The organism is Sediminimonas qiaohouensis DSM 21189, from assembly GCF_000423645.1.
GTDB lineage: Bacteria > Pseudomonadota > Alphaproteobacteria > Rhodobacterales > Rhodobacteraceae > Sediminimonas > Sediminimonas qiaohouensis.
In genome coordinates this window covers 1-51,210 of record NZ_AUIJ01000019.1, presented here as the reverse complement: position 1 = coordinate 51,210, position 51,210 = coordinate 1, and the positions used below count along the sequence as shown (strand labels likewise).

Sequence of the window (51,210 nt, the reverse complement as noted above, 5' to 3'; positions counted from 1 at the left end):
CCAGGTCGACCAAATGCAGCAGGCTCTCGACGAAGCCTGTGGTCTGGCGTAGCGCCATGCCGAACAACACTTTCATCGTCAAGCATGTCTGGATAGCGGTGTCGCTGTAGGTCTGCTGCCGACCGCGCTTACCGGTCGGCGCAGCCTCCCAGATCATCTCCGGGTCAAACCAGACTGTCAGCGAGCCACGGCGCTTGAGCGCTTCGTTATAGGCCGGCCAGTTCCTGGTCTTGTAGGTTGGGGGTGTGGGTCTGCTCATGTCGCCCAGCTACCACACTGGATTCGCGACATGAATCCCTCACGCGCTTTGTGCAACAGAGCCCAACTGGTGCTTTTACTGTGTTGGCTTAAATGTTTAGCCACGTCCGCGGCTTTGCAAACTTCGCTCCCTGCACCATACCTGCCGTTCGACTACAGTGCAGCATTGGTCACTCTGGCCTCGGAGCGGTCGTTGCCACTCCGCGCCTCGGGATCGGCTGTCTGCACCATTTGCTGCAAAGGGCCCCGCAAACAACCTGCGCCCTTGATAGACGGGCCCGCGCGATGTATCTGGCAGGGATGACACGGATTTTCGACATCGATGATCGCGCCCGCCTGCGAGAGCGGTTTTTCGGCGCGTCGCTGACGGTACTGGCGCGCCTATAAGGCGGATGCGCCCCAAAATCCCTGTCGCTTCGGCGATGCCCTGCTAACAGAATTCGAACGGGAGAGGACCAATGTCCCCCAAGACCCTCTATGACAAGATCTGGGATGCTCACCTCGTGGACGAGGCCGAGGATGGCTCGAGCCTGCTGTATATCGACCGGCACCTGGTGCACGAAGTGACCAGCCCGCAGGCCTTCGAGGGCCTGCGCATGACCGGCCGCAAGGTGCGCAACCCGCAAAACACCATCGCCGTGCCCGATCACAACGTGCCCACCACGCCCGACCGCGTCGATGGCATCAAGAACGAAGAAAGCCGCATCCAGGTCGAGGCGCTGGATCGCAACGCGCAGGACTTCGGCGTGAACTACTACCCCGTGTCGGACATCCGGCAGGGCATCGTGCACATCGTCGGCCCCGAACAGGGCTGGACCCTGCCGGGCATGACGGTGGTCTGCGGCGACAGCCACACCGCCACCCACGGCGCATTCGGGGCGCTGGCCCACGGTATCGGCACGTCCGAGGTTGAGCACGTCCTGGCCACCCAGACCCTGATTCAGCAGAAATCGAAGAACATGAAGGTCGAGATCACCGGCAAGCTGCGCCCCGGTGTCACGGCCAAGGACATCACCATGGCGGTGATTGGCGCCACCGGCACCGCAGGCGGCACCGGCCACGTGATCGAGTATTGCGGCGAGGCGATCCGTGAGCTGTCGATGGAAGGGCGCATGACCGTCTGCAACATGGCGATCGAAGGCGGCGCGCGCGCCGGCCTGATCGCACCGGACGAGAAAACCTTTGACTACGTCAAGGGCCGCCCCCACGCCCCCAAGGGCGCCCAGTGGGAAGCCGCACTCGCGTGGTGGAAGACGCTTTATTCCGACCCGGACGCGCATTGGGACAAGGTCGTTACCATCCGCGGCGAGGACATCGCGCCGCTGGTGACATGGGGCACCTCGCCCGAGGACGTGCTGCCCATCACCGCCAACGTTCCCGCGCCCGAGGATTTCACCGGCGGCAAGGTCGACGCGGCGCGCCGCGCGCTGGAATACATGGGCCTGACGGCCGGCCAACCCCTTAGCGACGTGGAAATTGACACCGTCTTTATCGGCTCGTGCACCAATGGCCGGATCGAGGATCTGCGCGCCGCGGCCAAGGTCCTCAAGGGCAAGAAGGTCAAGGAAGGGCTGCGCGCCATGATCGTGCCCGGCTCGGGCCTCGTGCGCGCCCAGGCCGAAGAAGAAGGCCTTGCCGAGATTTTCACCGAGGCGGGATTTGAATGGCGCCTCGCGGGGTGTTCCATGTGCCTTGCCATGAACCCCGATCAACTCGCCCCCGGCGAGCGCTGCGCGGCCACCTCGAACCGCAATTTTGAGGGCCGCCAGGGCCGCGGCGGGCGCACCCACCTGATGAGCCCGGCGATGGCCGCCGCCGCGGCGGTAACCGGCAAACTGACCGATGTGCGGGAGATGATGTAATGCAAAAATTCGACAAACTCACCGGCATCGCCGCGCCCATGCCGCTCATCAATGTCGATACCGACATGATCATCCCCAAGCAGTTCCTCAAGACGATCAAGCGCTCGGGCCTTGGCGTGAATCTGTTTGACGAGATGCGCTATGACGGCGATGGCGCCGAGATCCCCGATTTCGTGCTCAACAAGCCGCAGTATCGCGAGGCGGAAATCCTGGTGACGGGTGATAATTTCGGCTGTGGCTCGTCGCGCGAACACGCGCCTTGGGCGCTGCTGGATTTCGGCATTCGTTGTGTCATCGCGCCCAGTTTTGCCGATATTTTCTACAACAACTGCTTCAAGAACGGCATCCTGCCCATTGCCCTGCCGCAAGAGCAGGTCGATATCCTGATGAAGGACGCCGAGAAGGGCGCGAACGCGCGCATGGATATCGACCTCGAGGCGCAGACGATCACCACCTCGGATGGCGAGGTGGTCCGCTTTGACATCGACCCGTTCCGCAAGCATTGCCTGATCAACGGGCTGGACGATATCGCGCTGACGCTGGAAAAGGCGCCCGCCATCGACGCGTTCGAGGCCCGCGCCGCCGCCGCGCGCCCTTGGGTCTGAGGGGCGACGTTTTCGCATGACAGGGCCCCGGCGCAACCGCCGGGGTATTTGTATTATTGGCCCTGATGGCCACAATATGTTGTATCATTTTGATTTTTAGACGTTTTTGTCGCCCCGAATGGTGCATTGTGGCACCACTTCCCCACGTATTGCGCCTCCAAGCCTTTGACATGCTTGAGTGACCCGTCGAAACAAGGCAAAAATCAGGCGATAATGAGGCAAGCCGCATAACGTAAATGCGGGTCAAGTTGGAAACAGGGCGCGGCAATGAATCGCGTTCGGCCAGTTTGAAGGGATCGGGCAGTGATCGTATCTCTGACAGGCGCGCTGATGCGCGCTATTGCCGTTGCGGTGCTCGTTGTGCTGCCAACGGTGCTGTTGCCCGCCAAGGCGGGCGGCGCCGACCAGATCATCGTTCTGGTCGCGCTTTTGGCGTCGTTATTGACCTTCCTGGAATACAACACGACCTATCCCAGCATGATCGAGTTCCGCTACGCGCCGCCCTATAACCGGCTGCGGTTTGCGGCTCTTGCGCTGACGGTCATCGCGCTGACGCTTATCTTGCGACAGCCTGCCACCCCGTCGATTGGCGGCGCTCTCTTGCGCGAGTTGGCATCGCTGCTGGGCCGGTTCATGGATTTCCCCTATTCCCCGGTGCGCCTCGTGCTGCACTTGCTGCCGGACGGGACCGCGGCCAGGCACGTCGCCCTGATGCGCGACATGGCGGCGCTGTCCTACACGGCCTCGATCCTGATGGCGGTCGTGTTCATCTGGGTGCTCAGGGCGCTTGGCTGGCCCGCGCGCAGCGGCGCCTTCAATGTCTGGATCAATCTGCCGATGCTCAGCCAGACAACCAACAGCGATATCGTGCCACGCATGCAGCTTCATGCGCTTCTTAACATGTTGTTAGGGATGTTCCTGCCATTCTTTGTGCCCGGCGTGGCGATGACCATGTCGGCCCTGACCGGCGCGATCACGCCGTTGGGGCCTCAAACCATGATCTGGGCGCTGACGCTATGGGCCTTTCTGCCTGCCGGGCTTGTGATGCGCGGCATTGCCATCAACCGGATCGCTGTGATGATCCTGCGCAAGCGTCATCGCGGCAGTACCGCCGCCAGTGCCGTCACCGCCGCCTGACCCCGTGGCGGCGCGCCGTGGCGGGCGCGCTGTTGCTGACGCTGCTATGTGCCGCGCCTGCGCGCGCGGACGTGCTGCGCATCGCCACCTACAACACCGATCTTGAGCGCGATGGCCCCGGCCTTTTGCTGCGCGATATCCTGCGCGGGCAGGACGCGCAGGTTGATGCCGTTGCCCGCGTGATCGCGGCGGCCGCGCCCGATATCATCGCCCTGCAAGGGGTGGATTTCGATTACCACGGGCTGTCGCTCCGGGCGCTTCGGGGGCGCCTTGCGCAATCGGGTTGGCCAATGCCGCATCAGTTTGCCCTGCCGCCCAATACCGGGCTGCCCACTGGCCTTGATATGGATGGCGACGGGCGGCGCGGCACACCGCGCGATGCGCAAGGCTATGGCCGTTTCGCGGGGCAAGGGGGCATGGCGATCCTGTCGCGCCACCGGATCCTTGCGGACAAGGCGCGCGATTTCTCGTCGCTGCTTTGGCGCGACCTGCCCGGCGCGCTCTTGCCGCTCAAGAACGGCCGCCCGTTCCCCTCGGTCGCCGCGCAGGCGGTGCAGCGGCTGTCGTCGGTGGGGCACTGGGCGGTGCCCGTGCGGGTGCGGGGCCGCGATCTATGGCTGCTGAGCTATCACGCCGGCCCGCCCGTGTTCGACGGCCCCGAGGATCGGAACGGCCGCCGCAACCATGACGAAACGCGCTTCTGGTCGCTATTCCTTGATGGCCAGTTCGGCGCGCCGCCCGATGGCGCCTTTGTCCTCATGGGCGGTACCAACACCGACCCGGCCGATGGGCAGGGGCGGGCCGGTGCGCTCAATACGCTGCTGTCCGACCCGCGCCTGCGCGATCCCCGCCCAAAGGGGCGCGGCGATACCGCTTCTGATGCCGCCCATACCGGCGATCCGGCGCTGGACACGGTCGATTGGCCCGGCCCCGTTCCCGGCAATCAGCGGGTCGATTACGTGCTGCCTTCGGCCGAATTGGCCGTGCGTGGCGCGGGCGTCTTCTGGCCCGCGCCGGGTGATCCGATGGCCGAGCCCGCCGCAACCGCCAGCCCGCACCGCCTTGTCTGGATCGATGTGGAGTGGCCCTAGGCTTATCCCGCCGCAGCTCGCGCCGCGCCGCCCGCCGCGTGAACCGCCCCCGGCAAATGCGCCGTTGCTGCGCGCAGGGCGCCGTCCGCTGGCGTGACCCGGAAATCGGGCAGCAATGCCTTGAACTTCGCATCATTCAGCCGGTGCGGCGTGTCCCACAGGTAGCGCATTTCGAACAGGTGCTTGGCCATCGGCATGAATGGCCACGCCAGCCTGAATGGCCACCACGCCAATGCCCTGACATGCACGTCATGCCCCCGCACGCGGGTCAACGCCTGCGCCATCTCGTGCCCGGTCATCGTGATCCCGGCAAATGGCACATCCTCGAACCGGCGCAGGCTATCGCGCCGCTCGGCCAGGGCCACCGCCGCCCGACCCAGATCGGGCAGGTACGCCCACGCATGCGGAATGTCGGGGTTACCCGGATACCGCAGCACCCCGCGCGGCACCTTGGTGGCCATCATCAAATCGAACCAGTTGCCAGACGCCTCGGTATCCAGGAAATCGCCCGCCCTCAGAATGATCGTGCGCACGCCGTCAGTGCGATAGGCGGCCTCCATGTCGATCCGCAACCGGCCCAGAAGGTTGGTCGCGCGGTGCGGTGTCGTCTCGTCCCACGGCATCCCCTGATCGGGGCCGAAAACATAAACGTTGCCGGGCACGATGACCGTGGCGTCATTGGCCAATGCTGCGCGCCGTACCTGCGCGTGCATGCCCGCAAGCTGCGCGGCCCAGTGATGATAGGGCGGGTTCCACCCCATTACGATCACGTCGGCGCCGCGTGCGGCCTTGTTCAGATCGTCCTGCCCGCGCGTGAACCCGCGCACCTGCCATCCCGCTTTTGCAAAGGCCTCGGACGCCGTGCGCCCGAACCGGCCGCTTTGGCCCAGTATCAAAACCGTCTTTCCCATTTTCGCGTCCTTTCATCGTGTTTGGCATTGAAGGTGCCGCCAAAACTACGCCGCAAATATTTGAACGGTAATTGCCAAAAATTTCCTATCTGCTATTCATAATTGAATGGAAAAAGCCCTCAGAACCCTTGATTGGTCCCTTGTCCAAGGCTTCCTCGCCGTGGCCGAGGCCGGCTCGCTTTCCGGCGCGGCGCGACGACTTGGGCGAAGCCAACCAACCCTTGGTCGGCAGATCCGCCAGATCGAGGCGCAGCTTGGCGTGGATCTGTTCAAACGCCACCCGCGCGGCCTTGCGCTTAGCGATGGCGGCGAGGCCCTGCTGCCCGCCGCGCAGCGCATGCGCGACGCCATCGCCGATATTACCCTGACGGCGGCGGGCCGTGATCGTGCCCTCGAAGGCGCCGTGCGCATCACTGCAAGCGAGGTCGTGGCGTTCCACCTTCTGCCGCCGATTATCGCCAATATCCGCCAGGCGCTGCCGCGCCTGCGAATTGATCTTGTCGCCTCGGATACCAGCGACAACCTGCTGTACCGCGATGCCGATATCGCCGTGCGCATGTATCGCCCGCAGCAGCTTGATATCGTCGCACGCCAGATCGGCGAGATGCCCATCGGGATCTATGCCGCCCATAGCTACCTGAATCGCGCCGGTGCGCCCAAGAGCATTGATGCGCTGCCCAACTTCGATCTGGTCGGTTTTGACCGCAGCGATTTGATCTTGCGGCGCATGCGCGACATGGGCTGGCCCGCCACGCGCGATTGGTTCACCACCCGGTGCGACAATCAATTGGTGTCCTGGAGCCTTTTGTGCGCCGGCTGTGGCATCGGGTTCGCGCCGCTTGCCTTGGGCCAAGGCGAGCCGCGCGTGCGCCGCCTGCTGCCCGATCTGGACCTGCCCGCGTTGCCGGTCTGGCTGGCTGCGCCGCAGGCCACTCGCCGCACGCCGCGTATCGCGCGGGTCTGGGACATGCTGGCGGCCGGGTTGGGCGACGTGCTTTCTTGACCCTCCGCGCGCCAACGGCTACCCCATGCGCAACCGTTTCCCAGACAAAGGATACCGCTCATGACGACCGCCTCGCTTCTTATTCTGCCCGGTGACGGGATCGGCCCCGAAGTCATGGCCGAAGTGCGCAAGATCATCGGTTGGTTCGGCGACAAGCGCGGCATCGATTTCGACGTAAGCGAGGATCTCGTCGGCGGAGCGGCCTATGACGCGCATGGCACCCCCCTGCACGATGACACGATGGCCAAGGCGCAAGAGGTGGACGCCGTCCTTCTGGGCGCCGTGGGCGGGCCGAAATACGACGCGCTCGATTTCAGCGTCAAGCCCGAGCGCGGCCTGCTGCGCCTGCGCAAGGAGATGGACCTGTTTTCCAACCTCCGCCCCGCGCAATGCTTCGATGCGCTGGCGGATTTCTCGTCGTTGAAAAAGGACGTGGTTGCCGGGCTCGACATCATGATCGTGCGCGAACTGACATCGGGCGTCTATTTCGGCGAGCCGCGCGGCATCTTCGAGGAAGGCAACGAGCGTGTCGGCATCAACACGCAGCGCTACACCGAATCCGAGATCGCCCGCGTCGCGCGCTCGGCGTTCGAGCTGGCCCGCAAGCGTGGTAACAAGGTCTGTTCGATGGAAAAGGCCAACGTGATGGAATCGGGGATCCTGTGGCGCGACGTGGTGCAGGAAATCCACGATGCCGAATACCCCGATGTCGAGCTGAGCCACATGTATGCGGATGCCGGCGCGATGCAGCTGACCCGCTGGCCCAAGCAGTTTGACGTGATCGTCACCGACAACCTGTTCGGCGATCTGCTGTCGGATCTGGCCGCGATGCTGACCGGCTCGCTTGGCATGCTGCCCTCGGCCTCGCTGGGTCTGCCGATGGCCAATGGCCGGCCCAAGGCGCTGTACGAGCCGGTGCACGGCTCGGCCCCGGATATCGCGGGGCAGGGCAAGGCGAACCCGATCGCCTGCATCCTCAGCTTTGCAATGGCGCTGCGCTATTCGTTCGACCTTGGCGATGAGGCGACCCGCCTTGAAAACGCCGTGGAAAAGGTGCTGGCCGATGGCCTGCGCACGGCGGACCTTCTGGGCGAAGAGGGGGTCACCCCCGTCTCGACCAGCGAAATGGGCGATGCCATCGTCGCCGCGCTCGACGCCGGGCTTTAATCCTCGCTCTGGGCCAAGGACGGTGCGGCATTGCTTGCCGTGCCGTCGTAGTTGGCGATGCGTTCGGCATGATCCACCGTGCGGTGCAGCCAGCGCATCGCGTCGGTCCGCTCGAACATGTCCGCCACGCTGATCGTGCCGACATGCTCGCGCAGCAACGTCGCGCGCCGGTGCCGGTTCGCGCGCCGGGCCACGTAGCCCGACAGCCACGCCAGCCGCGACGCCTGTGCCGCCGGCTGACCCTCGGACGCCGCCCGCGCCAGCGTTGCGCCAAAGAGGCGCGCCGCCCGCGCCACGCCCGGATCGTCCAGCAGCACCGCGATCATTGCGCGCCGTTCCATGCGCCGCAGCATCCGCGTCAGGTGATCGGCCTGGTGCAGCAGTGCGGCGTGCCGCTCACGCGCATGGGCGTGGTCCGGGGCGATCTGTATCCGCGCGGCATAGGCCTCGGCTCGCTCCAGCGCCGGCCGCACCCGCGCATCGACTGCCGCCAGCGCCCGCATGTCCGGCGACGGCGACAGGGCCTTTCCCAACGCGCTGAACGCCTCGCAGGCCAATTTACTCAGAACCGTGTGCAGCGCATCCATCGCCGCGCTTTCATCGGATAGAAGGGCGGGGTCCAATGCCTCGGCCGGGTCGCCCGGCCGTTGCTCGGGGATCAGGCGTTGCACCAGCCGCCCGAACCGCGCGGTGATTGGCAGAAAGATCATCGCGCCTACCACGTTGAACGTGGTGTGAAACGCCACCAGCGCCGTTTGCGCGCCCGCGCCCGCCGCCACCTGCGCGAACAGCGGCGCACTCAGCCCTAGTAGCGGAAACGCCACAACCGCCGTACCTGCATTGAACATCAGGTTCGCCACCGCCGTTTGCCGCATCGCGCGCGATCCCCCCAGCGTCGCCAGCATCGCGGTGAACGTGGTGCCCAGGTTCATCCCGATCACCATCGCCGCGGCCTGCGCGAACGCGATCGCCCCGCTACCAAGGAAAACCAGAACCACCGCCAGTGCCGCGCTTGATGATTGCATGACCAGCGTCATCGCCAGCCCGATCGCCAGCAATTGCACCTGCGCCCACATACCGGCCCCCGGCAGGCTCTGCGGGGTGACGGCGTCGCCGAACCGCGCCGCGCCGTCCTGCATAAGGTCCAGCCCGATAAACAACAGGCACAGCCCTGCCGCCACCCGCCCGATCCGCGCGCGCCGCCCCGTGGTCAATAGCGCCACCAGGCTGGCCACGAACAACGCCGGCATCGCGACGCTCCCGAGGTGTAGCTTGAACCCAAGCAGCGTCACCATCCACCCGGTTGCGGTGGTGCCGATATTGGCGCCGTAGAGGATACCCAGCGATTGCGGCAGGCTCAGTAGCCCGGCGCCGACAAACCCCACCGTCATCACCGTTGTCGCACTGGACGATTGCACCGCCGCGGTGGCCGCCGCCCCCGTCGCCACCCCCGATAGCGGCGTCCGGGTCGACCGCGCCAGCAATACCCGTAGCCGCCGCCCCGATGCCTCGCGCAGGGCCTCGGTCATGATTTTCATTCCGAACAGGAACATCCCAATCCCGCCCAGAACCAGATAGATATCGCCTGCCATGCACTGCCCTCCGCGGCCATACTGGTCCGTGCGTCATGCGCTGGCAAGCGGTCGCCGCGCCTTAGCGGCGAAAGGTGATCGGCAAGCTGAATTTGTAACCAGACAGCGACAGCGCCTCGGGCGCGGCCGGCAGGCGCGCGCGCCGCACCGCCGCCACCGCGGCCGCGTCCAGTGCCGCCACCCCGGACGAGGCCGCGACGCGCACCGCGCTCAATGCGCCGCTGCGGCTGACGGTCAGGTGCACGGTCACCGTGCCGCTTTGACGGGCGCCGCGCGGATAGCGCTTGCCGCGCTCGATGCTGCGCCGGATGCCCGCGCCCCAATGCGCCAGTTGCGCGCGCCGTGCTGCGGTGTCGCCGGTGCTGACATCGGCTTTGCCCTGTTTGCCGCGCGCGGTCTTGCCCCCCGTGCCTGCGGCCTGCTGCGCCGGGGCGGCGCGGCTGTCCACGCTGGCCTTTTGCACCGGCTTTGGCGGCTCGGGGCGTTGCTTTGGGCGTGCGGACCGTTCCGGCGCGGCGCGCGGCGTTGGCGGTGCGGCGCTGGCGGTGTCGATCTTGGGGGCTTGCGCGCGCGGCGCGGGCGCGGTGGGGCGGGGGGCCTCGGCGCGCTCAGGCGCGTCGGGGCTGGCGGTCGGCACTGGCGGCTCAAGGTCCGGCGATTGCGGCGGCGCGGATAGGGTGGTCATCTTCGCCAAGGCATCGGGCACCGGCAGCGGCAGGGGCGGCGCGCTTGCCGTATCCGGCAGCGGCGGCGTCGCGCCCTCTGTCGCATCCGGCTGCGCGGGGGATTTGCCACGGTGCGGTGCATCGCTTACCTGCGGCAACGCGACCATCCGGCGATCAGGCTCTGCCGCCTCGGGCGCATCAAGCGCCTCGGCCACCTCCGGCGGGCGTTCCCACACCGTCACCATCTGCGCGATGCTGTCATTCGAGGCCTCCAGCGATGTCAGCGCCGCGCCCTGCGCGCCCGACGAGGTAACGCCGCTACCCGGTGACAGCACCCATAGCCCCACATGCGCCGCCGCCGCGACGCACAGGCAGGATATGAACTCCACCCCCCGGATCATCGCGGCACCGTGACCAATTCGATACCGCGCAGATCCAGCGTCGAAAGCCGCGCCATGATCCGCGCCAGGTCTTGCGCCGGGGCGTCCGCATCGGCCCGTATCAGCACCGGCGCGCGCGGGTCTGCGCGCGCCTCGATAGCGGCGCGCACCGCATCAAACCCGCGCGCCTTGGCAAAGGCCACGGTGCCGCGCGCATCCAGATAAATCGCATCGTGCGTCCCCGCCTGCGCGCCTTCGCCCGCCTCGGGCGGGCTCACCTCCACCGGGTCGGGCGGGGCGATCTGCGCTGTCATCAGGAAAAAGATCAGCAGCAGGAAAACCACGTTAATCATCGGCACGATGCTGGCGTCAAAGTTGCGCGTTCTGCGGGGGGTGTCGAACTGCATCACTGTCCCTCCACCACGATCAACCGGCTTAGCCCCGCCGCGCGCAGGGTGTCGGCCACGCGCACCAACTCCTGCACCGTCGCCGCCCCCTTGGGGCGCAGCACCACCATGTCATCGGGCGCGTCCATCAACGGCGCCAGCCGCGCCGCCAGATCCTCCAGCGCCACCGCCCGCCCGTTCAGCGTCAGCGCCCCCTCGGCCTTCACCGACACCAGGCGCGGCGGCCCGTCATAGCCCGCCGCATCCCCGCCCGCCGCCGCCAGCGGTAGCGCCATGTCGCCGCCGAACCGCGCCGCCAGCATGAAGAACACCAGCAGCAGGAACACCACGTCGATCATAGGTGTCAGGCTGGGCTTGCGCGCGCGGCGGGGTTGGGCAAAAGCGAACATTACCGCGCCTCCTCGGGGCCCGGGGCGGCGCGGGTAAAGATGCGCGTGGCGGCATCCTCCATGTCGGCCTGCACGCGGTCGGCGACGCTCTCGAACCACGTCAGGGCCATCGACGCCGGGATCGCCACCGCCATGCCTGCGGCGGTGGTCAACAGCGCCTCCCATATCCCGCCGGCCAGTGCGGCAGGGTCTGCGCGGCTACCGGTTTCCTGCAACGCCTGGAACGCCTCGATCATGCCCAGAACCGTGCCCAACAGGCCGATCAGCGGCGCGATCGTCGCGATCAGCTCAAGCGGCCTAAGCCCGGCGCGCGCCTCGGCCAGCAGGGCGCGTGCCACGCGGGTGGTTTCCTCGCGCGCGTGCGCCTCGTCCCGGCCGGGCGCGCCTGCCACCCGCATCGCCGCCAACGCCAGCCGCGCACGCAATCCCCCGCGCCCGGCCAACGCCTCTTGCGCGGCGGCATCCTCGTGCCGGGCCCACAGCGCCACCGCCCGCGCCGTGGCCTGCCCGGCCCACGCACCCAGCCGCAGCAACCGCAGCACCTTCCACAAGATCAGTGTCAGTGTCAGAACCGACAGCACGGCAATCACCCAAAGGGCCGGACCGCCCTTTTGCAGGAACCCGATCAGTGCACCCGTCTCCATCATCTCGTCCTTTCGCCTTGCGCCGTCGCCGCCTTGGGGCGGCGCACATGCAGCATCCAGTCCCGCGTGCCCGCCAGAACCGCGTCGTAAACGGCGCGGCCCACGGCCTCGCCTATCTCAGTATGCAGGCCGGCGTAGTCCATGGGGCCAGTCGGCGCAGCCACGGCAATGCAATCGGTGCCGGTGCCCGTTGCCCGCCCGCCGGGCAGGTCCGGCCCCGCCTCGATCACTGCCGTGGTGCGGGCCTGCGCCGTGATGCTCATCGCCTCCAGCAGCGCCGCCTCGCTTAAACCGCCCGCGGCCGCGTCGATCACCACGGCGATGTTAATGGTGCCCCAGTCATGGCCGCTGCGGTCCATCCGGGTGCCGACGCGCTCGGCGTTAGACAGGCCCACCGTCGCCACCACCCGCGCGCGCACCGCGCCCACCTGCGCGCTGCGATCCACGTAGGCGCCCACGTCGCGCGATGTCAGGAACGCCACCGCGTCGCCCGCCCCGCGCGCCGCCAGTTGCGCACCATACCACTCGGTCACGTCCAGATCCCGGGGCAGGTCGGCGTTGCGCACCTCGCGCCACAGGATCTGTTGCGCCGTGACGATGCCGGGCCGGTTCACCGCCCAGCTCAGCACGCGCATCGCCCTGCCCAGATCAAGGCATAGCCACGGGCGCTCAAGGCTCAGACCGGCCGTCATTCGATCACCTCCAGCGGTTGAAACACCGGCCCGTGCGGCGTGTCCGCGAACCACGCGTTCACATGAAACACCCGCGCAAGGTTGTCGGGCGTCAGAACGTCGCCCGGCGGTCCGTCGGCGACAATCCCGCCTTCGCCCAGCAATAGCAGCCGCGTGCAATGCCGCGCCGCCAGCCCCAGATCATGCAGCGACGCGATCACCGCGCGCCCGTCGCGCGCCAGCCCGGCGAATACCTGCATCGTGGCGATCTGATGCGCGGGGTCGAGCCCTGCAATCGGCTCGTCCGCCATCAGAAGCGGCGTATCCTGCGCCAGCGCCCGCGCGATTAGGACGCGCGCCTGTTCGCCGCCCGACAGCCGCGTCGCGGTGCGGTGGCGCATGCCCTCCAGACCCATCGCCGCCAGCGCCGCATCGACATGCGCCTGATCCTCCGCCGACAGGCGCCGGCCCGTCGGCAGGTGCGGCACCCGGCCAAGGGCCACCAGCGCCTCGACGCTGACCGGCCACGCGATATCGCGCGCCTGCGGCATCCACGCCGCGTGCCGCGCCCGGTCCACCGCCCGGTGATCCAATAGCGAAGAGTGCCCCCGCGCCGCCACCAACCCAAGCGCCGCGCGCATCAGCGTCGTCTTGCCCGCGCCGTTCGGCCCGATCAGGCCGACGAACTCGCCCGCCTCGATGCGCGCGCTTACCCCGGCAAAGATGGCCCGCCCGCGCAGGTCGACCGCCAGATCATCAAGCGCCAGCAGGGTCATGGCAGTTCCCTCCGCGTCTTGTAGATCAGGTGCAAAAACAGCGGCGCCCCAACCAGCGCCGTCAGCACGCCCAGCTTCAGGTCGCGCTCGGGCAGGATCAGGCGCACCGCCAGATCTGCCGCCAGAACCATCACCGCGCCGCCCAGTGCCGATGCCCACAACAGGCGCGATGGCCGCGCCCCCACCAGCGGCCGCAGGATATGCGGCACCACCAGCCCGACAAACCCGATCGCGCCCGCCACCGCCGTTGCCGCGCCCACCACGCAGGCCGTGCCGACAACCAGCACCAGCCGCATCCGCGTGAGGCGCACGCCCATCGACGCCGCCGCATCCTCGCCCAGCGTCAGCGCATCCAACCCCCGCCCCAGCGGCAGCAGCATCGCCCAACCGACCACCATCAGCGGTAGCGCCAGGCCCACATGCATCATTGATCGGTCCGCCAGCGATCCCATCATCCAGAACACGATCTCGTTCGCCGCGAACGGGTTCGATGACAGGTTCAAGACCAGCGACGTCAGCGCCGCTGCCATCGCTGAAATCGCGATCCCCGCCAGGATCAGCGTCAGGGACGACCCCCGCGGCCCCGCCAGCGCGATCACCAGCGCGACGCCGGCCAACGCCCCTGCCAGCGCCGATAGCGGCAGACCATAGGCCCACGCCGCCGAAAACCCGGTATGGATCGCCACCACCGCGCCCAAGGCGGCCGATCCCGACACCCCGATCAACCCCGGCTCGGCCAGCGGGTTGCGCAGGTAGCCCTGCATCGCCGCCCCCGACAGGCCCAGGCTCAGCCCGATCATCACCGCCAGCAGGGCGCGCGGCAGGCGGATCTCCTGCATCACCAGCGGCGCCGGCCCCTCGCCCCCCAGGATCAGCGCGCGCAGCCCCTCGATCGCGCCGATCTGCGCCGGGCCGACCAGCAGCGCCGCGATGAACAGCGCCGCGCACAAGATAGCAAGAGCCGCGAACACCCGGATCATCCTTCGCCCTCCAACGCCTTGCGGCGCAAATCGCCCAACCCTTCGACCGCGCGCAATACCTGCGGCGTGCCGCAGATCCAATCGCGATCGCGCACCTCGGCCGATGGCCGGCTACGCCTGAGCAGTTCCACCGCCGGATGATCCAGGATCGCCTCGGATCGCGTCTCGCCGGAATAGGAGGTGCCGGAAATCAGCGCCTCGGGCGCGTACATCACCAACTGTTCCAACGGCATCACCCGCCCGCCGGTGATGCCGGCCTTGGCGGCGGTGTTGGAAAACCCAGCCGTCAGCAGGATCTGCCCCGCCAGCGTCTTGTCGCCCAACGTGTAGCCGTTGGCGTAATACAGCGCCGCCTCGGGCCGCCGCTCCACCTCGGCGCGCAACGCGGACAGCCGTTCCTCGAACCGCGCGGCGGCACGCTTGCCCGCCTCCTCGCGGCCCAGCAGCGCGCCCATCCGCTCCAGCGCCGCACCGATATCGTCCATCGACCGGGCCGGCGCGAATGTCTCTACCCGGATGCCCAGCCGCCGCAGCATCCCGACGCTGGCGCGCGACGAATACTGCCCCGCCAGCACCAAATCGGGCCGCAGCGCGTGCACCTCCTCGGCGCGGGCGTGGTTGATCGTGTAGCCCCGCGCCTGTTCCACCATCGCCGAGGCGCGCGGGTCCACCGCCAGGTCGGACACCGACACAAGCTGCCCCTTTGCGGCCAGCAGCATCGCCAACTGGTCGGTGCACAGGTTCATCGAAACCACCCGGCGCGGGGCCGGGTCGGCCATGGCCGTCTCCCCCGCGAAAGCGAGGGCCAAGCCGAACGATATGAGCCTAGAAAGAAGCACGAACACCGAAATACGCCGCGCGGCCCGAGGTGCCGTAGCCGCGGATCGTCTGGTAATCCTCATCAAACAGGTTGTCCACGCGCAGATAGGCCTCAGTCTGGTCAGACAGTTGGTGCGTCACACTCATTCCGACGACCGTATAATCGGGCATCGGTCCCTGCCTGTCGATCCGGTCGGCCACGTGCTGCAACGATAGTCTTGCGGTGGTTTGCGCGCCGGTATCTACGCTCAAGCCCAGGCTGAGGTCATGGCGCGGCAGGCCAGTCAGCCGATCGCCCTGAGGGTCGGCCGTATCCAGCAAGGTATAGCTGCCATCCAGCGTGAGGCGCTGGGACAGCGGCACCGTCGCCGCCAGTTCGAGCCCCTGGCGCAGGGTCTTGCCACTCTCGTTTTCATAGGTCGACTGAGTGCCTGGCTGGCACCCGGAAAAGTTGGCAGTCAGTGGGCAGGAACTGTACCGGATCTCGTTGTCGAACTCCTGGTGGAAAACGGTGGCCGACAGCTTGCCACCGCGACCGAAAAAGCGATCCACACCGATCTCGACAGCGTCGTTGGTTTCGGGCTGCAGGTTCGGGTTGCCGCGCGTCGGATAATTGCCCGGATAAAAAGCGAACAACTCATTCGTCGAGGGCGGGCGATACCCGCTCGAGATCATGCCGCGCAACACCGTTTCAGTATCGGGGCGATAGGCGACGGTCAGCCGGCCGGTATTGAAGCCGCCAAAGCTGCTGTGTTGGTCATGCCGCAGGGTGCCCGTGACATCCAGCCGGTCGGACGGGCTGTAGATGAGTTCGGCAAACACCCCATGCTGGTCAAGTGTCGCGCTGCCACCGGGAATCGTAGTGGAGCGAACTTTGTCGCGTGTGGCATCCGCCCCGAGAGAAAGTTTCCAGGCCGCACCGAAATCGCGGCTGAGTGTATAGTTGAACTGCGTCCGCTCGCCCCGAAATGCCGACTCGAATGTCTCGGCAAAACCGCTGACCGTGGGGGATACCGACGCCCGGTCGATCTGGTAATAGGACAATTGCCCGGCGTTGCGCCATGCGCCGATATCGGAATTCAGGAAAATCCGTGCGCCCGTCTCGGCAGCGGCAGAGGTTTCGTCGGGCGTTCCATCCTGGGGTGTGGCACCATATTCATCGAATTCGCTTTCGCTCAAACGGCGGAAGGCGTTGGCGCCGATGGTCAGACCTGGCGCCAGGTCATAGGCCGCGCCCAGTGCCAACCGTTCGCGGCTGAACCCGTCGGCCTCGGTATTGCCCGCGCTTTCATCGGCGGCCGAAAAGCCCGCCGAGCGTACCTTGCTGATCGCCATCGCAAGGGTCAGCGGGCCTTCGCTCTGTGTCATGTTGAACCCCGCCGACGCGGTGTCGTGGCTGCCGGCCTCAAGCGCGACGTCATAGCGCAGCCCTTCGGGCGCTGTTTCCAACCCGAGCGTCTCAAGCGTCAGAACCCCGGCTGCGGCCGTGCCCCCATACAAGGCCGACTGCGCGCCGCGCAGCAGTTCGGCGCGATTGAACACCATCCCCGACAGGCCGCCGAAGTCATTGAAGCCCGCCTGTGTCGCAGAAGGGTCGGAGACGTCGATTCCATCTATCCGCACCGCGATGTACTCGCTCCCCAGCCCACGCACGTTGACCGTCGCTGAAGTGCCCATGGGCCCGTTCTGAACCACGCTGACGCCCGGCAAACTGTCCAGCGTTCCCAGCAAGCTGGGCGAGGTCGCATCATGCAGGTCGTCCGCTTCGAGCGTGCTCACCGCCGACCCGCTGCGGCTGATCTCGGTCGGGGTGAGGTTGGCGCTCACCGTGATCTCGTCCAGATCCAGAACCTGCGCGCCGGCCATCATGGGCGCGGTGCTCAGCCAGAGAATCGCAAGGGGGGAAAGCGGATGCTTCATCGTCTCGTGTCCTTTCCTTCATGGCCCGTTTCTCGGGTCCATGCTGGGGTGTGATTGCCCGGAAAGGTGTCTGCGGCCTTCCCGGACGGTTCGGGTGCCACCACGACGGAAAGACCGTTATCCACGGCGCGCCCCGCGCCCGGATAGGGTGATCGCTCTGGCAGGTCTCCTGACTTGCGGGTCGTCGCTCCACCGGGCCTTCCCGTCATGTCGCCATGACAGTGGCAGATGCCGATGTCGCTCACCGCTCACAGTTGCGGGGGCAGTCGCGGTATTGAACCGCGTTCCCTTTTCACCGGGTGCGTGAACACCCGGACCAAAGCCCCTTCGCACTAGCGCGCAGCCCCGCATCGGTCAAGGCCCGAGGCCGCAGAGGCCGCGATTTTCAAATCGCCTAAATTTTACCGTTTGATAAAAAATAGAATTGTGAAATACTGACCCCAGCAAAAAAGCACTGAAACAGTGGAGGTAGCCATGACAGACAAAACCCTCGAGCCGGGGGTCGTGCCCGGCCGGCTTGATGCGTCAGCCTATGACGCGCATTTCTCGGACCTGCATCCGCCGCTAGAAGGGCACGAGGCCCTCGTAGCCGCGGATCGCTGCTATTTCTGCCACGACGCGCCCTGCGTCACGGCCTGCCCGACCGATATCGACATTCCCCTGTTCATCCGGCAAATCGCCACCGGCACCCCGGAATCGGCCGCGCGCACCATCTTCAACCAGAACATCCTCGGCGGCATGTGCGCCCGCGTGTGCCCGACCGAGACCCTGTGCGAAGAGGCCTGCGTGCGCGAGCTGGCCGAGGGCAAGCCGGTCGAGATCGGCCGCCTGCAACGCTACGCCACCGATACGCTTATGGATCAGGACGTGCACCCGTTCACCCGCGCCGCGCCCACGGGCAAGTCGCTTGCCGTCGTTGGTGCCGGGCCGGCGGGCCTTGCCTGCGCGCACCGCGCCGCGATGCTGGGCCATGACGTGACGATCTACGACGCGCGACCCAAGCCCGGCGGGCTCAATGAATTCGGCATTGCCGCCTATAAATCCACCGATGATTTCGCCGCGCGCGAGGTGGATTGGCTGATGCAGATCGGCGGCATCACCCTGCGCCACGGACAGGCGCTTGGCCGTGACATCACCCTTGATGCCCTGCAAAAACAGCACGACGCGGTGTTCCTTGGCCTCGGCCTTGGCGCGGTCAATGCGCTTGGCCTTGAGGGCGAGGACAAGGGCGGTCTCGAAGACGCCGTCGATTTCATCGCCGAGCTGCGGCAGGCATCGGACCTGTCCAAGCTGCCTATCGGGCGCGACGTGGTGGTGATCGGCGGCGGTATGACGGCCATCGACGCCGCCGTCCAGGCCAAGCTGCTTGGCGCGCTCAACGTCAGCCTGGTCTACCGCCGCGGCCGCGAGCGCATGAACGCCAGCGCGTTCGAACAGGATCTCGCCGCGTCCAAGGGCGTGCGCATCATAACCAACGCCACGCCCAAGGCGATTCACGGCAACGGCGCCGTGCGCGAGATCGAGTTCGAATACACCGACGACGACCTGACGCCGACCGGCCAGACCGTGCGCCTGCCCGCCGACCAGGTGTTCAAGGCCATCGGGCAAAAGCTCGAAGGCGCGGGCCTTCCTGCGCTGGACGGCGGCAAGATCGCCGTGCAAGGGGCCGGGCGCACCTCGGTCGATGGCGTCTGGGCCGGTGGCGATTGCGCCGCTGGCGGCGATGACCTGACCGTGACGGCAGTGGCCGAGGGCCGCGACGCCGCCGAAGACATCCATTCACACCTGACTGCGGAGGGCTGAGCCATGGCAGACCTGACAAGCGATTTCGTTGGCATCAAATCCCCCAACCCATTCTGGCTGGCCTCTGCGCCGCCCACCGACAAGGAATACAACGTCCGCCGCGCCTTCGAGGCCGGCTGGGGCGGCGTCGTGTGGAAAACGCTGGGCGAGGACCCGCCGATCGTCAACGTCAACGGCCCGCGCTACGGCGCGATCTGGGGCGCTGACCGGCGGCTTCTGGGCCTCAACAACATCGAACTGATCACCGATCGCACGCTCGAGGTAAACCTGCGCGAGATCAAGCAGGTCAAGCGCGACTACCCCAACCATGCGGTCGTCGTCTCGCTGATGGTCCCCTGCGTCGAGGAATCGTGGAAACACATCCTGCCGCTGGTCGAAGATACCGGCGCCGACGGGATCGAGTTGAACTTCGGTTGCCCGCACGGCATGTCCGAACGCGGCATGGGCTCGGCCGTGGGGCAGGTGCCTGAGTATATCGAGATGGTTACCCGCTGGTGCAAGCAAAACACCCGCATGCCTGTGATCGTTAAACTCACGCCCAACATCACCGACATCCGCAAACCCGCCATCGCCGCGCAACAGGGCGGCGCCGACGCGGTCAGCCTGATCAACACGATCAACTCCATCGTGTCGGTTGACCTCGATAGCTTCGCCCCCGAACCCGTGATCGACGGCAAGGGCGCGCATGGTGGCTATTGCGGCCCGGCGGTGAAGCCGATCGCGCTCAACATGGTGGCCGAGATCGCCCGCAACCCCGAAACCGCCGATCTGCCCATCTCGGGGATCGGCGGCGTGACCACGTGGCGCGACGCGGCCGAGTTCATGACCCTGGGCGCCGGCAACGTGCAGGTGTGCACCGCCGCCATGACCTATGGCTTCAAGGTGGTGCAGGAGATGATCTCGGGCCTGTCGCAGTGGATGGACGAAAAGGGCTTCACCTCAACCGATCAGATCGTGCGCCGCGCGGTGCCCAACTGCTCGGACTGGCAGCACCTGAACCTCAATTACGTGGCCAAGGCCGTGATCGATCAGGATGCCTGTATCAAATGCGGCCGCTGCTACGCCGCCTGCGAGGATACCAGCCACCAGGCCATCGCCATGTCCGAGGATCGCGTGTTCACCGTCAAGGACGAGGAATGCGTCGCCTGCAACCTGTGCGTCAACGTCTGCCCGGTCGAAGGCTGCATCACCATGGAGCCGATGGAGCCCGGCACCATCGACCCCCGCACCGGCCGCAAGGTCGAGGCGGAATATGCCAACTGGACGACCCACCCCAACAACCCCGGCGCCTGCGCCGCGGAATAATCGGTGCGCGCCCGCCCGTCCGTGGGGCGGGCGCGTTTCATTGCGTCCCCGGCGGGGGTGAGCGAACGCCCTGTTAAACACGCAAATTTCGGCCAAGCGTACGTGGCGTACGCTTGCGGCATCGAAACGTCCGTTTTGGACGATTCGCGCCTGACCCCTTTTCACCTTGGTACGATTCGGGCACAAAGGGGTTAATCGAATGCAAAACCAACGTCCGCCGCTTCTGGCCGTTCTGATCGATGCCGACAACACATCGCCGAAGTGGACCAAGGCCGTGTTCGACGAGATCGCCGCCGTCGGCGAAGCAAGCGTGCGCCGCTGCTACGGCGACTTTTCCTCGCAGCAGATGAGCGGCTGGAACAAGGTGCAGGCCGAGTTCGGCCTCGTGCCGCATCACCAGCCCGCCAATACCGTGGGCAAGAACGCCAGCGACATCGCCTTGGTGATCGACGCGATGGACCTGATGCATTCGGGCCGCTTCGACGGGTTCGTCCTTGTCAGCTCTGACAGCGACTTCACCCGACTGGCCAGCCGCATCCGCGAACAGGGGCTGGATGTCTACGGCATCGGCGCCAAGAAAACGCCCGAGGCGTTTCGAAAAGCATGTAAGCGGTTCATTTTCCTTGAAAATCTGGAAGGCGCTCCAGCCACGGACAAGCCCGCCACCAAGACCACCAAGCAGGCAACCGGGGATTTGAACGAGGCGCGCGATCTGATCCTCAAGGCGATGGACAGCATCGATCAAGAAGATGACTGGTACGCGCTCGGCCCGCTTGGGCAGTTCATCACCGCCGCAAATCCCGATTTCGACACGCGCAGTTATGGCAAGAAAAAGCTCAGCGACCTGATCTCGGATCTGAAGATTTTCGAAACCCGGCGGGGGTCGGGAAACCAACTGCTTGTGCGGCGCCTCGACTGATCGCGTTCAGGCACCGTAGCGGGCAAGAAAGGTCTTGCTCGCCTCACCGGCGATGCGGTCGATCTCGGCCTCGTCAAATTCGCTCTGAATGCCAAAAACCGCACGGGACCAAAGGGTTGCCTTGCACAGCTCGGCAAACTGATCCGCTGCCAGATCGAAATCATCAATAGCCAATTCGCCCCGCGCCTCGGCCGCGCGCAAGTATTCGCACAGGCGTCTGCGGCCCAATACCGGGCCACTTTCATAGAACGCGCGCCCCAGTTCGGGAAAGCGGTCCGCCTCGGCCACGCAAATGCGAAACACCCGCTGCGAGAAATCAGACAGGACAATGCCAAGCAACTGGCGCGCCGCCTCGGTCAACACCTCTTGCGGCGGGCGGTCCTTATCGATCAGCTTCAGCGCCAATTCGGCCTGACGGTTGCATTCGCTGCGCACGACCTCGGTGAACATCTGGCGCTTGTCGGCGAAGTAGCTATAGATCGTGGCCTTGGAAACCCTTGAAACGCGGGCGATTTCGTCCACTGACGCGCCCTCGAACCCGTCTGACAGAAACACCTGCCGCGCCCCATCAAGTACCTGGTCGAACTTGCGGCCCCGATGGATTTGCATGTCGCGCGCGGTCATTCGGTCCCCTTTGCCGTATACAGCATTACGCATCCGGCCCGGTTGCGGCAAGGCACCTTTGGTGTTTCCTTGTTGCTGCCCATTCAAAAAGAAATATATTGGAACTGTTCCAAGGTGAGGGTCTCATGCGCTTCTTTACACAACGCCGACATTTCAAGGACTTGAGCGAACAAGAGGTTCTCGCCCTCGCCATCTCCTCCGAAGAGGATGACGCCCGCATCTACCGCAGCTATGCCGAGATGCTGCGCGCCGATTATCCCGACACCGCCAAGATGTTCGAGGGCATGGCGCGCGAGGAGGACGATCACCGCCAGAGCCTGATCGAGCTTCACAAAGAGCGTTTCGGCGAAACCATCCCTTTGATTCGACGCGAACACGTCGCCGGCTACTACGCCCGGCGGCCTGTTTGGTTAATGGAAAACTTGGGCATCGACCGCATCCGCGCTGAGGCCGAAGCCATGGAACGCGACGCCGAACATTTCTACCTAACCGCCGCCGCCCACACCTCCCACGCCCCCACCCGCAAGTTGTTGGGTGATCTGGCAGCCGCCGAGGCAGGGCACCAAGCCACCGCCGAGAAGCTGGAAAACAAGCATTTGCAAGAGGATGCGCGCGCCGCCGAAGACCGCAAATCGCATCGCCAGTTCGTGCTGACTTGGGTGCAGCCGGGTCTTGCGGGGTTGATGGATGGCTCTGTTTCGACCCTTGCGCCGATCTTTGCCACGGCGTTCGCGACGCAAGATACCTGGACGACATTTCTGGTCGGGCTCGCAGCATCCGTCGGCGCAGGTATCTCGATGGGCTTTACCGAGGCCGCCTCTGACGACGGCGAGCTATCGGGCCGTGGCTCGCCGGTCAAACGCGGGTTCGCATCGGGCATCATGACGACGTTGGGCGGTTTGGGGCATGCTTTGCCTTATCTCATCCCGGATTTCTGGACCGCCACGACCATCGCCTTCGCCATTGTTTTCATTGAGCTTTGGGCGATTGTCTGGATTCAGAACCGGTTCATGCAGACGCCATTCTTGCGCGCGACGTTCCAGGTTGTGCTGGGCGGGGCGTTGGTGTTTGCCGCCGGTGTGTTGATCGGCAGCGGATAGCGCCCCGGTGCAATCAGGCGACAGGACATGCCTTGAGGTGGTGTTGGCAATTGACCTCCGCTGGCGGCATGGTAACTGCTAGCGGATGATCGAAATTCTGCTCAAGACGTTGCCGTTCTTCGCGGTCATAGGCCTGGGGTACGGGGCCGGGCGCACGGGGTTCTTTACCGAAGCGGCGACAGCTTGGCTAACCAAGTTTGTTTTCTATTTTGCGCTCTCGGCGATGCTGTTCCGGTTCTCGGCCAACCTGTCGCTGACCGAGGTATTCGATCTGCGCTTTGTGGTGGCTTATCTCTGGGGCACCGCGTTCGTTTACGCGATCGCAACCATCGTGGCCTTTGTGCGCGGCCTTGATGTCGAGGAGTCGGCGGTCGAGGCGCAATGTGCGGTGGTTGGCAATGTCGGCTTTCTGGGTGTGCCGATGCTGGTGATGCTCTTGGGCGATGCCGCGATAGGCCCGGTGATGCTGGTGTTGGCCGTTGACCTGATCGTGTTCGGCAGCCTCATTGTGATTCTGGTTACCGGATCGCGCGATGGTCGGGTGTCCGTGCGGATCCTGCGCACTGTTGGCCTCGGCCTACTCAGGAACCCGATGATCGTCTCGATCACGGTGGGCCTGACTTGGTCCGCGCTGAGCATCCCAATTCCCGGGCCGCTCAACGAGTTTGTCATTCTGCTAGGCGCCGCGGCGACGCCCGGTGCGTTGTTTGCCATCGGTGCATCGCTGGCGTCGAAATCGGCCGAGCGCGTGGCGGTGGCAGGGTGGCTTTCGTTCTCCAAGCTGGTCCTGCACCCCGCCTTCGTGGCGTTCGCTGCGCTGGTGTTGTTCCCGGTCGAGCCCTATGCCGCTGGCGTAATGATCGCTGCAGCCAGCCTGCCGGTGGCGGGCAACGTTTATATCCTGGCGCAGCATTACGGGATAGCGCCGCATCGCGTGTCTGCCTCCATCCTGATATCGACGGCGTTTAGCATATTGACCGTCTCGGTTGTGATCGGCTGGGTTTCCATGCTCTGATCTTGCCGGGCGCGCCGCCCTGCGATAGCGATGATCCGAACGCAGTCAGCGGGGATAAAATGGGACAGGACAAACCAGTGTACGAGGCGGTACCGCTGCCCGATCGGCGCGAGATCAGCGATGATGAGATGCTGCAGGAGGCGGAGGAGTTTCTTGCCCGAGCGAAGACCCGTCATAGTATCCGTGAGTACTCTGATCGGCCCGTTCAGCGCGCAGTGATTGACGCCTGTATCGCCGCGGCGGGCACTGCGCCCTCGGGCGCAAATCAACAGCCCTGGCATTTCGTCGCTATCTCGGATCCGGAAATGAAAGCGCGCGTTCGCGAGGCGGCCGAGCAGGAAGAAGAAAAGTTCTACGCCGGCGGCGGCGGGGATGAATGGCTTTCCGCGCTAGAGCCAATTGGCACCGACGCCGCCAAGCCGCACCTGACGATAGCGCCATGGTTGATCGTGATCTTCGCGCAACGCTGGGGCTGGCGCGATGGCGAAAAGGTCAAGCACTACTACGTTCCCGAAAGCGTTGGCATCGCCACGGGTATGTTGATCACCGCGCTGCACCATGCCGGGCTATCGTGCCTGACACACACGCCTAACCCGATGCGCTTTCTCAATGATCTTTGTGGTCGTCCCGACAACGAGAAACCCGTGATGATCCTGGCCGTGGGGCACCCGGCCGAGGATGCCACCGTGCCCGCCGTCGCCAAGAAAAAGAAGCCGCTGAACGAGATTATGACTGCCTTCGAAGGAGAGACCTGATGGAAACCCTATCCGAGAACCGCTGCTTTGGTGGTGTGCAAGGCGTCTACAAACACGCCTCGGACTCGACAGATTGCGACATGACCTTTGGTCTTTTCCTGCCGGAAGAGGCGCAAGACGGACCGGTGCCGGTGCTGTGGTATCTGTCGGGGCTGACCTGCACGCATGAGAACGCAATGGTCAAAGCCGGTGCACAAGGGTGGGCGGCCGAGCAGGGTATCGCGCTTGTGTTTCCAGACACCTCGCCGCGCGGCGAGGGGGTCGCAGATGACGATGCCTATGATCTGGGGCAGGGCGCGGGGTTTTACGTGAATGCCACGCAAACACCGTGGGCGCCGCATTTTCGTATGTGGGATTACGTGGCTGACGAGTTGCCTGCCCTTCTGGCGCGCGATTTCCCCATTGATGCCGATCGCCAATCGATCACCGGCCATTCCATGGGCGGACATGGGGCGCTGACACTCGCCATGGGCCTGCCGGGGCAATACCGCTCGGTTTCGGCGTTCGCACCCATCTGCAACCCGTCCGCAGCGGATTGGGGACGCAAGCAACTGGCTGCTTACCTGGGCGAGGATCAAGATGCATGGGCCCCGCATGATGCGACGCTGATGATGCGCGAGAAAGGGCTGGATATCCCCCTATTGACGGATACCGGCACCGCCGATCAGTTCGTTGAGATGCTGCGCCCCGAGGCGCTGGCCGAGGCAACCGCCGCGCGCAGGGTGCCGGCCACGCTGAGGCTGCAGCCGGGCTATGACCATAGCTATTTTTTCGTGTCCACCTTCATGGAGGATCACGTGACCTTTCATGCCGAGGCGCTCTACGCGTGATCTACCTTGATGCCGATGCCTGTCCTGTCAAAGCCGAGGCCGAGCGCGTGGCTACGCGCCACGGGGTACGCCTGTTCGTGGTGTCCAATGGCGGGCTGCGCCCTTCGGCCAATCCGCTGATCGAAACGGTGATTGTACCCGATGGCCCGGACGTGGCGGACATGTGGATCGCCGATCGCGCCGGGGTGGGTGATGTTGTCGTGACGGGGGATATTCCCCTGGCCGCAAAATGCGTGGCGGCAGGTGCGCGCGTCCTCAAGCACAATGGCGAGGCCCTGACCGAGGCGAATATCGGCGATGTGCTGGCGACGCGCGACCTGATGACCGATATGCGTGCAGCCGACCCGTTTCGCCAAGGCGGGGGCAAGGCGTTTACCAAGGCAGACCGTTCGCGGTTCCTCGATGCGTTGGAGCGCGAATTGCGCGCGGCCGCCCGGAACGCCGCAGGAGGTCCGCGATGACAGCCAAAGCCGTGGTGTTTGATATCGGCAACGTGCTGATCGAATGGCAACCAGAGCGGTTCTTTGATCGCCATATCGGCCCCGAGCGGCGGCGCCTCTTGTTCGCAGAGGTGGATTTGCACGGTGCCAACGACAAGGTCGATAGAGGCGCGTCCCTGGCCGAAACGATTGCTGAGCTGGCTGCGGTCACGCCCCATTTGGCCGACGAGATCCAGATGTGGCACGATCACTGGATCGATATCGCGGGTCCTACGATCTCGCGCTCGGTGCGCTTGCTGCGCGCGTTGCGCCGAAGGGGGGTGCCGGTCATGGCGCTGTCAAACTTCGGTATTGAGACGTTTCGCCTTGCGCAGGCGCGATATCCCTTCCTGGACGAGTTCGACCGCCGGTTCATCTCGGGTCATCTTGGGGTGATAAAGCCGGCGGAGGAAATATACCGCATCGTCGAGCGCGATTGCGAACATGCGCCCAATGAGTTGTTGTTCACTGACGACAGGCGCGACAACATTGACACCGCCGCGGCAAGGGGCTGGAACGTTCATCTGTTTGACGGGGCGGACGGGCTGGCGCAGGTTTTGGTGGCGCACGGATTGCTGCCGGAGGAGGAGACACAATGACAATTACCATTATCCCATTCACCGAGGGGCAGGAGCTTCTGGATTGGATCGCGCTTACGGATGCGATGAAACAGGGGCACACAATGCCCCGCGCGGAAATCGCCGACAGTTTGCTTTATCGCGATTCCGACACCCTGCTTTCGCGGGCGGCCTGGATCGATGGGCTGGGCCTTGCGGTGAAGTCGGCTACCATTTTCCCGGGCAATCCCGCCAAGGGGAAACCAACGGTTAATGGCGGTGTCAGTCTCTACTCGGACAGTGATGGCACGCTTGAAGCGATTGTGGATTTTCATCTGGTTACCAAGTGGAAAACCGCCGGAGACAGCTTGCTTGCAGCGCGCATGCTGGCGCGCCCTGATAGCCGTGAGATCCTGATCGTGGGCGCCGGCACTGTCGGTCGCTCCCTGCGTGAGGCCTATGGCGCGGCGTTTCCCGAGGCGCGTTTTACCGTCTGGAACCGCACCCACGCCAATGCCGAGGCGATGGCCGCCGAATACCCCGGAATGGCGGTGGCTGACGATCTGGAAACGGCGGTGCGCGCGGCTGATATCGTGACGTCCGCGACAATGAGCACCGAGCCGGTCTTGAAGGGGGCTTGGCTGCAACCGGGGCAACATATCGACCTGATTGGCGCGTATCGCCCGGACATGCGGGAAATGGACGACGAAGGCCTGAAGCGGGCACGCCTGTTCGTGGACAGTTTTGACACGACAGTGGGCCATATCGGCGAGGTGAAGATCCCGATGGAAGCCGGGACAATCGCGCGCGATGATCTAATTGCCGACTACTACAGCCCGGACACCTTTGCCCGCACATCAGATGACGAGATCACCCTGTTCAAGAACGGTGGCGGCGCGCATCTGGACCTGATGACAAGCCGCTATATCCTTGATGCGTGGCGCGCGGCGCAATGATCTGGGCCATCGCGGGGATGGTCGCGTTGGCCGTGCTGGCGGCGTGGCCGTTCGTGATGGAATGGCGCAAGCAATCCGTAGAGGCCGTCCGCCGCGCGGGTGCGCCCGGGCAGATTGCGCACCTTCCGCAGGGTGATACGCACTACAATTGGGCCGGGCCGCAGGACGGGCCGGTGGCGGTTTGCGTGCACGGCCTGACGACGCCGTCCCAGGCGTGGATCGGTGTCGCGGACGGGTTGGCCGAAATGGGCTACCGTGTGCTTAGCTATGATCTATATGGGCGCGGCTATTCCGACAGGCCCGGCGGCATTCAGGACAGGGCGCATTTCTTGCGCCAGTTGGACGATTTGCTTTCGAATCAGGGCGTTGGGGACGACATCACGCTGCTGGGCTATTCCATGGGGGGCGCTATCGCATCGGCGTTCGCGGCGACTGAGCCGGGACGCCTGCGGCACCTGATCTTGGTTGCCCCTGCTGGTATGGGACATGACCTTGGCCCGATGGCGCGGATCACACGTGATGTGCCCGGGCTGGGCGATTGGCTGTTCCGAGTGGCGTTTGCACGTGGCCATCGCAATGCGACCGAAGCAGAGCGGCACGCGCCCGCGACACCGTCCGACATCGTTGATATCCAGCAGGCCGAGCTTGGCCGGCGCGGCTTTGTTCCTGCGATCCTTGCTTCGCTGCGCGGGATGCTGAAGGGCAATTCTGAGGCGGAGCATCGCCGGATTGCCGCCGCTGGCATTCCAGTTTTGGCGATATGGGGGCGCGAGGATACGGTGATCCCGCTATCGGCGCGCGATGTTCTTGCGGCGTGGAACCCGCAGGCGCGCCATGCAATCATCGATGGGGCGGGGCATGGCCTGCCGTACACGCACAGCACCAAGGTGATCGCGGCGATCCGGGCCGAAGTGACCGACAGCGCGTGAACTCAGATCGCCGGTGCTCGCACCGTGCGCTCCTTGACCGGCAGGTGCACGATGGCGGAAAACGCGCCGACGCCCACACCGACCCACCAGACGAACGTGTAGTCGCCATAGATGTCATACAGGCGCCCGCCCAACCACACGCCAAGAAAACTACCCAGTTGGTGGCTAAAGAACACGATCCCGTATAGCGTGCCCATATAGCGCAGCCCGTACAGATGTGCGACCAGCCCACTGGTTAGCGGCACGGTGGCCAGCCACAGCGCGCCCATAGAAACCGAAAACAATAGAACAGTTTCCGGCGTGATCGGTGTCAGGATGAATGCCGCCGCGATGAACGTTCGTCCGGTATAGATGCCCGCCAGCAGGTATTTCTTGGAATATCGCTTGCCGGCCCATCCGGCCGCCAGCGTTCCCGCTATGTTGGCCAACCCGATGAGCGAGATCGCCACCGCCCCGAGCGCCGATGTCGAGGTTATGCCAACGCTGTGAAGCACGCCGCCCGGCAGGATCGGGCCGCACATTTCGGTGACAAGGGCGGGAAAATGGGCCGTGATAAAGGCCAACTGATAGCCGCAGCTGAAGAACCCCAGGAAAATCAACGTGTATGACGGATCGCGAAACGCGCGAATTAGGATAGTTCCCATGCTTTCCTGCAGTTCCGCGCGTCCCGCTGGTGGCGCAGGCGCCCGCATGAGCGGCAGAAAGGCCAGCACAGCCAAAATAGCCACGGCAAACGTGATGAACACCGATTGCCAGGACATGAACGACAGAAGCCACTCGGCCACGGGCGCGCCGAATACCTGTCCGGCGCTACCCGCTGCCGTGGCGATTGCAAGGCTCATCGAGCGGTTCTCGTCAGAGCTGGCGCGTCCGACCACCGCGAGGATCACGCCGAATCCGGTGCCTGCGATGCCGAACCCGACCAGCACCTCGTACATCTGATGCGCCGCCGGGCTGACCGCAAAGGACGACAATACCAGCCCCGCCGCGTAAACCAGTGCGCCAAGGATGATCGCGCGCCGGTCGCCCATCCGCTCGGCAACGGCGCCGAACAAGGGTTGCCCGATCCCCCATGCGAGGTTCTGTATAGCGATGGCCAGGCTGAATTCCGTTCTGAGCCAGCCGAATTCCTCGGCAATGGGGATCTGAAACACGCCAAAGCTCGCTCGGATGGCAAAGCTGACCAGCATGATGATGCACCCCACGATCAGAACCGGGGTAAATAGCGGGGTGGCGGTCTTGTCTGTCATGGGCTCTTCCTGTTGCGCGAGGCGCGAGGTTAGCCGCTTTAGCGGGGGCGTCAATCACTCCGCTACGGGTGGCCGCCCGGCTTGTGCTGTCCGGTTTTTGCCTCGTACGGCTTTTCAACATGCGGCGCCCGCGCTATTCGGATTCGGATGACGCGCACGATGCCCCAGATTTATGCGGCCCATGTTAACCAGGGTGACCTGCACGCCGATCCTGCCCAGGAAGCGGCCTTGCCTGAGTTCGAGCGTATTCGGGCCGAGTTGCACCGCCCCGCCCGCACATCGCTTTTCCGCCGTACGCCCAAGCCGCCAAAGGGGCTATACCTGTGGGGCGGGGTGGGGCGCGGCAAATCAATGTTGATGGACATGTTCGTGGAAAGCCTTGAAGGCTTGCCCGTGCGGCGCGTCCACTTTCACGCGTTCATGCAAGACGTGCACACCGCCCTTCATCAAGCGCGGGCGCGGGGCGAGGCGGACGCGATCACGCCGGTCGCGAAAGGCATGGCCAAGGGTTTGCGTTTGCTTGCGTTGGACGAAATGCAGATCACCGATATCACCGACGCGATGATCGTGGGGCGTTTGTTCGAGGCGCTATTTGATGCTGGTGTCGTGGTGGTGACGACCGGAAACCGCCATCCGGAGGACCTATACAAGGACGGATTGAACCGGCAGATATTCCTGCCTTTCATAGACCTGTTAAAGGATCGTATGGTCGTGCATGAACTGGTCAGTCCGCGCGATTACCGGCAGGGTCTGCTAGAGGGTAGCCCCGTTTACTTTTCCCCCGCTGATGCAACGGCCCGTGCGGAAATTGAGCGGATCTGGCAGGATCTAACCGGCGGCGAGGGGGCGCCTCTAACCCTTCATGTGAAGGGCCGCGAGGTCGAGGTGCCGGCGTTTTGCAATGGCGTCGCGCGCGCCTCTTTTCATGAGTTGTGCGGCCGTATGCTGGGCGCTGCCGATTATCTTGCGATCGCCGATGCCGTGCGGGTTCTTCTGCTTGAGGATATTCCGTGCCTGGGCCGGTCGAATTTCAACGAGGCCAAGCGGTTCGTGACATTGATCGATGCGCTTTACGAGGCTCGGGTGCGGCTTGTTTGCTCGGCCGCGGCGCCGCCTGAAATGCTGTATCTTGAGGGCGAAGGCAGTTTTGAGTTTGAGCGAACCGCGAGCCGGCTACGCGAGATGCAGGCCGAGGATTGGGGCCTGCGGGACGCCTCGTGAATAGGCGGCAATCCGCGCTCCTCTCGGCTAATCATTTGCGCCGCCCTCGTCCGCGAGTATCAAGGGCTGGAATTGAGGAGCCAAACAATGCCCGCTACCTGCCTTTCCCGCCGCGCTGTTCTGATCGCTCTCCTTATGGCGCCCGCTGCCTGTAGTGTCCGCGAACCTCAAGGGGCGGTGAGCAGCACCCGGTCAACGCCGCTGTATCCCAACGAGACCCCCGAGCTGCGCGCATTGATCAAGAAATACGCGCGCAAGTACGACGTGCCCGTGTCGTTGGTGCAGCGCGTCGTCGTGCGCGAAAGCACCCACCGTCCCCATGCGCGCAACGGTCCCTATTACGGGCTTATGCAGATCCTGCCGCAAACGGCGCGAACGATGGGCTATCGCGGATCGCCCGAGGGGTTGCTTGATGCGGAAACCAACCTGAAATATGCGGTGAAATACTTGCGCGGCGCGTGGCTGGTGTCGGACGGGGACCAGGACGCCGCGGTTATGTGGTACGCGCGCGGCTACTACTACGAGGCCAAAAAGCGCGGCATGTTGCGCGAAACCGGGCTGCGTGGGTGAGCGGCTGTCGGTAGGCCAAAGAAAGGGGGCCGTTGGATCGGCCCCTCAATCGTTTCCTGCCTGCCTTACCGGTTATTCGAATCATAGTCAGAATGATTCGAATCAGTCAATAGCCAGTGATTCGCTCTAGGCCCCGCGCGCGCCTGAATCTAGCCGTTGTCGCGCAAGACGCGCCCGGCCAAATATAGTGACCCGCAGATCAGAACGCGCGCATGAGGCGTGTGTGCGATGATCGCGGCGAGGGCATCCTCGACGCTGTCGGCCGTGTCCGCCGTCATGCCCGCAGCCTGTGCCGCTGTGGCTGTTTCACTTGCTGGAAGGGTGTTGGCCTCTCCCGGTATTGGCACCGCCGTCAGGTTTTCGGTCTTTGCCGCGAGCGGCCGCAGGTAACCGCCAATGTCCTTGGTATTCAGCATACCGCAAATCAAATGCGTCGGCCGCCGCTGAAGGCTGGCAAGGTGAGCGGCCAGTGCCTGACCGGCGGCAGGGTTGTGGCCGCCGTCCAACCACAGCTCGGCCTGCGGTGCGATTTGCGCCAACGGACCGTGGTGCAGCCTTTGCATGCGCGCGGGCCAATGCGCGCGCGTCATGGCCGCGTCATAGGCATCAAAGCCTTTTTGCAAATGGCGAAGCGCGGCAAGTGCGGCGCCCGCGTTTTGTATCTGGTGTGCGCCCGGCAGGTTTGGCAACGGCAAGTCCAGCAGCCCGGTCTCGTCCTGGTACACCATGCGCCCGCGCTCTTCCCACGCGTGCCAGTGCTGTCCATGCGTCATCAACGGCGCACCGAGCCGGGCCGCGGTATCTTCGATCACCGCCAGCGCAGCATCGGGTTGCGGCCCGACGACACAGGGAACGCCGCGCTTAATGATGCCGGCCTTCTCGGCGGCGATCTTTTCCAGAGTATCGCCAAGAAACGATTCATGGTCGATCGATACAGGGGTGATGACGCAAAGTGCGGGGTGCTCGACAACGTTGGTCGCATCGAGTCGTCCGCCCAGCCCCACCTCAAGCAATGTGTAATCCGCAGCGGTACGCGCAAAGGCCACGATTGCGGCGCATGTGGTGATTTCGAAATACGTGATCGGTTGATCGCCATTGGCGGCGTGACATTCGTCCAGAACCGCGCTCAGGGCGTCCTCGGAAATCAGGTTGCCGGCAAGGCGGATGCGCTCGTGAAAGCGGGCCAGATGCGGGGACGTGTAGGCATGGACGCGGTTGCCGGCGGCCTCCAGCCCGGCCCGCAGCATCGCCAATGTGCTGCCCTTACCATTTGTTCCTGCGATGTGAATCACCGGCGGCAAGGCTTGTTCGGGATGATCCAGCGCAGCCAGCAGTCGCCAAACGCGGTCCAGTGTCAGGTCTATGACCTTGGGGTGCAGTGCCATCATCCGTTCCAGGATGACGTCCGATGTCTGCGCCGTCATTTCTTTGGCGTCTCGGTGGCGGGGTTTTCGGCCTTGGTGTTCTCATCCTCGGTCGCTGCCTCCGCACCCGGCGCAGGGGCGGGCAGGTCGCCGCGCACCGCGGGCGGCAGTCCCATCAGCATGCGGGTGATCGTGATCAGTTCTTCACGCATCTCCGTGCGCGGCGTGACCCGATCCAGCATGCCGTGATCCAGAAGATATTCGGCGCGCTGAAACCCTTCGGGCAGCTTTTCCCGGATCGTCTGCTCGATCACGCGCGGACCGGCAAAGCAAATAAGCGCGTTCGGTTCGGCGATATGGACATCGCCCAGCATGGCGTAGGATGCAGTGACGCCGCCGGTGGTGGGATGGGTCAGCACCACGATATAGGGCAAACCCGCCTCCTTGAGCATCTGAACTGCGACCGTCGTGCGCGGCATTTGCATCAGGCTCAGGATGCCTTCCTGCATCCGCGCTCCACCGGCTGCGGAGAACAGGATCAGCGGGCGTTTGAGTTTAACGGCCTGTTCGGCGGCGGCAATGATCGCGTTGCCGACATACATTCCCATCGACCCGCCCATGAAGCTGAAGTCCTGCGCCGCTGCGACGATGGGCGTGCGGCCAATTTCGCCCGTCGCGACCAGCATCGCCTCTTTCTCGCCGGTGGTCTTTTGCGCGGCGCGCAGACGGTCGGGGTACTTCTTCTGATCGCGAAAGTGGAGCGGATCGGCCATCGGCTCGGGCACCTTGACCGTGGCGAATGCGCCGCCATCGAAGAGTGCTGCAAACCGGGCACGGGGCGTGATCGCCATGTGATGACCGCAATTCGTGCAGACGTTCAGATTGTCTTTCAACTCGCGGTGAAACAGCATCGTGCCGCATTCGTCGCATTTCGACCAAAGGTTTTCCGGCACCTCGCGGCGCGAGAATATCGAGTTGATCCGGGGGCGGACGTAGTTGGAAATCCAGTTCATTGGCGCCGGGCCTTTTCGGTGTTCGCTGCTGCCCCATCAGATAAGCGGACAGCGAATGAATTGCAATCAACGCCGCAAAGCCAGTCGCGCAACCAGCCACGCGAGAACGAGCATTCCCAGGTCAACGCTCATCACCGACCACAGAATGGATGGATCCGACAGATCAAGCTGTAGCCTCCAAAGGGCAAGGCCGGTCAGGTCCGGATCGCCCGACACGACAAGAATCGCGGCAGTATTCGATGCGAAATGTAGCGCGATCGCCGGGCCGAGGGTGCCAGCGCGCGCAGTAATGTCCGATGCTATGACCGAGAATAGCCCGGCCCAGATCATGAACAGCCACCCGGCCGAGCCGATATCCGGCCGATAGTGCAACGCGGCAAACAATACCGCCGGTCCGGTAATCCATATGATCGGATGGTTGAAGCGGGCTGCAAGCTGCTGCTGCAAATAGCCGCGAAATACGATCTCTTCTGCCGAGGTTTGAATGAAGACGGTCAAAAGCGACAGCGGCAGGAGTTGCAACCATGTCGCCAGCGGTGTGGCTTGCTCCAGCGCAACGGGGAACTCTGATGGCGGGAGTATCCAGACGATGGCGTAAAGAGCCACAAGATAGGCCAAGACCCTGCGGAACTGCTTCATCGCGCGCGGTATCGGGCCTATCAGGCTAAGCAGGCCGCGACCGTGCAATTGGTTGGCGACCATCGCGGCGGCAATTATCAGAAGCCCGAGTGACATCAGCAGGTATAGTGCACCAGCGGGATTGCGCGCCGATGTAATTGCGCTTCGGAAATCCAAGTAGGCTTGATCCCCAAGGATCGCCATCGCGAATGCCTGGATGGCCCATCCGAGGCCAAAGACGATCACCGCCATAAGTACCAGCCCAAGACAAAGCCGCCAAACCTCGGATCGGGGGCGGGCGGGCGCGACGAACGCGTCGTGTGCGCGGTATGACATGGACGGCAACCTTTGGCATTTGACAGCAGATAGCTTCTGGTTCGCCAGACGTAGTGGGGCGCAAGCAGTTTGAACAGTACCGGGGGGGGTGCGGCGCAATCTCCCTTGTGCCTTTCAGGTACGTTCATTATCCCTGATCGCAACTATCTTTCCCGGGAGGCCGTGATGACGAAATTCGACAAATCCAAACTGCCCAGCCGCTATGTCACGGAAGGGCCCGCGCGCGCGCCGCATCGGTCGTACCTTTATGCCATGGGCATCAGCGAGCAGGAGATCCATCAACCGCTCGTCGGTGTGGCGACTTGCTGGAACGAAGCCGCGCCGTGCAATATCGCGCTTAGCCGTCAGGCGCAGGCGGTCAAATCGGGTGTCAAAGAGTCTCATGGCACCCCGCGTGAGTTCACGACCATCACGGTGACCGACGGCATCGCCATGGGGCACGAGGGGATGCGCTCTTCGCTTGCATCGCGCGAGGCGATCGCGGACACGGTTGAGCTTACGATGCGTGGCCATTGCTACGACGCCATTGTCGGGCTGGCGGGCTGCGATAAATCACTGCCGGGTATGATGATGGCGATGGTGCGGTTGAATACGCCCTCCGTCTTTATTTACGGCGGCTCCATCCTGCCGGGCCGGGCCCCCCAGATCGATGAGATCCCCGAGGATTTCCGCACGCGCGATTTAACGGTGCAGGACATGTTCGAGGCGGTCGGCCGACACCAGAACGGCACGATGTCCGACAAGGCGCTGGACGTGCTCGAGCGCGTGGCCTGCCCATCCTCGGGTGCCTGCGGCGGGCAGTTCACCGCCAACACCATGGCATGCGTATCCGAGGCGATCGGGCTTGCCCTGATGAATAGCTCGGGCATGCCCGCGCCCTATGAAAGCCGCGACCAATACGGCGAGGCCTCGGGCCGCGCCGTGATGAACCTGATCGAGCAGAACATTCGCGCGCGCGACGTGGTCACACGCAAGTCGCTTGAAAACGCGGCGCGCGTCGTGGCGTGCACGGGTGGATCCACCAATGCCGGCCTTCATTTGCCCGCGATCGCGCACGAGGCCGGGATCGAGTTCTACCTTGAGGATGTCTGCGACATCTTCCGTGACACGCCCTATTTCGTTGATCTGAAGCCGGGTGGGCAGTTCGTCGCCAAAGATCTTTACGAGGCAGGCGGCGTGCCTGTTGTCATGAAGGAGTTGCGAAAGGCCGGATTGATCCACGAGGATTGCATGACCGCAAGCGGCCGGAGCATTGGCGAGGAACTGGCGCTGATCGACCGTGAGGCGGATGGCAAAGTGATTTATCCCATCGACAACCCGATCACGAAAACCGGGGGGGTCGTCGGTCTGAAGGGCAATCTTGCGCCAACGGGGGCCATCGTCAAAGTCGCAGGTATCGCCGAGGAAAACCAGGTATTCACCGGCCCGGCTCGTGTGTTCGAGAATGAGGAAGAAGCCTTTGCCGCCGTGCAGGCACGCGAATACGAAGAGGGCGAAGTCATCGTGATCCGCAACGAAGGCCCCGCTGGCGGACCCGGCATGCGCGAAATGCTGGCAACGACCGCCGCCCTGTCGGGGCAGGGCATGGGCAAGAAGGTGGCGCTTATCACCGATGGCCGCTTTTCCGGTGCGACGCGGGGTTTCTGCGTGGGCCATGTCGGACCCGAGGCGGCGCATGGCGGCCCGATTGCCCTTCTCAAGAATGGCGACGTGATCACGATCAATGCCATCACCGGCGAATTGAGCGTGGACCTTTCCGATGATGAGCTTGGCGCACGCAAGGCCGAGTGGCCGGGGCCGCGCCCCACGATGTATGCGAGCGGTGCGCTGTGGAAATATGCGCAGCAAGTTGGTGAGACATACAAGGGCGCGGTCACTCACCCGGGTGGCAAGGCCGAAAAGCATGTCTACATGGACCTCTGATGCGCCACGGCAGGGTTGGAGTTGGGGCACGCGCTGCGGCGCTGTCCGCATCGCGGCCCTGTGCCTGATATTGGTGGCGGTGGCTGGCTGCTTGAGCCTTGGCAGTGAAAAGCCAGCACCGGCCATACGGCAGGCGCAATTGGTGAATGGCGCCGTGATTGTGCCTGCGCCGGTAGGGTATTGCATCGAGCCAAGCAGCATCGAGGATGAGGGACGCGATGCCTTCATTCTGATTGGTCGGTGTGATCTGCTGACTGGGCAAGAGGCGGGGCTGCCGGTTGCGCCGGCGATCATGACCGTATCGGTTTCGGGGACTGACGCACCGGAGGGGCAGCCCAAGGGCGATGAACTTGTCCAATCACTTGGCGCCGAGCGTGTTCTATCGCGCATCGAAGAGCCGAACCTCAGCTTGTTCCAGGTCGAAAGTGCGAAGCGCCTGACGCGCAGCGGTGACAGCCGCCACTGGCGCGGCATCATGACGGTCAACGGACACATTGTTGGCTTGGCCGCCTATGGTGCGCGAGATAGCAATGTCAGCGGCGAAGGTGGCGAGGCCCTGATCCGGGCCTTGGCCCGCCGGATACGAGATGCCAGCCCCGAGCAGCCGCCCGCCGATGATGCGCTCGCCCCCCCGACAAATTCAGCGGACAATCCGCCCGTCCCCGCAAGTGAACAAGAAAGTGCCGAAACGGGCGGTTTGAAAAAGTTGATTGGGCGTTTGTTCAATTGATCATTCTTGAGGTATGACTAAGGCCAAGCAGGCAAGCGGGATCGTATCGCAATGAAAAAACTGGGCAGTGATGTCTTCAGAAGGATTGCCCACGTCCGGGCGTTACGTCGCTGGACCCGCGCCGCCGAGATCGCCGCGACAGCCGACTTGCCGTATTTGCGCGCGCAGCGAAACCGTGCGCGCCAATTGCGGCATCGTCTCAATGAGTTGATTCACGTCGCCGACGACAGGTTGGCATTGCCGCTGATCGGATCGAATGCTTTTCGCCGTCCGCCGGGAACGGATTGGTCGTGGCGGCCACAGCTTTGGCGTGGGCCGCTGCCGATTCCCGGGATGTCTTCGGTTCAGAGCAAATCCATGCTGGGCGACGAGGTGACGCTTTTCCATGATTGTGAGCGGTCCGAGCTGACCCTGCGACAGCTTCGCAACAGGCGCGAATCCGATCTGGCGCCGTATGGTGTGCGAATGGACGTGTTCAAGTTCGATGGCTCGTTCTTGTCGCTTGTTGTGGATTTGCCCCATGCGGCTGTGGATGGCCTGCGGCGTAAGCATCTTCTGCGCCTGGATGTCATCGTGGAAATGGAGAGCCCGCTCGAGATTTTCGCGCGTCTCAACATCAAGCACGGCCCCAATACCGAGCAGGTCGTCAGGGAGCTGCCGCTCAACGAAGAAGAAATCATGGTAGAGTTCGATCTTGCCTATACCAACCTAAACGAGAAGCGAGTCGAGAGGGCCTGGGTCGATCTGATCTTTGAAGGGCCGGAAATGAACCAGGTGGTTTTGCGGGATCTGACATTCTGCCGCTACCCACGAGCCGAGTTGTGATGCCGACCATGACAGGCAGACATTCGATCGCGACAGGGAGACGATTCGATGAGTGATCTCAGAGTAACCGCAACGCGGCTGTTCGAGGGCGTTTGGGAGGCGATGATAACCACGTCTGATCCAACCTCTGAGGCGCCGAACATCGGGGTTACGCACCTTGATCGCCGGGTGGAGGGCGTTGAGGTGATGCGCTCGGCCGATGCGACGCACTGGGCATTGCGCGTACCTGTCCCCCGCGAAGCGATCAGCGATGGTGTGCAAACCTTCGTCGTTCGTGACCTGAATGACGATGCGGTATTGGGGAGCTTCACCATCATTGCGGGCGAGGCCCTTGCCGATGACATTCGCGCAGAGGTGAACCTGCTGCGCGAAGAGTTGGATATGCTCAAATCAGCGTTTAGGCGGCACTGTCTGGAAACCACTTAGGCGCAGAGTTGTTTCGTGGTTGACGCCATGTCCTTCGTGACAAGCCGCCGAGTCGCCGACAGACTGGGCAAGGCAACCGGAGGCATATAATGACAGAGTATCCAAATCTTCTCGCTCCGTTGGACTTGGGCCATGTAACGCTTAAGAACCGTGTTTTGATGGGCTCGATGCACACGGGGCTGGAAGAAACGAAAGACTGGAACCGCGTCGCCGAATTCTACGCGGCGCGCGCTCGAGGCGGCGTTGGATTGATGGTGACGGGCGGGATGGCACCGAATGCCGAGGGCGGTGTGTTTCCGGGCGCTGCGGGATTGTTCAACGATCAGGACATTGAGAACCACCGCGTTGTTACCGACCGCGTGCATGAGGCAGGGGGCCTCATCGCGATGCAGGTCCTGCACGCGGGTCGATATGCCTATTCGCCCGATTGCGTATCAGCCTCCGCTGTCAAATCGCCCATCTCGCCCTTTCCGCCCAAGGAACTGGACGAGGAGGGGATACAAAAGCAGCTCGACGATATCGCGACAGCGGCGGCCCGGGCCCGCAAGGCCGGATATGATGGCGTCGAGATCATGGGGTCCGAGGGCTATTTCATAAATCAATTCCTAGTTCGTCACACCAACAAGCGTACGGATGATTGGGGCGGATCCTACGAAAACCGCATGCGCGTTGCGATCGAAGCGGTAAAGCGGGCCCGCGCGGCCGCCGGGGATGATTTCATCATCATCTACCGGCTAAGCATGATCGACTTGGTCCCGGATGGCTCTACCTTTGACGAAGTCCTGCAGCTCGCGCGGGAGGTCGAAAAGGCGGGGGCGAGCATCATCAACACCGGCATCGGTTGGCACGAGGCGCGCATTCCCACCATCGCCACGTCAGTCCCGCGCGCGGCGTTTGCCTGGGTTACGAAAAAACTGATGGGCAAGGTGGGAATTCCGATTGTCACCTCAAACCGGATCAACACGCCGCAGGTCGCCGAGCAGGTGTTGGCCGATGGATGCGCGGATATGGTTTCGATGGCGCGGCCACTTCTGGCCGACGCCGATTTCGTAGCCAAGGCAGAGGCCGGGCGCGCAGACCGGATTGCGCCTTGTATTGCCTGCAATCAGGCCTGCTTGGACCACACGTTCAGCGGCAAGATTTCCACATGTTTGGTCAATCCGCGTGCGTGCCACGAAACCGAACTGCTAATCGAGAAAACCCTCGATCCCAAGCGTGTTGCCGTGGTGGGTGCAGGGCCGGCCGGCTTGTCCGCGGCGATAACAGCAGCACAGCGCGGGCACGACGTGACCCTTTTTGACAAGGCTGATCGCATCGGCGGGCAACTCAACATGGCGCGTGTCATTCCCGGGAAGGAGGAATTTCATGGTCTTGTTGAGTGGTTCGAGACGATGCTGGCGGATCATGACGTCGAAACGCGGTTGGGACGCGCGGTTGGCGAAGATGAGCTGAAGCCGTTCGACGACGTGGTGATTGCGTCCGGTGTGCTGCCACGTGATCCGGGCATTCCCGGGCAAGACAACAAAAATGTCCTGTCCTATCTCGACGTTCTGTCGGGTCAGGCGCAAGTTGGTGCGCGGGTCGCGATTGTCGGGGCCGGTGGAATCGGATTCGATGTTGCCGAGTACCTTACCCAAGAGCGACCCAGCCCCACTGAGAACCTGACCGAATGGATGCGCGAATGGGGCGTGACCGATACCGCAGAAGCCCGCAGCGGGCTGGCCCCCGAAGGGCCTCACCCTGAGCCCTCTCCGAGACAAGTGACCCTGTTGCAGCGCAAGGCAGAGCGACCGGGCAAGCGACTTGGCAAGACCACTGGCTGGATTCATCGCGCTGCGCTCAAGATGAAAGGGGTGGAAATGGTCAGTGGCGTCAACTACGACCGAATCGATGATCAGGGCCTGCATGTCAGCACCGGAGAGGCCCGCGAAAACACGCGACTGATCAACGCGGATACCGTGGTGCTTTGTACGGGGCAGGTCAGCGAGCGAAGCCTTGCCGATGCAATGGCTGATCATGGTGTTAATGTTCATGTGATTGGCGGTGCAGACGTGGCTGCAGAACTGGATGCGAAGCGCGCAATTAACCAAGGCACACGGGTTGCGGCGGCGCTTTAGAGGCCCCAGAACGCTGTTTCCCATGGTGTGACGATTCATGGAATACCGCGATATTGTCTGCCTCATGCCGCAGTGCTGCCCGATTTTCCGGAGATGAAGGGGGAAACCGGAAAGGCAAAGGGTAGTGCGTAATGGATCGACTGACGGAAATGGAAGCCTTCGCAACGGTTGTTGACCAAGGAGGGTTTACAGATGCCGCGAAGAAAATGGGGATTTCCAAGTCTGCCGTGTCAAAGCATGTGTCCAGCCTTGAGGCCCGTCTGGGTGCGCGCCTGCTGAACCGAACCACCCGGAGGGTTAGCCCGACAGAAATCGGCCTTGCCTATTATGATCGCGCGCGGCGCGTTCTCAATGACGCCGGTGAGGCGGACGCCTTGGTCAGTTCGATGCAATCCGACCCGTCGGGGCAGCTTCGGATCAGCGTCGCGACCGACTTCGGGGTCAACCACCTGTCGCCAGTTCTGGGTGAGTTCCTGGCAGAGTTCCCTGAAATCACGGTCAACATGGTATTGAACAATCGATATGTGGAGCTGATCAGCGAAGGCTTTGATATGGCTGTGCGAATCGGTGAGCTGGAAGACAGCAGCCTGCGCGCGCGCAAGCTGACCGAGACGAACAAGCGAATGATCGCAAGCCCGGCTTATCTCGAAAAATTCGGTCGCCCGGAAAAGATCGATGATCTGAACGATCACAAGCTTCTGCATTATTCCAACCAGTCCACGGGAAACCTGTGGAAGCTGACCGCGCCATCGGGCGAGAAGCGTCAAGTGCGGACTGCGGGATGGCTGAGCGTCAATGACGGCCAATCGCTTCTCAATGCTTGCATTGCGGGGTTGGGAATCGCTTATTTGCCAAGCTTCCTGTTTTCCGACGCTATGCGCGACGGCTTGGTCGAGGATGCGATACCCGATCTTCCGGTTGAAACCCAGGGGATCTACGCGGTCTATCCGCCGGGACGCTTCACGCAACCCAAGGTGCGCGCGTTTATAGACTTCCTTGCGCACGCCTTCTCTGAGAAGGGGCAAAATACCTGGTAACCGGAGCAGGGTTTGCACGTATTCGATTTGTCAAATGTGGCTGCAGTGTGGCAACCGTAAGGCGCCTGGGCGTAGTGCATTTACAACGACTGATCGCCGATCCCCTTGTTATTTTGGGGCCGAAGGTGGGGTGGTAATTGAAAAAGGTTGACCGCGTCACATTTGAGTGACAATAGTCTTGCCACAAAAATATACAATAAGTTTCGTATTTACATATCGCCTTGAAAGTTCTGTTCGTGGGGGAGCCTGAGGCGCTGTGTAGCCGTATGGGCCGGGGATGGTTTAATGAATATGAGTTTGGCGGCCAACAATCAGGAACCGCGTCGGCGCGTCCTTATTGCCGAGGACGATGAGATTACTTGTGAATTGTTTACAAATCTCTTGAACGGCCTTGATGGCGTAGAAATCGTGTTGGTTGGCGATGGCCGAGAAGCTCTGATGCAGGCACTCACCCAGCACTTTGATCTGATCGTGACGGATCAGAATCTCCCTGAATTGACGGGTGACAAGCTGATTCGGCATTTGCGCGCCTCGCGCAACATAAATTCCGCGACCAAGATAATGCTCATGTCTGCGTCCACCTTTGATGAGTTGGAAGGCCAAGGCGTGCGCGTGCCCCGAGATTGCTATATGGCCAAACCCATTCAACCTGCAGCCTTCATAGATGCAGTGATGCCGTTTTTGGTCTGAGAATAGGTCGATTTGACCTAAGATTTGCCCAAAAATTGACCTACTGTATGTTTAGGATCAACCCATGGTAGCATACTAACGTGCTCCGAGTATTGTTGGAATGAGGCAGGTATGAGAATTCTCGCGGTAGATGACGAACCGCTTTTGCTGGAAGTCGTGAAAACGTCTTTGAGCCAGCTTGGATACCAGGACGTCACACTTGCGAATTCCGGCGCGGAGGCGCTGGTCGCGATGGACAAGGCCTCGGTTCCGTTTGATTGCTGCCTGTTCGATATTCAGATGCCTGAAATGGATGGCATCACGCTGATAGGCGCTGTTCGCGAGAAGCCGGCCTACAAGCGCACGCCGATCCTGATGCTAACGCGCGTTTCAGAACGCGAATCGATTGATGCCGCCTTTTCGGCCGGCGCGACGGACTATATCAACAAGCCCCTCGACAGGATCGACCTCAAGGCGCGTATGGGGATGGTCGAACGTCTCGTCGAAGAGCGCCGCCGGGCCAACGCGGTTTCTGTCGTTGCCCATGCTGCGGAGAGCCAAGAGCCGGCCCCATTTGAAACCCCTTTGTTCATGGACGGTATCGGGGGTTTGGTCGAATACCTCGCCTTGGAAAACTACGTTCTGACACTGGGTCGCAAGCAGATGTTTTCGATCGCGGCGCTTGGGTTCAGTGTTGAAAATGCCGCCGCGATATACCGGCGTGCGCCTGGTTTGCAATTCGAGTACATGTTGGGTGACGTCGCCACCGTGATATTTGAGGTGATGAAAGCCAACAACCTGATGTTCGCGCATGCGGGCGGCGGCGATTTCATTTGTCTGCTGCCGCGAATGAACGAGATTGATACCGAGCAGATCGAGGATGAGCTGCGCCTCGCATTGTCGGATTTCTCGGGGCTCTACGCCGCCGATGGCATGCCCGTGCCGCGCGTGCGGGTTGGTCAGCCTGTCAGAAGCAACGTCTTTTCACTGACGCGAGCGGATCAGATCCTGACGCGCGCGCTTGCCGACGCCCAACCCAAGGATCCAATGCCAGAACCGGCATGGAAACGAGCATTGAAGTAATATGGTACAAAAAAAACCTGACATCACTGCCGAGCAAGATGCGATCCTGGAGCGTGCGCTGGCTCCTGTGCGCGCCCGATTTATCGAAGCGATTGAAGGCCACATCTTGTCATTCGAAGCGCTAAGGCGCGAGGCCAGGAATGGGCATTCCTCAAAGGAATCCTTGAAGGAAATTGGCCAATTGGCCCACAAGATCGCGGGTATTGCGGGGTCTGTAGGTTATGAAGAAATTGGCGAAGCGGCCAGCACGGTCGAGCGTCGAGTCTTGGAATGCGAGGCGTCAGCGTTAGATGATGGTGATCGCCTGGCTTCGGTCGATGAGGTTCTGGAACCACTTCTGGAACTGCTCGAAATGAAGCTCGACGACTGAGCTTTCTGGGCCGGATCAGGTCGCAAGCAGTGCCGAGAGGGCTTGCTTCAGGTCCTTGAGGCCAAATGGCTTTGGAACATGAGAGTCGAAGCCAGCTATCACGTATTCGGCAATCTGATGCGCCATGGCGTTGGCCGTTACGGCGATGATCGGCGTGGGTGGTTTCCCCGCCGCCTCTTCAATGTCTCTGATTTCGTGCAATGCCGTCATCCCGTCCTTCACCGGCATCGAAATGTCGAGCAGAATAAGGTCATAGTCGGAGGAACGCGCCTCATTGATGGCCTCCTGTCCGTCCGTGACGATGGTTGCATTTACACCTAGCCGTTTCAGCATCGCAGACAGGATTTCACGATTGGCAGCGTTATCATCCGCAGCCAGAATACGGCGCCCCTCAAATGAGCAGGCCTCGTCATTTGCCAGCCCGGGAGAAGGCTCTAGCTCTTGCGTGGCTATGTCCAGTGGGAGCTCGACAGTTATCGTTGTCCCTTCTCCTGGATGGCTCTGAACCTTGATATCGCCTTCCATCAGCAGAACGAGCTGGCGCACGATCGACATGCCCAGTCCGGTGCCTCCAAATCGGCGCGTGATCGAGCTGTCGGCTTGCGTGAAATCCTCGAACAAGCGCGCGGCCTGCTCATCGGTCATCCCGATTCCGGTGTCAGAGACGGTGATCTTGAGTGGCCGCCCTGCTCGGCCTGAAACAGTGAGGGTGATGCCGCCAGTCTCGGTAAACTTGATCGCGTTGCTCAAGAGGTTGTGCAGGATCTGCTGGACACGATGAGAATCGCCAATTCGGGGTAACTCACTCCCTGATCCGATTAGAACATCAAGTGTCAGGCCTTTTTCGTCGGCCTTGAGGGTGTGAATATCTTCTAGGCGGCGGGCAAGATTATCCACTCTGAATGGCGCATATTCCAGTTCCAGGCGTCCCGCCTCGATCTTGGACATGTCCAGAAGATCATTGAGAATGTTCAGCAGCGCCTCGCCCGACTGGCGGATCAAGGCAATCATGCGATGCTGTTCGGGGTCGGTGATTGACGATTCCAGGAGCTCGGCCATCCCTAGCACCCCGTTGAGAGGTGTGCGGATTTCGTGGCTCATGTTGGCGAGGAATTGCGATTTCGCCTGGTTGGCCGCTTCGGCGCGTTCCGTTGCCTCCACCAATTCGGTGACATCTGCACCCACTCCGCGGTAGCCAGTGAATTCACCGTCATTGTCGAAGACCGGAGCCCCCGATATGCGGAACCACCTGTCGCCACCAGACCCCTGCTTGGGCATGAGATAGGTGAAATCCCGGAATGGCTCCCTGGCTTCAATGGTCTTGTTCAAGCTGTCCCAGTCGGCCGCAGCGACCGCTGCAGGATTCACGCTGACTACTTCATTGCGAGTCTTGCCATAGAACACCTCGGGTTCAGTCCCGGTTGCGCCGCGGACGCTTTCGGATATGAAAGTAAAGCGCAGGTCCGGTCCCTGTTCCCAGTACCAGTTGTTCGAAACGCTTGAAATATCGTAAAATCTCTGCTCTGCCAGATCGCGTTCTTCGATAGTGGCTTCAAGCTCGGCTTTTGCTTCTGCGATGGCTGCTTCGCGCGCCTTTTGCTCACTGATGTTGATATGAACCCCTGACATCATCAGCGCACGGCCATCTGGCGCACGGCGGGTAACGCGCCCGCGGCTCAGCACCCATATGTAGTGCCCGTCTTTGTGGCGCAGGCGTAGTTCGTTCTCGAATACCCGTCGCCCTTCGGTGAGGTGAGTGTCCTCTTGCGCCAGTTTTTCAACATCGTCCGGGTGCACGAAGTCCCGGAACCGCGATAATGTCATCGGCTCCAATTCCGCACGGTCATAGCCGATCATGTTGGCCCAACGGTCGTTAATGTTGTTTGTGCCGTTTCTCAAATCGGCTTGGAATGTGCCAACTTGTGCGCCGCTGATAATATCGGCCAAGCGGCGCTCTGCTTCGACGATTTCCGTCACGTCGATCCTGAGTCCTACGCGTCCGCCGTTGGGTGTTGTCTGCTCAAGCAGGCGGATGGTGCGCCCGTCCGCAAGGTGTAATAGCGTGTCACGTTTTTCGTTCTCGGCATCGGCACGCATTTCGTCCAACCAGGCTTGCGCATCGTAATCGGCATCCGCATAGATGCCGTGCTCAATGCCAGCGCGCTGAATATCAGAGATCTTCCGTCCTACCGAAATCTCGTTCGAGATCTCGGGATATAGATCGCGATAGGTGCTATTGAAGAGGATGAGGCGGTCATCCGCATCCACCAATACAAAGCCATCTGGCAATGCTTCGATCGCAGTTGTCAGTGTTTCGTGCGCGGCGCGCGCGGACTCGGCTGCCGCCATGCGCTCGCGTTCTCTTTCGATCCGGTCGGACAAGTCAATGACAAAGCACCAGACCGTTTTGCGTCCTCTAGGATCTTCTCCTACCGCGCCGCGCACCTCAACGGGCACATGCGCGCCGGATTTGTGCCTGTACTTGACTTCGATCGGTGCAAACCCACCCGTCTCTCGCATCTCGAGGATGAAATGGCGCACCGGCGGCATGTCGTCTGTTTCGGCCATAAGGTCCGTAAAAGACATGCGGCGCAATTCGTCGCGGGAATGCCCGGTGATCTGCTCCATCGTGGCGTTCGAATGGAGAATGGCGCCGGATTCAAAATCAAGCTGCATGATCCCGCTTGGCGCGATGTCGTAGATATGGCGGAAAAGCGCCTCGCGCCGCTCCAGCCGATCACGTGCCGCTCGTTCGGCGGAAACATCAAGGTGTATACCGGCCAGCAATAGCGCCTTGCCTTGCGCATCCCGCCTCAGAACCTGGCCACGGGATTGAATCCAGGTCCAGTGACCAAACTTGTGACGCATCCTGAAGTCCAAGGTGAAGTCGTTGGCCTCGCCCTCGATGCATTTGTCTAGCGCGGCCTTGACGCGATCACGATCGTCTTCGTGACAAAGATCCCAGAAGCCCAACATCGTAGATGGTTCAAGCTCATGGAGCGAGTATCCCAGAATCTCGGCCCATCGTTGGTTTATCGTGTTCTTGCCTGTTGGTACGTCCAACTCCCAGGATCCTACGCGTGCGCCGGTAATAACGTTTTCAAAACGCTCCTCGGCCTCACGCATCTCTGTTATGTCGGTGTGAACTGCAATCAGGCCGCCATCAACTGTGCGCCGCTCGCGCACCCGCGTGATGCGCCCGTTCGATAGCGTTTGAACGGTGTCCTTTTTGGCGTGCTTGCGATCCCACAGCCGCTCCTTGATCCACTCGTCCTCGCGGCCATTCGCGTCGGTGAGTTGACCGTGCTGGACGGCATAGCGCTCGATTTCCTCAAACGTGACACCGGGCTTCATGGCCGGCGCAGTCAGGGAATAGATTTCCCTGTAGCGCTCGTTGCACATGACCAGGCGGTCATTCTTGTCGAATAGGGCAAAGGCGTCGTCGATCGTTTCCAGGGCTTGCAATAGCTCGGCACTAGGGGGGCGCATGGCATCGTGAGGCTCCTGCTCGCTCGCCTTGCTGCGGGTCCAGGCGTTCACCATTCCCTCCGCTACAGCAGAGAGCGCGCCTGTGCAGTCTTGCGGGAATTCTGCGCCGAGCAGCGCTAGAACTCCTACCAACTCGTTCTGAATAACTACCGGAACAAGAAGCGGGCGTTTGTGATCCCGGTCACCTTTTGCGGCAGTATCCTCTGCATGCACAACACTGCCTTGCGAAAGCGTCTTTTTCCATGGCTTGATGAAGCGTGCGATTGCGTCTTCAGGGCAGACAGATCCATGCGATGCAAACCCCTCTCCATCCTGAAGAACAAGAAATGCCTTGCATTTCAGGTCCGTGCCCAACTCGGTCAATACGTTGCAAAGTGTGGCGTCTGTCTCCTGCGGGGGGGCGCGAAGCAGCATACCCATCAGTCGGGTAGACAGCATGTCGTAGGAGTGAACCATAAATCTGACGCCTCAGCCTGCTCAATCCGGCGCTGCGCGCTCGGGTGATCGGATTTTCCCGTTTTTACGCATAATGTATTCACAACTCGTCAAGGTAAATGCAATTCTTGCGCGCATTCACTTGACGCACTGTACCTGGCAGGCGCGTTTTTACAACAGATGCTATTCCAAGACCCCGAGGTAGTAGTGGTAGATGCCGCTAATGTGCCAAGGTCACCATGGGAGAGGTGCCGCAGGTTCAGTCGCTACTGTCTTGGCCGATTATCTTGGCTTGCTCGCGCGCGCTCGGGTGTTCGGATGCGACGAAAGGTACCTCGCTCACTATGGCGTCAACGGGCTGGCCTGCGATCTCGCAATAGCTTTCGGGCAGTTCTACATGCAGTCGCGTTCCAATGGCCGTTTTCCCCCACGGAACGTAGCCAAGCGCAATGTTCGTTTCCAATTCCGGCGACCACCAGGGTGATGTGACATACCCGCAACGAATGCCGCTTTCGTCGCAGATCAGCCAGAAATCAGGCGCATAGTCGATGATTGGCTGCCCCCCCATTTTCAGCCCGACCAGCTTGAGGCTGAATGGGTAGTCTCCCGCCTCGATCTGCTCTCGCTGCTTCTCCAGGGCCGCCTTGCCGATGTAGTCCGCGGTTTTCTTGCGTGGCACCTGGTAGGCAAGGTTCACCTGAAACGGCGAGGTCTCTGCATCCATGTCTTGCCCCCAACTCAGGATACCGGCAGCGATGCGGCGATGGTGCGCCGGTGCGATCACCCGCAGGCCGTACCGCGCGCCGACACCGCGCAACCCGTACCAGACCGCTTCGGCCGTCCGGCTCGCATCACGGACATACACCTCGTAACCCTTTTCGCCCGAGAAACCGGTCTGGCTCACCACCACGGGGCACCCTTCAATCTCGGTTTCCATCAACCCGTAGTAGGGAATGTCGCGCAGTTCCTCTCCTATCAGATCAGCCATCAGGTCTTCTGAAAGCGGCCCCTGGACTTGCAAGGGGGCCACGTCGATCTCTTCAATCTCGACATTCCAGCGGCGCGGCGTATTCACCCCCTGCAGCCACAACAGGAGATCGCTATCTGACACGGAGAACCAGAATTCGTCCCTTCCAAGCCGTAGCAACACCGGGTCATTCAGGATACCGCCCTTGTCATTGCACAAGATGCAGTATTTCCCGCGCATCGGCTTGATCCGGGTGGCATCGCGCGTAATGACTGTGTTGACGAAATCCTCGGCATCGGGGCCTTTTACGCGGATCTGGCGCTCGACCGCGACGTTCCAAAGCGTCACCCCATTGACCAAGGCCCGGTACTCGGCCATCGCGCCACCGTCTTCCGGTTTTACGTACCCGCGCGGGTGATACATGCGATTGTAAACCGTGGCGCGCCAGGCGCCGGCCTCGATCGAAAGGTGCCAGAACGGCGATTTGCGTACCCGGGTAGAGATAAGCAGTTGGACCGGAGTCGGACCCGACTGCCGCAGGTTGGTCGGTACGATCCGATCCGATTGATCAACACCCGGTACGTTCGGATGGGAGCGGTTTTGTTGTACCATCCCCCCAAAATGTCGCTCATGCCGCCGAATTTCAAGATTCGGTCGCGTCACCGTGAGATGGCTGCCGCGGCCCCGAACCCTCCAACATGATCCGTTCGGATCGGTGTGAAACTCCGATCGAGCGGCATGGTGGGCATGACAGCATCCATCAGAGTAAGCCAGGTACAAGCAATTGCCCCGCACGCGACCATATGTGTTGCCACGTGATCATACCTCGATGAGGTGGTGAACCGTGCAGGATTGGAATCTGCGACCTACCAATTGAACGCTTGGCTGAAGCTCAGCGATTGCCGCGTCGGGCCTCTATCCGTTGAAAAGCGCGGCGCCATGGAGCGCGGCGCGTGATGCGTAACCCCAAGCTATAGGTGGTTACAAAAATTGCGCCAAACATGGCAAGGCTGAGTAGCGCCCAGAGCGGATCGTTCCTTAGAAAGACTGCCATCACGATCGGCGCACCGGCCATGGGAAGCACCACCACTGTGCTGAGAGGGTTTGACAAACCTCGACGCGATGCCCCCAGAACGCGGATTTCCAGCCCTCGCATCACGAGTTGGTGGAAATGCAGCCGGTCCGGTTGATCGGCGCGGCGCCCGGCCCGTCTGCGGCGGTAAATTGCGAGAAAGGTATCAGCGACTGGCCAGAAGAACATCAGCCCTACAGAAACCCCCGCGACCTGCTCGGAGCGGACCACCAGGAAAATGCCGAGCCAGGCAAGCACATGACCAACCGCGTAGGCGCCAGCATCTCCCATGAAGACGTGCCCACGGGGGAAATTGAACACAAGAAACCCTGATAGCGCCGCGGCGACTACAAGCGCGGCCATCATCACCGCCCGATCATCCACTTGCCACGCTATCGTGGCGATACCCAGTGCGATCAGAACTCCCAGTCCTCCGGCCAGTCCGTTCACCCCGTCTATCAGGTTGAACGAATGGCACAAGCCGGTGGTCCAGAGCAGCGTGACTGCAATGGCGAAGGGCGCGAAAGTCAAAGCCGCATCAAGACCGGGGATGCCGCTTTGGGTGATCCAGGTATCGAGAAACATTATGACGAGAACTGAGGAGAAAGCCGCCGCCAGCAACCGAATGTTGGGGCGGACAGGATAGCCGGTATCCTCTACAAGGCCCGCTACGAATACCGGCGTGAGGCTGAGACTGAACCACGCGGCAGAGTCGTGCGGAATACTAGGCAGGGCAAAAAGTAGCGCCCCAACCGTTACCAAGACCACGCCAACGCCGCCAATCCTTGGTGTGGGACGATCATGCGCCGCCTGTACGGCATTGGTATCAGAGCTATGCCCGAAAGTTGGTGACGGCGTGATCAGGCGGCGGCTTGAAGTTGCTTGATCCCGTCCTTGAAGGCAATCCCCTGGACGATTTCCGGCAGCCGATTGGCACCGTCGAGTTTTCGCCATTTCGCCTGGGCTGACATCATCAGCCTGAAGGCCATGGCGAGGCCGGTTTTCCGGCTCAGGCAGCCCTTGGTCTTGCCGGTCCGGTGGCGGACGGTGGCGAAGGTGCTCTCGATCGGATTTGATGTGCGGATGTGCTTCCAGTGCTCGGCCGGGAAGTCGTAAAAACTGAGCAGCACTTCGCGGTCCTTGACC

At 62.6% G+C, this 51,210-nt stretch carries 50 protein-coding genes and 1 riboswitch; of the genes, 29 read left to right on the top strand and 21 right to left on the bottom strand.

The genetic code is table 11. The features are described 5' to 3' along the window. The coding region (locus G568_RS0113960; RefSeq protein WP_026758616.1) for an IS5/IS1182 family transposase at positions 1–259 on the bottom strand (259 nt) is incomplete at its 3' end. A 284-nt stretch (positions 260–543) separates the two neighbouring features. Here G568_RS0113960 and G568_RS20590 point away from each other — a divergent pair. The 5 genes from G568_RS20590 (at position 544) to G568_RS0113935 (ending at position 4,953) form a co-directional block, all read left to right on the top strand. Further along, entirely contained in the window at positions 544–645 is a 102-nt protein-coding gene (locus tag G568_RS20590) for an isopropylmalate isomerase (RefSeq protein WP_211222260.1), read from the top strand. Positions 646–716: 71 nt separating this feature from the next. Then, complete coding sequence (gene leuC / locus G568_RS0113950; RefSeq protein WP_026758615.1) at positions 717–2,120, top strand: 3-isopropylmalate dehydratase large subunit; 1,404 nt, start codon at positions 717–719, stop codon at positions 2,118–2,120. Then, positions 2,120–2,725, top strand: coding sequence for a 3-isopropylmalate dehydratase small subunit (gene leuD / locus G568_RS0113945; protein ID WP_026758614.1), 606 nt, complete (start codon positions 2,120–2,122; stop codon positions 2,723–2,725). Before leuC ends, leuD begins: the two co-directional genes overlap by 1 nt. A gap of 303 nt (positions 2,726–3,028) precedes the next feature. Further along, positions 3,029–3,862: a hypothetical protein gene (locus tag G568_RS20715; protein WP_026758613.1), complete on the top strand. Its 834-nt coding sequence runs from the start codon at positions 3,029–3,031 to the stop codon at positions 3,860–3,862. A gap of 17 nt (positions 3,863–3,879) precedes the next feature. Then, positions 3,880–4,953 (top strand): endonuclease/exonuclease/phosphatase family protein, encoded by a 1,074-nt coding sequence (locus G568_RS0113935; RefSeq protein WP_245582950.1) that lies wholly within the window; start codon positions 3,880–3,882, stop codon positions 4,951–4,953. A 2-nt stretch (positions 4,954–4,955) separates the two neighbouring features. On the opposite strand, the gene G568_RS18910 is transcribed toward G568_RS0113935, so the two are convergent. Then, positions 4,956–5,864, bottom strand: a complete 909-nt coding sequence (locus G568_RS18910; protein ID WP_037374208.1) for a Rossmann-fold NAD(P)-binding domain-containing protein — start codon at positions 5,862–5,864, stop codon at positions 4,956–4,958. Between the two features lie 106 nt (positions 5,865–5,970). On the opposite strand from G568_RS18910, the gene G568_RS0113925 reads away from it, so the two are divergent. Together G568_RS0113925 and leuB are read left to right on the top strand one after the other, a co-directional pair. After that, positions 5,971–6,867 (top strand): LysR family transcriptional regulator, encoded by an 897-nt coding sequence (locus G568_RS0113925; RefSeq protein ID WP_026758611.1) that lies wholly within the window; start codon positions 5,971–5,973, stop codon positions 6,865–6,867. Positions 6,868–6,927: 60 nt separating this feature from the next. Continuing rightward, entirely contained in the window at positions 6,928–8,034 is a 1,107-nt protein-coding gene (leuB, locus tag G568_RS0113920; RefSeq protein ID WP_026758610.1) for a 3-isopropylmalate dehydrogenase, read from the top strand. Here the strand turns inward: leuB and G568_RS0113915 are convergent. The 10 genes from G568_RS0113915 to G568_RS0113870 all read right to left on the bottom strand — a co-directional run bounded on the left by G568_RS0113915 (position 8,031) and on the right by G568_RS0113870 (position 17,277). Then, positions 8,031–9,626 carry a Na/Pi cotransporter family protein gene (locus tag G568_RS0113915; protein ID WP_026758609.1) on the bottom strand — a complete coding sequence of 532 codons (1,596 nt, stop codon included), beginning with the start codon at positions 9,624–9,626 and terminating at the stop codon, positions 8,031–8,033. The two genes, leuB and G568_RS0113915, sit on opposite strands and share 4 nt — an antisense overlap. 61 nt (positions 9,627–9,687) lie before the next feature. After that, positions 9,688–10,692, bottom strand: coding sequence for a TonB family protein (locus G568_RS19745; RefSeq protein ID WP_051203017.1), 1,005 nt, complete (start codon positions 10,690–10,692; stop codon positions 9,688–9,690). Next, entirely contained in the window at positions 10,689–11,078 is a 390-nt protein-coding gene (locus G568_RS0113905) for an ExbD/TolR family protein (protein ID WP_026758608.1), read from the bottom strand. The genes G568_RS19745 and G568_RS0113905 overlap by 4 nt, the downstream gene beginning before the upstream one ends. Then, entirely contained in the window at positions 11,078–11,467 is a 390-nt protein-coding gene (locus G568_RS0113900) for an ExbD/TolR family protein (protein WP_026758607.1), read from the bottom strand. The genes G568_RS0113905 and G568_RS0113900 overlap by 1 nt, the downstream gene beginning before the upstream one ends. Beyond that, positions 11,467–12,111 (bottom strand): MotA/TolQ/ExbB proton channel family protein, encoded by a 645-nt coding sequence (locus G568_RS18900; protein WP_037374206.1) that lies wholly within the window; start codon positions 12,109–12,111, stop codon positions 11,467–11,469. The genes G568_RS0113900 and G568_RS18900 overlap by 1 nt, the downstream gene beginning before the upstream one ends. Then, a complete protein-coding gene (locus tag G568_RS0113890) occupies positions 12,111–12,803 on the bottom strand; it encodes an adenosylcobinamide amidohydrolase (protein WP_026758606.1) in 693 nt (230 codons plus the stop codon). Before G568_RS0113890 ends, G568_RS18900 begins: the two co-directional genes overlap by 1 nt. Then, positions 12,800–13,558, bottom strand: coding sequence for an ABC transporter ATP-binding protein (locus G568_RS0113885; protein ID WP_026758605.1), 759 nt, complete (start codon positions 13,556–13,558; stop codon positions 12,800–12,802). Before G568_RS0113885 ends, G568_RS0113890 begins: the two co-directional genes overlap by 4 nt. Beyond that, positions 13,555–14,538, bottom strand: coding sequence for a FecCD family ABC transporter permease (locus tag G568_RS0113880; RefSeq protein WP_037374203.1), 984 nt, complete (start codon positions 14,536–14,538; stop codon positions 13,555–13,557). Before G568_RS0113880 ends, G568_RS0113885 begins: the two co-directional genes overlap by 4 nt. Further along, the gene (locus G568_RS0113875) at positions 14,535–15,317 is read right to left on the bottom strand and encodes an ABC transporter substrate-binding protein (RefSeq protein WP_051203015.1); all 783 of its coding nucleotides are present in this window, start codon (positions 15,315–15,317) and stop codon (positions 14,535–14,537) included. The genes G568_RS0113880 and G568_RS0113875 overlap by 4 nt, the downstream gene beginning before the upstream one ends. 46 nt (positions 15,318–15,363) lie before the next feature. After that, positions 15,364–17,277: a TonB-dependent receptor plug domain-containing protein gene (locus G568_RS0113870; RefSeq protein ID WP_026758602.1), complete on the bottom strand. Its 1,914-nt coding sequence runs from the start codon at positions 17,275–17,277 to the stop codon at positions 15,364–15,366. Between the two features lie 142 nt (positions 17,278–17,419). After that, a riboswitch (cobalamin riboswitch) is annotated at positions 17,420–17,613 on the bottom strand. A gap of 138 nt (positions 17,614–17,751) precedes the next feature. Here G568_RS0113870 and G568_RS0113865 point away from each other — a divergent pair. From G568_RS0113865 to G568_RS0113855, 3 genes are all read left to right on the top strand, one after another. Continuing rightward, entirely contained in the window at positions 17,752–19,080 is a 1,329-nt protein-coding gene (locus tag G568_RS0113865) for an NAD(P)-dependent oxidoreductase (RefSeq protein ID WP_026758601.1), read from the top strand. Between the two features lie 3 nt (positions 19,081–19,083). Beyond that, positions 19,084–20,385 (top strand): NAD-dependent dihydropyrimidine dehydrogenase subunit PreA, encoded by a 1,302-nt coding sequence (preA, locus tag G568_RS0113860; protein ID WP_026758600.1) that lies wholly within the window; start codon positions 19,084–19,086, stop codon positions 20,383–20,385. Between the two features lie 199 nt (positions 20,386–20,584). Beyond that, entirely contained in the window at positions 20,585–21,304 is a 720-nt protein-coding gene (locus G568_RS0113855; protein WP_026758599.1) for an NYN domain-containing protein, read from the top strand. A gap of 6 nt (positions 21,305–21,310) precedes the next feature. On the opposite strand, the gene G568_RS0113850 is transcribed toward G568_RS0113855, so the two are convergent. Then, positions 21,311–21,928, bottom strand: coding sequence for a TetR/AcrR family transcriptional regulator (locus G568_RS0113850; RefSeq protein WP_026758598.1), 618 nt, complete (start codon positions 21,926–21,928; stop codon positions 21,311–21,313). A 125-nt stretch (positions 21,929–22,053) separates the two neighbouring features. Between G568_RS0113850 and mbfA the strand changes: the two genes are divergently transcribed. From mbfA to G568_RS0113810, 8 genes are all read left to right on the top strand, one after another. Beyond that, positions 22,054–23,028 (top strand): iron exporter MbfA, encoded by a 975-nt coding sequence (mbfA, locus tag G568_RS0113845; protein WP_026758597.1) that lies wholly within the window; start codon positions 22,054–22,056, stop codon positions 23,026–23,028. 85 nt (positions 23,029–23,113) lie between these two features. After that, the gene (locus G568_RS0113840) at positions 23,114–24,043 is read left to right on the top strand and encodes an AEC family transporter (protein ID WP_026758596.1); all 930 of its coding nucleotides are present in this window, start codon (positions 23,114–23,116) and stop codon (positions 24,041–24,043) included. 59 nt (positions 24,044–24,102) lie between these two features. Continuing rightward, positions 24,103–24,798: a nitroreductase family protein gene (locus G568_RS0113835; RefSeq protein WP_026758595.1), complete on the top strand. Its 696-nt coding sequence runs from the start codon at positions 24,103–24,105 to the stop codon at positions 24,796–24,798. Continuing rightward, positions 24,798–25,628, top strand: coding sequence for an S-formylglutathione hydrolase (fghA, locus tag G568_RS0113830; RefSeq protein ID WP_026758594.1), 831 nt, complete (start codon positions 24,798–24,800; stop codon positions 25,626–25,628). Before G568_RS0113835 ends, fghA begins: the two co-directional genes overlap by 1 nt. Continuing rightward, positions 25,625–26,089: a YaiI/YqxD family protein gene (locus tag G568_RS0113825; RefSeq protein WP_026758593.1), complete on the top strand. Its 465-nt coding sequence runs from the start codon at positions 25,625–25,627 to the stop codon at positions 26,087–26,089. The genes fghA and G568_RS0113825 overlap by 4 nt, the downstream gene beginning before the upstream one ends. After that, positions 26,086–26,706 (top strand): HAD-IA family hydrolase, encoded by a 621-nt coding sequence (locus tag G568_RS0113820; protein ID WP_026758592.1) that lies wholly within the window; start codon positions 26,086–26,088, stop codon positions 26,704–26,706. Before G568_RS0113825 ends, G568_RS0113820 begins: the two co-directional genes overlap by 4 nt. Beyond that, positions 26,703–27,620, top strand: coding sequence for an ornithine cyclodeaminase family protein (locus G568_RS0113815; protein ID WP_026758591.1), 918 nt, complete (start codon positions 26,703–26,705; stop codon positions 27,618–27,620). Before G568_RS0113820 ends, G568_RS0113815 begins: the two co-directional genes overlap by 4 nt. After that, positions 27,617–28,549 (top strand): alpha/beta fold hydrolase, encoded by a 933-nt coding sequence (locus G568_RS0113810; protein ID WP_026758590.1) that lies wholly within the window; start codon positions 27,617–27,619, stop codon positions 28,547–28,549. The genes G568_RS0113815 and G568_RS0113810 overlap by 4 nt, the downstream gene beginning before the upstream one ends. Before the next feature lie 2 nt (positions 28,550–28,551). Here the strand turns inward: G568_RS0113810 and G568_RS0113805 are convergent, their stop codons facing one another. Then, complete coding sequence (locus G568_RS0113805; RefSeq protein WP_026758589.1) at positions 28,552–29,799, bottom strand: MFS transporter; 1,248 nt, start codon at positions 29,797–29,799, stop codon at positions 28,552–28,554. A gap of 147 nt (positions 29,800–29,946) precedes the next feature. On the opposite strand from G568_RS0113805, the gene zapE reads away from it, so the two are divergent. Both zapE and G568_RS0113795 read left to right on the top strand, forming a co-directional pair. Further along, positions 29,947–31,020 carry a cell division protein ZapE gene (gene zapE, locus G568_RS0113800; RefSeq protein WP_026758588.1) on the top strand — a complete coding sequence of 358 codons (1,074 nt, stop codon included), beginning with the start codon at positions 29,947–29,949 and terminating at the stop codon, positions 31,018–31,020. Between the two features lie 135 nt (positions 31,021–31,155). Continuing rightward, positions 31,156–31,590: a transglycosylase SLT domain-containing protein gene (locus tag G568_RS0113795; RefSeq protein WP_405050588.1), complete on the top strand. Its 435-nt coding sequence runs from the start codon at positions 31,156–31,158 to the stop codon at positions 31,588–31,590. Between the two features lie 149 nt (positions 31,591–31,739). Here G568_RS0113795 and G568_RS0113790 read toward each other — a convergent pair whose 3' ends face one another. The 3 genes from G568_RS0113790 to G568_RS0113780 form a co-directional block, all read right to left on the bottom strand. Continuing rightward, positions 31,740–33,014, bottom strand: coding sequence for a bifunctional folylpolyglutamate synthase/dihydrofolate synthase (locus G568_RS0113790; RefSeq protein ID WP_026758586.1), 1,275 nt, complete (start codon positions 33,012–33,014; stop codon positions 31,740–31,742). Next, positions 33,011–33,967: an acetyl-CoA carboxylase, carboxyltransferase subunit beta gene (gene accD, locus G568_RS0113785; protein ID WP_026758585.1), complete on the bottom strand. Its 957-nt coding sequence runs from the start codon at positions 33,965–33,967 to the stop codon at positions 33,011–33,013. The genes G568_RS0113790 and accD overlap by 4 nt, the downstream gene beginning before the upstream one ends. Before the next feature lie 66 nt (positions 33,968–34,033). After that, on the bottom strand, positions 34,034–34,921 hold the full coding sequence (locus tag G568_RS0113780; RefSeq protein WP_026758584.1) for a CPBP family intramembrane glutamic endopeptidase: 888 nt from the start codon (positions 34,919–34,921) through the stop codon (positions 34,034–34,036). Positions 34,922–35,086: 165 nt separating this feature from the next. Here G568_RS0113780 and ilvD point away from each other — a divergent pair, with 165 nt between their 5' ends. The 9 genes from ilvD to G568_RS0113735 all read left to right on the top strand — a co-directional run bounded on the left by ilvD (position 35,087) and on the right by G568_RS0113735 (position 44,101). Continuing rightward, entirely contained in the window at positions 35,087–36,844 is a 1,758-nt protein-coding gene (gene ilvD / locus G568_RS0113775; protein ID WP_026758583.1) for a dihydroxy-acid dehydratase, read from the top strand. Then, positions 36,825–37,574: a hypothetical protein gene (locus G568_RS0113770; protein WP_157084419.1), complete on the top strand. Its 750-nt coding sequence runs from the start codon at positions 36,825–36,827 to the stop codon at positions 37,572–37,574. The genes ilvD and G568_RS0113770 overlap by 20 nt, the downstream gene beginning before the upstream one ends. A 51-nt stretch (positions 37,575–37,625) precedes the next feature. Continuing rightward, entirely contained in the window at positions 37,626–38,399 is a 774-nt protein-coding gene (locus tag G568_RS0113765) for a DUF6478 family protein (protein WP_026758581.1), read from the top strand. 48 nt (positions 38,400–38,447) lie between these two features. After that, a complete protein-coding gene (locus G568_RS0113760; protein ID WP_026758580.1) occupies positions 38,448–38,825 on the top strand; it encodes a hypothetical protein in 378 nt (125 codons plus the stop codon). A gap of 89 nt (positions 38,826–38,914) precedes the next feature. Continuing rightward, complete coding sequence (locus G568_RS0113755; protein ID WP_026758579.1) at positions 38,915–40,942, top strand: NADPH-dependent 2,4-dienoyl-CoA reductase; 2,028 nt, start codon at positions 38,915–38,917, stop codon at positions 40,940–40,942. Positions 40,943–41,073: 131 nt separating this feature from the next. Further along, entirely contained in the window at positions 41,074–41,979 is a 906-nt protein-coding gene (locus tag G568_RS0113750) for a LysR family transcriptional regulator (RefSeq protein ID WP_026758578.1), read from the top strand. A gap of 285 nt (positions 41,980–42,264) precedes the next feature. Further along, positions 42,265–42,669, top strand: coding sequence for a response regulator (locus tag G568_RS19740; RefSeq protein WP_084627409.1), 405 nt, complete (start codon positions 42,265–42,267; stop codon positions 42,667–42,669). A gap of 111 nt (positions 42,670–42,780) precedes the next feature. Beyond that, positions 42,781–43,731 (top strand): response regulator, encoded by a 951-nt coding sequence (locus G568_RS18890; RefSeq protein WP_051203014.1) that lies wholly within the window; start codon positions 42,781–42,783, stop codon positions 43,729–43,731. Between the two features lies 1 nt (position 43,732). Beyond that, positions 43,733–44,101: an Hpt domain-containing protein gene (locus G568_RS0113735; RefSeq protein ID WP_026758576.1), complete on the top strand. Its 369-nt coding sequence runs from the start codon at positions 43,733–43,735 to the stop codon at positions 44,099–44,101. A gap of 15 nt (positions 44,102–44,116) precedes the next feature. Here the strand turns inward: G568_RS0113735 and G568_RS19735 are convergent, their stop codons facing one another. The 4 genes from G568_RS19735 to G568_RS19730 form a co-directional block, all read right to left on the bottom strand. Beyond that, a complete protein-coding gene (locus G568_RS19735) occupies positions 44,117–48,010 on the bottom strand; it encodes a PAS domain-containing protein (protein ID WP_051203012.1) in 3,894 nt (1,297 codons plus the stop codon). A 274-nt stretch (positions 48,011–48,284) separates the two neighbouring features. After that, positions 48,285–49,604, bottom strand: a complete 1,320-nt coding sequence (locus tag G568_RS0113725; protein WP_026758575.1) for a glycine cleavage T C-terminal barrel domain-containing protein — start codon at positions 49,602–49,604, stop codon at positions 48,285–48,287. A gap of 280 nt (positions 49,605–49,884) precedes the next feature. Continuing rightward, on the bottom strand, positions 49,885–51,018 hold the full coding sequence (locus G568_RS18880) for an MraY family glycosyltransferase (protein ID WP_084627407.1): 1,134 nt from the start codon (positions 51,016–51,018) through the stop codon (positions 49,885–49,887). Beyond that, on the bottom strand, positions 50,925–51,210 hold a 286-nt coding region (locus tag G568_RS19730), incomplete at its 5' end, for a transposase (protein ID WP_037374165.1). The genes G568_RS19730 and G568_RS18880, both read right to left, overlap by 94 nt.

Coding starts and splice junctions, on each gene's coding strand:
- G568_RS20590 (WP_211222260.1), top strand. CDS start 544: ATGTATCTGGCAGGGATGACACGGATTTTCGACATCGATGATCGCGCC.
- leuC (WP_026758615.1), top strand. CDS start 717: ATGTCCCCCAAGACCCTCTATGACAAGATCTGGGATGCTCACCTCGTG.
- leuD (WP_026758614.1), top strand. CDS start 2,120: ATGCAAAAATTCGACAAACTCACCGGCATCGCCGCGCCCATGCCGCTC.
- G568_RS18910 (WP_037374208.1), bottom strand. CDS start 5,864: ATGGGAAAGACGGTTTTGATACTGGGCCAAAGCGGCCGGTTCGGGCGC.
- G568_RS0113925 (WP_026758611.1), top strand. CDS start 5,971: ATGGAAAAAGCCCTCAGAACCCTTGATTGGTCCCTTGTCCAAGGCTTC.
- leuB (WP_026758610.1), top strand. CDS start 6,928: ATGACGACCGCCTCGCTTCTTATTCTGCCCGGTGACGGGATCGGCCCC.
- G568_RS0113915 (WP_026758609.1), bottom strand. CDS start 9,626: ATGGCAGGCGATATCTATCTGGTTCTGGGCGGGATTGGGATGTTCCTG.
- G568_RS19745 (WP_051203017.1), bottom strand. CDS start 10,692: ATGATCCGGGGGGTGGAGTTCATATCCTGCCTGTGCGTCGCGGCGGCG.
- G568_RS0113905 (WP_026758608.1), bottom strand. CDS start 11,078: ATGCAGTTCGACACCCCCCGCAGAACGCGCAACTTTGACGCCAGCATC.
- G568_RS0113900 (WP_026758607.1), bottom strand. CDS start 11,467: ATGTTCGCTTTTGCCCAACCCCGCCGCGCGCGCAAGCCCAGCCTGACA.
- G568_RS18900 (WP_037374206.1), bottom strand. CDS start 12,111: ATGGAGACGGGTGCACTGATCGGGTTCCTGCAAAAGGGCGGTCCGGCC.
- G568_RS0113890 (WP_026758606.1), bottom strand. CDS start 12,803: ATGACGGCCGGTCTGAGCCTTGAGCGCCCGTGGCTATGCCTTGATCTG.
- G568_RS0113885 (WP_026758605.1), bottom strand. CDS start 13,558: ATGACCCTGCTGGCGCTTGATGATCTGGCGGTCGACCTGCGCGGGCGG.
- G568_RS0113880 (WP_037374203.1), bottom strand. CDS start 14,538: ATGATCCGGGTGTTCGCGGCTCTTGCTATCTTGTGCGCGGCGCTGTTC.
- G568_RS0113875 (WP_051203015.1), bottom strand. CDS start 15,317: ATGGCCGACCCGGCCCCGCGCCGGGTGGTTTCGATGAACCTGTGCACC.
- G568_RS0113870 (WP_026758602.1), bottom strand. CDS start 17,277: ATGAAGCATCCGCTTTCCCCCCTTGCGATTCTCTGGCTGAGCACCGCG.
- G568_RS0113865 (WP_026758601.1), top strand. CDS start 17,752: ATGACAGACAAAACCCTCGAGCCGGGGGTCGTGCCCGGCCGGCTTGAT.
- preA (WP_026758600.1), top strand. CDS start 19,084: ATGGCAGACCTGACAAGCGATTTCGTTGGCATCAAATCCCCCAACCCA.
- G568_RS0113855 (WP_026758599.1), top strand. CDS start 20,585: ATGCAAAACCAACGTCCGCCGCTTCTGGCCGTTCTGATCGATGCCGAC.
- G568_RS0113850 (WP_026758598.1), bottom strand. CDS start 21,928: ATGACCGCGCGCGACATGCAAATCCATCGGGGCCGCAAGTTCGACCAG.
- mbfA (WP_026758597.1), top strand. CDS start 22,054: ATGCGCTTCTTTACACAACGCCGACATTTCAAGGACTTGAGCGAACAA.
- G568_RS0113840 (WP_026758596.1), top strand. CDS start 23,114: ATGATCGAAATTCTGCTCAAGACGTTGCCGTTCTTCGCGGTCATAGGC.
- G568_RS0113835 (WP_026758595.1), top strand. CDS start 24,103: ATGGGACAGGACAAACCAGTGTACGAGGCGGTACCGCTGCCCGATCGG.
- fghA (WP_026758594.1), top strand. CDS start 24,798: ATGGAAACCCTATCCGAGAACCGCTGCTTTGGTGGTGTGCAAGGCGTC.
- G568_RS0113820 (WP_026758592.1), top strand. CDS start 26,086: ATGACAGCCAAAGCCGTGGTGTTTGATATCGGCAACGTGCTGATCGAA.
- G568_RS0113815 (WP_026758591.1), top strand. CDS start 26,703: ATGACAATTACCATTATCCCATTCACCGAGGGGCAGGAGCTTCTGGAT.
- G568_RS0113810 (WP_026758590.1), top strand. CDS start 27,617: ATGATCTGGGCCATCGCGGGGATGGTCGCGTTGGCCGTGCTGGCGGCG.
- G568_RS0113805 (WP_026758589.1), bottom strand. CDS start 29,799: ATGACAGACAAGACCGCCACCCCGCTATTTACCCCGGTTCTGATCGTG.
- zapE (WP_026758588.1), top strand. CDS start 29,947: ATGACGCGCACGATGCCCCAGATTTATGCGGCCCATGTTAACCAGGGT.
- G568_RS0113795 (WP_405050588.1), top strand. CDS start 31,156: ATGGCGCCCGCTGCCTGTAGTGTCCGCGAACCTCAAGGGGCGGTGAGC.
- G568_RS0113790 (WP_026758586.1), bottom strand. CDS start 33,014: ATGACGGCGCAGACATCGGACGTCATCCTGGAACGGATGATGGCACTG.
- accD (WP_026758585.1), bottom strand. CDS start 33,967: ATGAACTGGATTTCCAACTACGTCCGCCCCCGGATCAACTCGATATTC.
- G568_RS0113780 (WP_026758584.1), bottom strand. CDS start 34,921: ATGTCATACCGCGCACACGACGCGTTCGTCGCGCCCGCCCGCCCCCGA.
- ilvD (WP_026758583.1), top strand. CDS start 35,087: ATGACGAAATTCGACAAATCCAAACTGCCCAGCCGCTATGTCACGGAA.
- G568_RS0113770 (WP_157084419.1), top strand. CDS start 36,825: ATGTCTACATGGACCTCTGATGCGCCACGGCAGGGTTGGAGTTGGGGC.
- G568_RS0113765 (WP_026758581.1), top strand. CDS start 37,626: ATGAAAAAACTGGGCAGTGATGTCTTCAGAAGGATTGCCCACGTCCGG.
- G568_RS0113760 (WP_026758580.1), top strand. CDS start 38,448: ATGAGTGATCTCAGAGTAACCGCAACGCGGCTGTTCGAGGGCGTTTGG.
- G568_RS0113755 (WP_026758579.1), top strand. CDS start 38,915: ATGACAGAGTATCCAAATCTTCTCGCTCCGTTGGACTTGGGCCATGTA.
- G568_RS0113750 (WP_026758578.1), top strand. CDS start 41,074: ATGGATCGACTGACGGAAATGGAAGCCTTCGCAACGGTTGTTGACCAA.
- G568_RS19740 (WP_084627409.1), top strand. CDS start 42,265: ATGAATATGAGTTTGGCGGCCAACAATCAGGAACCGCGTCGGCGCGTC.
- G568_RS18890 (WP_051203014.1), top strand. CDS start 42,781: ATGAGAATTCTCGCGGTAGATGACGAACCGCTTTTGCTGGAAGTCGTG.
- G568_RS0113735 (WP_026758576.1), top strand. CDS start 43,733: ATGGTACAAAAAAAACCTGACATCACTGCCGAGCAAGATGCGATCCTG.
- G568_RS19735 (WP_051203012.1), bottom strand. CDS start 48,010: ATGGGTATGCTGCTTCGCGCCCCCCCGCAGGAGACAGACGCCACACTT.
- G568_RS0113725 (WP_026758575.1), bottom strand. CDS start 49,604: ATGGTACAACAAAACCGCTCCCATCCGAACGTACCGGGTGTTGATCAA.
- G568_RS18880 (WP_084627407.1), bottom strand. CDS start 51,018: ATGGCGAAAACTCGACGGTGCCAATCGGCTGCCGGAAATCGTCCAGGG.